Origin of the sequence: Stenotrophomonas sp. 2619 (assembly GCF_040548725.1) — a bacterium.
GTDB lineage: Bacteria > Pseudomonadota > Gammaproteobacteria > Xanthomonadales > Xanthomonadaceae > Stenotrophomonas > Stenotrophomonas maltophilia_AP.
Genome location: NZ_JBEPSF010000021.1, coordinates 1 through 53,739, shown reverse-complemented (window position 1 = coordinate 53,739; position 53,739 = coordinate 1). Strand labels below are relative to the sequence as shown.

General features: G+C 68.2%; 62 protein-coding genes (1 of these 62 only partly in view). 23 read left to right on the top strand and 39 right to left on the bottom strand.

Translation table 11 applies throughout. The annotated features are described in order from the left end of the window. Positions 1–410, top strand: the 3' portion of a protein-coding gene (gene soxR / locus ABIA71_RS18480; protein ID WP_181393942.1) for a redox-sensitive transcriptional activator SoxR. 25 nt of this gene lie to the left of the window's left edge; the window shows 410 of its 435 coding nt (coding positions 26–435); its start codon lies beyond the left edge, outside the window; its stop codon occupies positions 408–410. A 126-nt stretch (positions 411–536) separates the two neighbouring features. On the opposite strand, the gene ABIA71_RS18475 is transcribed toward soxR, so the two are convergent. After that, positions 537–1,139: a short chain dehydrogenase gene (locus ABIA71_RS18475; protein WP_354287161.1), complete on the bottom strand. Its 603-nt coding sequence runs from the start codon at positions 1,137–1,139 to the stop codon at positions 537–539. A 98-nt stretch (positions 1,140–1,237) separates the two neighbouring features. Between ABIA71_RS18475 and ABIA71_RS18470 the strand changes: the two genes are divergently transcribed. Continuing rightward, positions 1,238–2,119 (top strand): LysR family transcriptional regulator, encoded by an 882-nt coding sequence (locus ABIA71_RS18470; RefSeq protein WP_354287159.1) that lies wholly within the window; start codon positions 1,238–1,240, stop codon positions 2,117–2,119. Positions 2,120–2,540: 421 nt separating this feature from the next. Here ABIA71_RS18470 and proC read toward each other — a convergent pair whose 3' ends face one another. Both proC and ABIA71_RS18460 read right to left on the bottom strand, forming a co-directional pair. Next, complete coding sequence (proC, locus tag ABIA71_RS18465; protein WP_354287157.1) at positions 2,541–3,362, bottom strand: pyrroline-5-carboxylate reductase; 822 nt, start codon at positions 3,360–3,362, stop codon at positions 2,541–2,543. A 31-nt stretch (positions 3,363–3,393) separates the two neighbouring features. Beyond that, positions 3,394–4,074, bottom strand: coding sequence for a YggS family pyridoxal phosphate-dependent enzyme (locus ABIA71_RS18460; RefSeq protein ID WP_354287155.1), 681 nt, complete (start codon positions 4,072–4,074; stop codon positions 3,394–3,396). A gap of 86 nt (positions 4,075–4,160) precedes the next feature. Here ABIA71_RS18460 and ABIA71_RS18455 point away from each other — a divergent pair, with 86 nt between their 5' ends. From ABIA71_RS18455 to ABIA71_RS18435, 5 genes are all read left to right on the top strand, one after another. Then, on the top strand, positions 4,161–5,198 hold the full coding sequence (locus ABIA71_RS18455) for a type IV pilus twitching motility protein PilT (protein ID WP_038690018.1): 1,038 nt from the start codon (positions 4,161–4,163) through the stop codon (positions 5,196–5,198). A gap of 51 nt (positions 5,199–5,249) precedes the next feature. After that, entirely contained in the window at positions 5,250–6,386 is a 1,137-nt protein-coding gene (locus tag ABIA71_RS18450) for a PilT/PilU family type 4a pilus ATPase (protein ID WP_176991066.1), read from the top strand. Between the two features lie 178 nt (positions 6,387–6,564). Beyond that, positions 6,565–7,143 (top strand): hypothetical protein, encoded by a 579-nt coding sequence (locus ABIA71_RS18445; RefSeq protein ID WP_354287153.1) that lies wholly within the window; start codon positions 6,565–6,567, stop codon positions 7,141–7,143. A 7-nt stretch (positions 7,144–7,150) separates the two neighbouring features. Beyond that, positions 7,151–7,813: a PIN domain-containing protein gene (locus ABIA71_RS18440; protein WP_354287151.1), complete on the top strand. Its 663-nt coding sequence runs from the start codon at positions 7,151–7,153 to the stop codon at positions 7,811–7,813. Positions 7,814–7,948: 135 nt separating this feature from the next. After that, positions 7,949–8,932 (top strand): aldo/keto reductase, encoded by a 984-nt coding sequence (locus ABIA71_RS18435; protein WP_354287149.1) that lies wholly within the window; start codon positions 7,949–7,951, stop codon positions 8,930–8,932. A 123-nt stretch (positions 8,933–9,055) separates the two neighbouring features. Here ABIA71_RS18435 and ABIA71_RS18430 read toward each other — a convergent pair whose 3' ends face one another. Beyond that, complete coding sequence (locus ABIA71_RS18430; protein ID WP_354287147.1) at positions 9,056–9,877, bottom strand: alpha/beta fold hydrolase; 822 nt, start codon at positions 9,875–9,877, stop codon at positions 9,056–9,058. A gap of 169 nt (positions 9,878–10,046) precedes the next feature. On the opposite strand from ABIA71_RS18430, the gene ABIA71_RS18425 reads away from it, so the two are divergent. The 3 genes from ABIA71_RS18425 (at position 10,047) to ABIA71_RS18415 (ending at position 11,806) form a co-directional block, all read left to right on the top strand. Then, positions 10,047–10,265: a DUF4287 domain-containing protein gene (locus ABIA71_RS18425; RefSeq protein WP_354287145.1), complete on the top strand. Its 219-nt coding sequence runs from the start codon at positions 10,047–10,049 to the stop codon at positions 10,263–10,265. Between the two features lie 63 nt (positions 10,266–10,328). Then, on the top strand, positions 10,329–11,030 hold the full coding sequence (locus ABIA71_RS18420) for a hypothetical protein (RefSeq protein WP_354287143.1): 702 nt from the start codon (positions 10,329–10,331) through the stop codon (positions 11,028–11,030). Between the two features lie 68 nt (positions 11,031–11,098). Further along, complete coding sequence (locus ABIA71_RS18415; RefSeq protein ID WP_038690005.1) at positions 11,099–11,806, top strand: YitT family protein; 708 nt, start codon at positions 11,099–11,101, stop codon at positions 11,804–11,806. Between the two features lie 9 nt (positions 11,807–11,815). On the opposite strand, the gene ABIA71_RS18410 is transcribed toward ABIA71_RS18415, so the two are convergent. Further along, positions 11,816–12,361 (bottom strand): DNA-3-methyladenine glycosylase I, encoded by a 546-nt coding sequence (locus ABIA71_RS18410; RefSeq protein WP_354287140.1) that lies wholly within the window; start codon positions 12,359–12,361, stop codon positions 11,816–11,818. Next, positions 12,358–14,160: a DUF4153 domain-containing protein gene (locus ABIA71_RS18405; protein WP_354287138.1), complete on the bottom strand. Its 1,803-nt coding sequence runs from the start codon at positions 14,158–14,160 to the stop codon at positions 12,358–12,360. The genes ABIA71_RS18410 and ABIA71_RS18405 overlap by 4 nt, the downstream gene beginning before the upstream one ends. Positions 14,161–14,240: 80 nt before the next feature. On the opposite strand from ABIA71_RS18405, the gene ABIA71_RS18400 reads away from it, so the two are divergent. From ABIA71_RS18400 to ABIA71_RS18390, 3 genes are read left to right on the top strand one after another with little or no spacing between them, the layout of a single operon-like run. Beyond that, positions 14,241–14,807 carry a YqgE/AlgH family protein gene (locus ABIA71_RS18400; protein ID WP_159495953.1) on the top strand — a complete coding sequence of 189 codons (567 nt, stop codon included), beginning with the start codon at positions 14,241–14,243 and terminating at the stop codon, positions 14,805–14,807. After that, positions 14,800–15,297, top strand: coding sequence for a Holliday junction resolvase RuvX (ruvX, locus tag ABIA71_RS18395; RefSeq protein ID WP_354287137.1), 498 nt, complete (start codon positions 14,800–14,802; stop codon positions 15,295–15,297). The genes ABIA71_RS18400 and ruvX overlap by 8 nt, the downstream gene beginning before the upstream one ends. A 17-nt stretch (positions 15,298–15,314) precedes the next feature. Next, on the top strand, positions 15,315–16,265 hold the full coding sequence (locus ABIA71_RS18390; protein ID WP_354287136.1) for an aspartate carbamoyltransferase catalytic subunit: 951 nt from the start codon (positions 15,315–15,317) through the stop codon (positions 16,263–16,265). Between the two features lie 365 nt (positions 16,266–16,630). Here ABIA71_RS18390 and ABIA71_RS18385 read toward each other — a convergent pair whose 3' ends face one another. From ABIA71_RS18385 to ABIA71_RS18300, 18 genes are all read right to left on the bottom strand, one after another. Next, positions 16,631–17,080 (bottom strand): REP-associated tyrosine transposase, encoded by a 450-nt coding sequence (locus tag ABIA71_RS18385; protein WP_354287135.1) that lies wholly within the window; start codon positions 17,078–17,080, stop codon positions 16,631–16,633. 447 nt (positions 17,081–17,527) lie between these two features. Further along, a complete protein-coding gene (locus tag ABIA71_RS18380; RefSeq protein WP_354287134.1) occupies positions 17,528–18,325 on the bottom strand; it encodes a carboxylesterase family protein in 798 nt (265 codons plus the stop codon). A 67-nt stretch (positions 18,326–18,392) separates the two neighbouring features. Continuing rightward, positions 18,393–18,659, bottom strand: coding sequence for a hypothetical protein (locus tag ABIA71_RS18375; RefSeq protein ID WP_038689991.1), 267 nt, complete (start codon positions 18,657–18,659; stop codon positions 18,393–18,395). 13 nt (positions 18,660–18,672) lie between these two features. Then, positions 18,673–20,034 (bottom strand): magnesium transporter, encoded by a 1,362-nt coding sequence (gene mgtE / locus ABIA71_RS18370; protein ID WP_038689989.1) that lies wholly within the window; start codon positions 20,032–20,034, stop codon positions 18,673–18,675. A 482-nt stretch (positions 20,035–20,516) separates the two neighbouring features. Further along, positions 20,517–21,095, bottom strand: coding sequence for a hypothetical protein (locus ABIA71_RS18365; protein WP_354287131.1), 579 nt, complete (start codon positions 21,093–21,095; stop codon positions 20,517–20,519). 188 nt (positions 21,096–21,283) lie between these two features. Further along, positions 21,284–23,062 (bottom strand): phosphoenolpyruvate--protein phosphotransferase, encoded by a 1,779-nt coding sequence (gene ptsP, locus ABIA71_RS18360; RefSeq protein WP_354287130.1) that lies wholly within the window; start codon positions 23,060–23,062, stop codon positions 21,284–21,286. Between the two features lie 2 nt (positions 23,063–23,064). After that, positions 23,065–23,334, bottom strand: a complete 270-nt coding sequence (locus ABIA71_RS18355; RefSeq protein ID WP_038689987.1) for an HPr family phosphocarrier protein — start codon at positions 23,332–23,334, stop codon at positions 23,065–23,067. Further along, complete coding sequence (locus ABIA71_RS18350; RefSeq protein WP_038689985.1) at positions 23,327–23,719, bottom strand: PTS sugar transporter subunit IIA; 393 nt, start codon at positions 23,717–23,719, stop codon at positions 23,327–23,329. The genes ABIA71_RS18355 and ABIA71_RS18350 overlap by 8 nt, the downstream gene beginning before the upstream one ends. Positions 23,720–23,909: 190 nt before the next feature. Next, entirely contained in the window at positions 23,910–24,800 is an 891-nt protein-coding gene (gene rapZ / locus ABIA71_RS18345) for an RNase adapter RapZ (RefSeq protein ID WP_354287127.1), read from the bottom strand. After that, entirely contained in the window at positions 24,797–25,747 is a 951-nt protein-coding gene (hprK, locus tag ABIA71_RS18340; protein ID WP_038689981.1) for an HPr(Ser) kinase/phosphatase, read from the bottom strand. Before hprK ends, rapZ begins: the two co-directional genes overlap by 4 nt. Next, complete coding sequence (locus ABIA71_RS18335; protein ID WP_128098032.1) at positions 25,744–26,196, bottom strand: PTS sugar transporter subunit IIA; 453 nt, start codon at positions 26,194–26,196, stop codon at positions 25,744–25,746. The genes hprK and ABIA71_RS18335 overlap by 4 nt, the downstream gene beginning before the upstream one ends. 21 nt (positions 26,197–26,217) lie before the next feature. Then, positions 26,218–26,535, bottom strand: a complete 318-nt coding sequence (gene hpf, locus ABIA71_RS18330) for a ribosome hibernation-promoting factor, HPF/YfiA family (protein ID WP_038689977.1) — start codon at positions 26,533–26,535, stop codon at positions 26,218–26,220. Between the two features lie 55 nt (positions 26,536–26,590). After that, the gene (locus tag ABIA71_RS18325) at positions 26,591–27,988 is read right to left on the bottom strand and encodes an RNA polymerase factor sigma-54 (RefSeq protein ID WP_502961280.1); all 1,398 of its coding nucleotides are present in this window, start codon (positions 27,986–27,988) and stop codon (positions 26,591–26,593) included. 83 nt (positions 27,989–28,071) lie between these two features. Further along, positions 28,072–28,791, bottom strand: coding sequence for an LPS export ABC transporter ATP-binding protein (gene lptB, locus ABIA71_RS18320; protein WP_038689973.1), 720 nt, complete (start codon positions 28,789–28,791; stop codon positions 28,072–28,074). After that, on the bottom strand, positions 28,791–29,342 hold the full coding sequence (lptA, locus tag ABIA71_RS18315) for a lipopolysaccharide transport periplasmic protein LptA (protein WP_354287122.1): 552 nt from the start codon (positions 29,340–29,342) through the stop codon (positions 28,791–28,793). The genes lptB and lptA overlap by 1 nt, the downstream gene beginning before the upstream one ends. A gap of 140 nt (positions 29,343–29,482) precedes the next feature. Then, complete coding sequence (gene lptC / locus ABIA71_RS18310) at positions 29,483–30,043, bottom strand: LPS export ABC transporter periplasmic protein LptC (protein WP_354287120.1); 561 nt, start codon at positions 30,041–30,043, stop codon at positions 29,483–29,485. Continuing rightward, complete coding sequence (locus tag ABIA71_RS18305) at positions 30,040–30,588, bottom strand: KdsC family phosphatase (RefSeq protein WP_354287119.1); 549 nt, start codon at positions 30,586–30,588, stop codon at positions 30,040–30,042. Before ABIA71_RS18305 ends, lptC begins: the two co-directional genes overlap by 4 nt. A 45-nt stretch (positions 30,589–30,633) precedes the next feature. After that, positions 30,634–31,635 carry a KpsF/GutQ family sugar-phosphate isomerase gene (locus tag ABIA71_RS18300; protein WP_354287117.1) on the bottom strand — a complete coding sequence of 334 codons (1,002 nt, stop codon included), beginning with the start codon at positions 31,633–31,635 and terminating at the stop codon, positions 30,634–30,636. Positions 31,636–31,688: 53 nt separating this feature from the next. Here ABIA71_RS18300 and ABIA71_RS18295 point away from each other — a divergent pair, with 53 nt between their 5' ends. The 3 genes from ABIA71_RS18295 to ABIA71_RS18285 all read left to right on the top strand — a co-directional run bounded on the left by ABIA71_RS18295 (position 31,689) and on the right by ABIA71_RS18285 (position 33,580). Next, positions 31,689–31,919, top strand: coding sequence for a BolA family protein (locus ABIA71_RS18295; protein WP_313246431.1), 231 nt, complete (start codon positions 31,689–31,691; stop codon positions 31,917–31,919). Positions 31,920–31,997: 78 nt separating this feature from the next. Continuing rightward, entirely contained in the window at positions 31,998–33,272 is a 1,275-nt protein-coding gene (gene murA, locus ABIA71_RS18290) for a UDP-N-acetylglucosamine 1-carboxyvinyltransferase (RefSeq protein ID WP_354287116.1), read from the top strand. Continuing rightward, positions 33,269–33,580, top strand: coding sequence for an EF-hand domain-containing protein (locus ABIA71_RS18285; RefSeq protein ID WP_354287114.1), 312 nt, complete (start codon positions 33,269–33,271; stop codon positions 33,578–33,580). The genes murA and ABIA71_RS18285 overlap by 4 nt, the downstream gene beginning before the upstream one ends. An 84-nt stretch (positions 33,581–33,664) precedes the next feature. On the opposite strand, the gene ABIA71_RS18280 is transcribed toward ABIA71_RS18285, so the two are convergent. From ABIA71_RS18280 to purM, 6 genes are all read right to left on the bottom strand, one after another. Further along, on the bottom strand, positions 33,665–34,348 hold the full coding sequence (locus ABIA71_RS18280; protein WP_354287112.1) for a DUF3108 domain-containing protein: 684 nt from the start codon (positions 34,346–34,348) through the stop codon (positions 33,665–33,667). 3 nt (positions 34,349–34,351) lie between these two features. Then, complete coding sequence (locus ABIA71_RS18275) at positions 34,352–35,146, bottom strand: DUF3108 domain-containing protein (protein WP_354287110.1); 795 nt, start codon at positions 35,144–35,146, stop codon at positions 34,352–34,354. A gap of 67 nt (positions 35,147–35,213) precedes the next feature. Then, a complete protein-coding gene (gene purN, locus ABIA71_RS18270) occupies positions 35,214–35,873 on the bottom strand; it encodes a phosphoribosylglycinamide formyltransferase (RefSeq protein WP_354287108.1) in 660 nt (219 codons plus the stop codon). After that, positions 35,870–36,511 (bottom strand): DUF2238 domain-containing protein, encoded by a 642-nt coding sequence (locus ABIA71_RS18265; protein ID WP_502961279.1) that lies wholly within the window; start codon positions 36,509–36,511, stop codon positions 35,870–35,872. The genes purN and ABIA71_RS18265 overlap by 4 nt, the downstream gene beginning before the upstream one ends. Positions 36,512–36,528: 17 nt before the next feature. Next, complete coding sequence (locus tag ABIA71_RS18260; RefSeq protein ID WP_354287106.1) at positions 36,529–37,020, bottom strand: hypothetical protein; 492 nt, start codon at positions 37,018–37,020, stop codon at positions 36,529–36,531. Positions 37,021–37,040: 20 nt separating this feature from the next. Next, on the bottom strand, positions 37,041–38,096 hold the full coding sequence (purM, locus tag ABIA71_RS18255) for a phosphoribosylformylglycinamidine cyclo-ligase (RefSeq protein WP_354287104.1): 1,056 nt from the start codon (positions 38,094–38,096) through the stop codon (positions 37,041–37,043). Positions 38,097–38,204: 108 nt separating this feature from the next. Here purM and ABIA71_RS18250 point away from each other — a divergent pair, with 108 nt between their 5' ends. From ABIA71_RS18250 to hda, 3 genes are read left to right on the top strand one after another with little or no spacing between them, the layout of a single operon-like run. Then, complete coding sequence (locus ABIA71_RS18250; protein WP_354287102.1) at positions 38,205–39,326, top strand: DUF2066 domain-containing protein; 1,122 nt, start codon at positions 38,205–38,207, stop codon at positions 39,324–39,326. Continuing rightward, positions 39,323–40,495 (top strand): AI-2E family transporter, encoded by a 1,173-nt coding sequence (locus tag ABIA71_RS18245; protein ID WP_354287100.1) that lies wholly within the window; start codon positions 39,323–39,325, stop codon positions 40,493–40,495. The genes ABIA71_RS18250 and ABIA71_RS18245 overlap by 4 nt, the downstream gene beginning before the upstream one ends. Next, entirely contained in the window at positions 40,492–41,202 is a 711-nt protein-coding gene (hda, locus tag ABIA71_RS18240) for a DnaA regulatory inactivator Hda (RefSeq protein ID WP_137188798.1), read from the top strand. Before ABIA71_RS18245 ends, hda begins: the two co-directional genes overlap by 4 nt. An 82-nt stretch (positions 41,203–41,284) precedes the next feature. Here hda and murU read toward each other — a convergent pair whose 3' ends face one another. The 4 genes from murU to ABIA71_RS18220 all read right to left on the bottom strand — a co-directional run bounded on the left by murU (position 41,285) and on the right by ABIA71_RS18220 (position 44,918). Continuing rightward, positions 41,285–41,998, bottom strand: coding sequence for an N-acetylmuramate alpha-1-phosphate uridylyltransferase MurU (murU, locus tag ABIA71_RS18235; protein ID WP_354287098.1), 714 nt, complete (start codon positions 41,996–41,998; stop codon positions 41,285–41,287). Further along, a complete protein-coding gene (locus ABIA71_RS18230; protein ID WP_354287096.1) occupies positions 41,995–43,020 on the bottom strand; it encodes an aminoglycoside phosphotransferase family protein in 1,026 nt (341 codons plus the stop codon). Before ABIA71_RS18230 ends, murU begins: the two co-directional genes overlap by 4 nt. A gap of 58 nt (positions 43,021–43,078) precedes the next feature. After that, a complete protein-coding gene (locus tag ABIA71_RS18225) occupies positions 43,079–43,354 on the bottom strand; it encodes a GlsB/YeaQ/YmgE family stress response membrane protein (RefSeq protein ID WP_128098016.1) in 276 nt (91 codons plus the stop codon). 70 nt (positions 43,355–43,424) lie between these two features. Continuing rightward, positions 43,425–44,918, bottom strand: coding sequence for a M20 family metallopeptidase (locus ABIA71_RS18220; protein ID WP_354287094.1), 1,494 nt, complete (start codon positions 44,916–44,918; stop codon positions 43,425–43,427). Positions 44,919–45,148: 230 nt separating this feature from the next. Here ABIA71_RS18220 and ABIA71_RS18215 point away from each other — a divergent pair, with 230 nt between their 5' ends. The 4 genes from ABIA71_RS18215 (at position 45,149) to ABIA71_RS18200 (ending at position 48,307) form a co-directional block, all read left to right on the top strand. Continuing rightward, complete coding sequence (locus tag ABIA71_RS18215; protein ID WP_258224161.1) at positions 45,149–45,448, top strand: ComEA family DNA-binding protein; 300 nt, start codon at positions 45,149–45,151, stop codon at positions 45,446–45,448. A gap of 437 nt (positions 45,449–45,885) precedes the next feature. After that, positions 45,886–46,953 carry a L,D-transpeptidase gene (locus tag ABIA71_RS18210; protein ID WP_128098014.1) on the top strand — a complete coding sequence of 356 codons (1,068 nt, stop codon included), beginning with the start codon at positions 45,886–45,888 and terminating at the stop codon, positions 46,951–46,953. A 26-nt stretch (positions 46,954–46,979) separates the two neighbouring features. Beyond that, positions 46,980–47,693, top strand: coding sequence for a murein L,D-transpeptidase catalytic domain family protein (locus tag ABIA71_RS18205; RefSeq protein ID WP_354287224.1), 714 nt, complete (start codon positions 46,980–46,982; stop codon positions 47,691–47,693). 14 nt (positions 47,694–47,707) lie between these two features. Continuing rightward, positions 47,708–48,307: a HutD/Ves family protein gene (locus ABIA71_RS18200; protein WP_354287091.1), complete on the top strand. Its 600-nt coding sequence runs from the start codon at positions 47,708–47,710 to the stop codon at positions 48,305–48,307. 105 nt (positions 48,308–48,412) lie between these two features. Here ABIA71_RS18200 and ABIA71_RS18195 read toward each other — a convergent pair whose 3' ends face one another. From ABIA71_RS18195 to ABIA71_RS18175, 5 genes are all read right to left on the bottom strand, one after another. After that, positions 48,413–50,020, bottom strand: coding sequence for a sulfite reductase subunit alpha (locus ABIA71_RS18195; protein ID WP_354287089.1), 1,608 nt, complete (start codon positions 50,018–50,020; stop codon positions 48,413–48,415). Beyond that, on the bottom strand, positions 50,017–50,997 hold the full coding sequence (locus ABIA71_RS18190; protein ID WP_354287222.1) for an FAD:protein FMN transferase: 981 nt from the start codon (positions 50,995–50,997) through the stop codon (positions 50,017–50,019). The genes ABIA71_RS18195 and ABIA71_RS18190 overlap by 4 nt, the downstream gene beginning before the upstream one ends. Positions 50,998–51,111: 114 nt before the next feature. Then, positions 51,112–51,918, bottom strand: coding sequence for a DUF4198 domain-containing protein (locus ABIA71_RS18185; RefSeq protein ID WP_354287087.1), 807 nt, complete (start codon positions 51,916–51,918; stop codon positions 51,112–51,114). A 123-nt stretch (positions 51,919–52,041) separates the two neighbouring features. Next, the gene (locus ABIA71_RS18180) at positions 52,042–52,560 is read right to left on the bottom strand and encodes a DUF2271 domain-containing protein (RefSeq protein ID WP_354287085.1); all 519 of its coding nucleotides are present in this window, start codon (positions 52,558–52,560) and stop codon (positions 52,042–52,044) included. A gap of 20 nt (positions 52,561–52,580) precedes the next feature. Next, positions 52,581–53,216 carry a PepSY-associated TM helix domain-containing protein gene (locus ABIA71_RS18175; protein WP_354287083.1) on the bottom strand — a complete coding sequence of 212 codons (636 nt, stop codon included), beginning with the start codon at positions 53,214–53,216 and terminating at the stop codon, positions 52,581–52,583. Between the last annotated feature and the right edge of the window lie 523 nt (positions 53,217–53,739).

Below are 53,739 nucleotides of genomic sequence, written 5' to 3'. Positions count from 1 at the left end.
GCGAAGTGGCCAAACGCAGCGGGGTGGCAGTGTCGGCGCTGCACTTCTATGAACGCAAGGGCCTGATCCGCAGCCTGCGTACCGCCGGCAACCAGCGCCGGTTCGCGCGCGATGTGCTGCGCCGGCTGGCGGTGATCCGCGTGGCGCAGCGCGTGGGCATGCCGCTGGAGGCGGTGGCTACCGCCTTTGCGGCATTGCCGGAGAACAAGACACCGACCAAGGCCGAGTGGGCGCGGATGTCGGCGCTGTGGCGCAGCGAGCTGGACCAGCGCATCGAGCAGCTGTTGCTGCTGCGCAACCAGCTCACCGATTGCATTGGCTGCGGCTGCCTGTCGTTGAAGCGGTGCCGGCTGGCCAACCCGGGCGATGCGCTGGGCGACCAGGGCGATGGACCGCAGCGTTGGGGGTGAGGGGGTGTCGGTGCCGTTCCACCGGGCCCGGTAGGTATCGACCTTTGGTCGATACGTGGGCGGGCGAGGAGCCGGCCAGCGGCCGGCACTACCGATCGATACGCGTCATCTGCCCGGCGCCGCGTCTCACCACACGTTGAACACCTGTCCGCTCTGCACACCTTCCACGCTGCGCTGGTAGGCCAGCGACGCGCGCTGGGCGGTGACGGCTTCAAAGCCGGGGAAGTACGCGCCGTAGTCGGCCAGCGATTCGACCAGCACATTCGGGCTGACCACGTTGATGCGCAGTCCGCGTGGCAGCAGCTCGCAGGCGGCGCCGCGCACGAAGCCCTCCAGCGCGGCGTTCACCGCCGTGGCATTGGCACCGTCGCGGATCGGCTGGGCGCTGACGATGCCGCTGGTGAGGGTGATCGAGCCGCCGGCAGTGAGGTGGTGCTGGGCCGCCAGCGCCAGCCGCACCTGGCCCAGCAGCTTGTCCTGCAGGCCCACGTTGAACTGCGCCGGGGTCATGGTGCCCAGCGGGCCGAAGTGCAGCTTGCCGGTGGTGGCCACCACCGCGTCCACCGTGCCCACCTGGGCGAACAGGGCCTGCACGCTGGCATCGTCGGTGAGGTCCACCTGCACGTCACCGCCATGGCGGCCGGCGCGGATCAGCTGGTGATGGGTGCCCAGGGTCGCCGCGACGGCCTGGCCGAGGGTGCCGCTGGCACCAACGAGAAGAATCTTCATGCGGGAGGCTCCAGAAAAGGACGTGCGGCCAGTCTGCGCCTGCGGCGGTGGTTCGGTAACCGGGGTATGCTTTGTAGATTGCAAACTTGTGGTTACCAATGGACACCTTGCGCTGCATGCAGGCCTTCGTGGCCGTGGTCGAACACGGTAGCTTCAATGCCGCCGCCGAGCAGTTGGCGGTGTCGTCGGTGATGGTCGGCAAGTACATCCAGCAGCTGGAAACGCACCTGGGCGTGCGCCTGCTGCAGCGGAACACGCGCCGGCAGAGCCTGACCGACGCCGGGCGCAACTACCTGGCCGGCTGCCGCAGCGTGCTGGAACAGGTGCAGCAGGCGCAGGCCAGCGTGGCCGGCCTGCAGGCCCAGCCCCAGGGCCTGTTGCGGATCAGCGCGCCGGTTACCTGGGGCAGCTGCGTGCTCGCGCCGCTGGTGGCGGAGTACCTGGCCGCCTATCCGCAGGTGACGGTGGAGCTGGACCTGAGCAATCGCCGCGTCGACCTGATCGAGGAGCAGTTCGACGCGGTGGTTCGGATGGGCCGGCTCGGTTCGGCCGAATGGGTGGCGCGGCCCTTGCCGCCGTACGCAATGCAGATCTGCGCCGCGCCGGCTTACCTGCAGCGCAAGGGCATTCCGCAGCACCCCGGCGAACTGCGCGACCACGATTGCCTGACCCACGTGGCCTGGCGCGGGGGCCATGGCTGGCGCCTGCGCGGGCATCCCGAGCAGGACTGGTCGGAGCACTCGCGGCTGCTGTGCAACGACGGCGACGGCCTGCGCCGCGCCGCCCTGGCCGGCGCCGGGCTGATCCTGCAGCCAGCGGTGCTGCTGGCCGACGACATCGCCAGTGGGCGCCTGCAGCCGGTACTCACCGAGTACCTGCCCGAGCCGCGCCCGCTGCACCTGGTGTACCTGCCTGACCGCCGCCCGCGGCCGAAGTTGTCCAGCTTCGTGGATTTCCTGCTCGACCGGCTGACCCGGTAGAGCCACCCCATGGGTGGCTGTCGCGCGATCACGGGTTCCGTAGCCACCCACGGGGTGGCTCTACCGTGGGTTCGCGGCCGGGTAGAGCCACGCCATGGGTGGCTGTCGTGCGATCAGGGGGTTCCGTAGCCACCCACGGGGTGGCTCTACCGTGGGTTTGCAGCCGGGTAGAGCCACCCCATGGGTGGCTGTCGCGCGATCACCGGGTTCCGTAGCCACCCACGGGGTGGCTCTACCGTGGGTTCGCGGCCGGGTAGAGCCACGCCGTGCGTGGCTGTCATGCGATCACGGTTCCCGTAGCCACCCATGGGGTGGCTCTACCGTGGGTTTGCAGCCGGGTAGAGCCACGCCGTGCGTGGCTGTCGTGCGATCACGGTTCCTGTAGCCACCCATGGGGTGGCTCTACCGGTTGCCGGGGGGCTCAGTCGTTCGCGGCCGAGAGCGCCTGGCCGCGCCGGGTCGCCGCGTCGATCGCGCGCGCGACGATGGCCTGGAAACCGTCGGCCTGGAAAGATTCAATCGCCGCCTGGGTGGTGCCGTTGGGCGAGGTCACCCGGCGGCGCAGTTCGGCCGGGGCGTCACCGGATTCGTCGAGCATGCGGCTGGCGCCCAGCAGGGTCTGCACCACCAGTGTGCGTGCCGCCTCGGCCGGCAGGCCCTGGGCCACGGCGGCCGCTTCCATCGCCTCGGCCAGCAGGAACACATACGCCGGGCCACTGCCCGACACCGCGGTGACCGCGTCCATGCGGGCTTCGTCATCGATCCACACGGTGCGCCCGGCGCTGGCCAGCACGGTATCGGCCTGGGTTCGCTGCGCCTCGCTCACCGTCGCGGTGGCGTACAGCCCGGTCACGCCCGCACCGAGCAGGGCAGGGGTGTTGGGCATGGCCCGCACCACCGCCGCGGTGCCGCCCAGCCAGCGTTCCAGCTGCGCACTGGTGATACCGGCGGCGATGGAGACCACCAGCGGCTGCCTGGCACCGGCCAAGGGCACGAGCGACGCACACACATCGCGCAGCACCTGCGGTTTCACCGCCAGCACCCAGACGTCGCCCTGCGCCGCCGCTTCGGTGGCGCTGGCGTAGGTCTTCACGCCGAAGTCGGCGGTCAGTTGTTCGCGCAGCTCGGTGACCGGCTCGGCCACGTGGATATGCGCGGGCGCAACGCCCTGGCGGACCAGCCCGGCGATCAGGCTGCGGGCCATGTTGCCGCCGCCGATGAAGGTAAGTGTGATGGTGCTCATGCAATCTCCGGGTGGTACACGTGAAAGGAAGTCAGGCCGGGCGCGGGCGCGCGCCGAACAGGGCCGTGCCGACCCGCACCAGGGTGGCGCCCTGGGCGATGGCCTCGGCGTAGTCGCTGCTCATGCCCATGGACAGCGTGTCCACCCGTGGATGCGCTGCGGCCAGTGTGTCGAACAGCGCACGCATGCGCGCGAACGCCTGCTGGCGGCGCTCGGCCTGGGGCCACGGGGCAGGAATGGCCATCAGCCCGCGCAGCTGCAGGCGCGGCGCGGCAGCGATGGCAGCGGCCAGCGCAGGCACGTCCTCGGGGGCGCAGCCATGCTTGCTGTCCTCGTCGTCGATGTTGACCTGGATGAGCACGTTCAACGGGGCCAGCGCCGCCGGCCGGTGCGCGGCCAATGCCGCCACCAGCTTGGGACGGTCCACGCTCTGCACCCAGTCGAACCGCTGCGCGGCCAGCTCGGCCTTGTTGGACTGCAGGTGGCCGATCAGGTGCCATTCCAGCCCCAGCGCCGCCAGTGCGTCGATCTTGGCCACGGCCTCTTGCACGTAGTTCTCGCCGAACGCACGTTGGCCCTGGGCGGCCAGCGCCGCCACCGCCTCGGCCGGCTGGGTCTTGGAGACCGCCAGCAGCAGCGGGTCTGGCCGCCCGGCGGCGGCAGCCGCGTTGTGCAGGTTCAGCAACAGCGTGGACAGGGGCAGCGCGGACACGGGCGTTTTCCGGTAGATCAGGAACGCTATACTGCCGCCCGGGGAAAGAACCTTCCAGTCGCAGCAGTCATGGGGAGTAGCAGCGCATGGATATCGCCGAGCTGTTGGCGTTTTCCGTAAAGAACAAAGCGTCGGATCTTCATCTGTCGGCAGGCCTGCCGCCGATGATCCGCGTTGACGGCGATGTCCGTCGCATCAACATTCCGGCCTTGGACCACAAGCAGGTGCATGCGCTTGTGTACGACATCATGTCGGACAAGCAGCGCCGCGATTACGAGGAATTCCTCGAGGTCGACTTCTCGTTCGAGATTCCGTCGCTGGCGCGCTTCCGCGTCAATGCGTTCAACCAGAACCGGGGTGCCGGTGCGGTGTTCCGTACCATTCCCTCGGAAGTGTTGACGCTGGAAGACCTGGCCGTGCCGCCGATCTTCCGCGAACTGATCGACCAGCCGCAGGGCCTGATCCTGGTCACCGGCCCGACCGGTTCGGGCAAGTCGACCACGCTGGCGGCGATGATCGACCACATCAACAAGAACGAATACGGCCACATCCTCACCGTCGAGGATCCGATCGAATTCGTGCACACCTCGCAGAAGTGCCTGATCAACCAGCGCGAAGTGCATCGTGATACGCACGGCTTCAACGAAGCGCTGCGCTCGGCCCTGCGTGAAGACCCGGACATCATCCTGGTCGGCGAATTGCGCGATCTGGAAACCATCCGCCTGGCGCTGACCGCCGCCGAAACCGGCCACCTGGTGTTCGGCACGCTGCATACCAGTTCGGCGGCCAAGACCATCGACCGCATCATCGACGTGTTCCCCGCCGGCGAAAAGCCGATGGTGCGCTCGATGCTGTCCGAGTCGCTGCGCGCGGTGATCTCCCAGGCCCTGTTGAAGAAGGTCGGTGGCGGGCGTACCGCTGCATGGGAAATCATGGTGGGCACCCCGGCCATCCGCAACCTGATCCGCGAGGACAAGGTGGCGCAGATGTATTCGGCCATCCAGACCGGCCAGCAGATGGGCATGATGACCCTGGACCAGCACCTGCAGGACCTGGTCAAGCGCAGCCTGATCACCCGCAACCAAGCGCGCGAGTACGCCAAGGACAAGCGGATTTTCGAGTAAGGGTAGTGCCGGCCGCTGGCCGGCTCCTGAAAACCTTCGGAGTACACCGCGATGAGCACCACGACCATCGACTTCACCTCGTTCCTCAAGCTGATGGCGCACCAGAAGGCGTCGGACCTGTTCATCACCGCGGGCATGCCGCCGGCGATCAAGGTCAACGGCAAGATCTCGCCGATCACCCAGACCCCGCTCACGCCGCAGCAGAGCCGCGACCTGGTGCTCAACGTGATGACGCCGGCCCAGCGCGAAGAGTTCGAGAAGACCCACGAGTGCAACTTCGCCATCGGCCTGTCCGGCGTGGGCCGGTTCCGCGTGAGCTGCTTCTACCAGCGCAACCAGGTAGGCATGGTGTTGCGTCGCATCGAGACGCGCATTCCCACCGTGGAAGAGCTGAGCCTGCCGCCGATCATCAAGACGCTGGCGATGACCAAGCGCGGCATCATCCTGTTCGTCGGCGCTACCGGTACCGGTAAATCGACCTCGCTGGCGGCGATGATCGGCTACCGCAACCACAACTCGACCGGGCACATCATCACCATCGAAGACCCGATCGAATTCGTCCACAAGCACGAGGGCTGCATCATCACCCAGCGCGAAGTGGGCATCGACACCGACAGCTGGGAAGCGGCGCTGAAGAACACCCTGCGCCAGGCACCGGACGTGATCATGATCGGCGAGGTGCGCACCCGCGAGGGCATGGACCACGCCATCGCCTTCGCGGAAACCGGCCACCTGGTGCTGTGCACGCTGCACGCCAACAACGCCAACCAGGCGATGGACCGCATCATCAACTTCTTCCCCGAAGACCGCCGCAACCAGCTGCTGATGGATCTGTCGCTGAACCTCAAGGGCGTGGTGGCGCAGCAGCTGATTCCCTCCCCGGATGGCAAGTCGCGCAAGGTGGCGATGGAAATCATGCTGGGCACGCCGCTGGTCCAGGATTACATCCGCGATGGCGAGATCCACAAGCTCAAGGAAGTGATGAAGGAGTCGGTGCAGCTGGGCATGCGCACCTTCGACCAGAGCCTGTTCGAGCTGTACCAGGCCGGTGAGATCAGCTACGAAGACGCACTGCGCTACGCCGATTCGCAGAACGAAGTGCGCCTGCGCATCAAGCTGTCGCAGGGCGGCGACGCACGCACGCTGTCGCAGGGCCTGGACGGGGTGGAGATCTCCGAAGTCCGCTGACCGCACCGGGCGCGCACGACGCGCGCCCTTGCCCCCGCCCGCCCCGGTGCGCCGGGCCGCGGGGGGATCTGGAAAAACCCCCGGCGCTCTGCGATAGTCGCGCCGTCCCGGATTCCCGGGATACAGGGGGCGCCGGCACCTCGCCGGTAGATGCATTGCAGGTGATCCGCATATGGAAGTGGACGATCCTTACCGTGCGCCGGCAACGATGCCGGTCGCAGCACCACCGTTTTCCCCGGCACCCCGCATCGCCACGCGCGATGTGGTCGCTGCCGCGTACTACTCACCGCCCACGCTGAAACTGGCCTCGCTGTCGCTGGTGACGCTCGGGCTGTACCCGTTGTACTGGTTCTGGCAGAACTGGCGGGCGATCAAGCGCGAAACCGGCGGCACCCAGTGGCCCTGGGCGCGCGCCCTGTTCGCCCCGCTGTGGTCGTTCCTGTGTTTCAGCGACCTGCGTGACATCGCGGTCAGCCGCCGCCGCGAACTGGCCTTCGCGCCGGGCCTGCTGGCGGCCGTGTACTTCCTGCTCAACCTGGGCGGACGCCTGCCGGGCGGCATGGGGCTGGTGTCGTTGCTGACCTTCGTGCCGATCCTGCCGATCAACAGCCTGCTGCGGCGCTACCACCGCGAGGAAGGCGTGGACATGCAGCGCATGGACCGTTTCGGGGTGTGGCACATCCTGTTGCTGCTGTTCGGCGCGGCGTTCCTGCTGCTGGTGCTGTTCGGGCTGTCACTGCCGGACACGGAGCGCTGAGGCAGGCATGGAGGCAGTGCTCAACCACGTCCTGATCGACTATGAGAACGTGCAACCCAAAACACTGGCTGCGCTGCGCGGGGCCTCGTTCAGGGTGCTGGTGTTCGTCGGGGTTTCGCAGGCAAAAGTCAGCATCGAGGTGGCCGAAGCGCTGCAGGCACTGGGTCCCGGCGCGCGTTATGTGCGGTGCAGCGGCGCCGGCTCCAACGCGCTGGATTTCCATATCGCCTTCTACATAGGCGAGCTGTCCAGCAAGGGCCCGGAAGACCATTTCCACATCGTATCCAAGGACACAGGGTTCGACCCGCTGGTACACCATCTGCGCGCACGCGGCTTGCGGGTGACGCGCTCACCGTCGGTGGAAAGTCTGCCAATGCTGCGCGCTGCCGAGCAGAAAGCTGCCAAGGCTTCCGCCGCTGTGCAGAACGGTGCGGCTGCACAGACCGGCGGGCCTGCCGTGGCCATCGCACCGATCAATCGCGTGGTAGAAGCGCTTCGGAAGCAGGGCTCCAAACGCCCGGCTTCGCCGAAGACCCTTCTCAACGCGATCGGCGCGATTTACCAGGGGGCAATGCCGGTCGCTGAGCGTGAGCATCTGGTCCAGCAGTTGCAGCAACGGGGCTGGGTCAGGATCCACGGGAGCAAGGTTACGTACGCGCTGCCTGCATGAAGCGTCTACGCATGGCGCTGGATTGATGAGCCAGGTTCATCACCACCAGCGATCACGCCGGTTCTCTTCCTGCCGTCGGGCGGTTCAAGATGGGCATCCCCCATCAATGCCGACCCCGCCGGCAGGAGCATTACCATGCAGACACGAGAACTGGGCAACAGCGGCCTGCGCGTTTCCGCGCTGGGCCTGGGGTGCATGGGCCTGAGCTTCGGCTACGGCCCAGCCACCGACACCGATACCGCCACGACCCTGCTGCACGCCGCCGTGGAGCAGGGCGTGACCTTCTTCGACACGGCCGAGGTGTACGGCCCCTTCCGCAACGAAGAACTGCTCGGCCAGGCGCTGGCGCCGTACCGCGACCAGGTGGTGATCGCCACCAAGTTCGGGTTCAAGGACGGCCACGCCGACGCCGGGTTGGACAGTCGTCCCGAGCGCATCCGCGCGGTGGCCGAGGCCAGTCTGCAGCGGCTGCGCACCGACCGCATCGACCTGTTCTACCAGCACCGCGTGGACCCGAATGTGCCGATCGAAGACGTGGCCGGCACGGTCAAGGAGCTGATCGCCGAAGGCAAGGTGAAGCACTTCGGGCTGTCCGAGGCCGGTGCAGACACCATTCGCCGCGCGCACGCGGTGCAGCCGGTGGCCGCCCTGCAGAGCGAGTACTCGCTGTGGTGGCGCGAACCGGAGCAGAGCGTGCTGCCGGTGCTGGAAGAACTGGGCATTGGCTTTGTGCCGTTCAGTCCGCTTGGCAAGGGTTTCCTGACCGGCGCGATCAACGCTGACACCGCATTTGCCGCCGACGACTTCCGCACCAGCGTGCCGCGCTTCGCCGCCGAGGCGCGCCAGGCCAACCAGGTGCTGGTCGACCGCATCATCGCGATTGCCGCCGCCAAGGGCGCAACGCCCGCACAGGTGGCGCTGGCCTGGCTGCTCGCGCGCAAGCCGTGGATCGTGCCGATTCCGGGCACCACCAAACTGCATCGCCTGCAGGAAAACCTCGGGGCGGCCGCGCTGCAGCTCAGCGCCGACGACCTGCAGCAGATCGGGGTAGCGCTGGACAGCATCGCCATCGTCGGCGACCGCTACAACGCGGCGCGGCAGAAGCTGGTTGCGCGCTGATTCCCGTGCCAGAGGGGCGCACGACCAACGGTCGTGCGCTACCGCGCCCGGGTACGACCGTTGGTCGGTACCCCAATCACCCAAACACACCGGGTAGGTACCGACCAGTGGTCGGTACACCCCTCATCCCCGAATAAACGCCAGAAGGTCCCGGTTGATCACCTCGGCATGCGTGGTGCACATGCCATGCGGATACCCTTTGTAGACCTTCAACGTACCGTGCCTGAGCAGTTTGATCGCCAGTTCGGCCGAATCGGCGATGGGCACGATCTGGTCGTCATCGCCATGCATCACCAGCACCGGCACATCGATCTTCTTCAGGTCCTCGGTGAAGTCGGTTTCCGAGAACGCCTTGATGCAGTCGTAGTGCGCGTTGACCGCACCCATCATGCCCTGGCGCCACCAGTTGTCGACCACGCCCTGCTGCACCGGCGCGCCGTCGCGGTTGAAGCCATAAAACGGAATGGGCACCTCGCGGTAGAAGTTCGCGCGGCCGGCCAGCAACTGGGCGCGGAAACCGTCGAACACTTCCTTCGGGGTGCCCCCGGGATTGGCCTCGCTCTTGATCATGATCGGCGGCACCGCCCCGATCAGGACCGCCTTGGCCACGCGGCCGGGCCTGGCCTGGGCCACGTAGTGCGCCACTTCGCCGCCGCCGGTGGAATGGCCCACGTGCACCGCATCACGCAGGTCCAGGTGGTCGGCCAGCGCGGTGACGTCGGCTGCGTAAGTGTCCATCTCGTGGCCGCCGCTGGTCTGCGAGGACCGGCCGTGGCCACGGCGGTCGTGGGCGATGACCCGGTAGCCCTGCAGCAGGAAGAACTGCAGCTGGGTATCCCAGTCATCGGCACTGAGCGGCCAGCCGTGATGGAACACGATGGGCTGGCCCTGGCCCCAGTCCTTGTAGAAGAGCTGGGTGTTGTCGGCGGTGGTCAGGTAGGGCATGACGCGGACTCCTGCAGGGGAAGAGGGGAGGGTGCGGAGGTACCCTGGCATGCTGGGCAGCGGGGTGTTCAGCGGGCATGAAAAGTCCTGTCGATTTCGCGCCCGCTGCCGCGTCATACACAGAGAGCGCCGCCCTTCCGGCGGTGCGCCACCCTGCGAGGCATCCGTCATGAGCGATACCCCTACCCTGAAAGGCCCGGCGTCGTACTTCCCGTCCATCGAAAAGACCTACGGCCAACCCGTCGGCCACTGGCTGGCGCTGCTGGTGGCGCAGGGCGGGCTCAAGCACATGGAACTGGTGGCCTTCCTGAAGACCGAGCACGGGCTGGGCCATGGGCATGCCAATGCGCTGGTGGCCCATCACCTGGCCGCTGCACGCGCCGGTTGAGCACGGCGGGCCGGCGACAGTGGCATGCTGTGCGGCCTTGCCGCCGACCGGAGTCGTGCCGCGATGCCGCGCTTTACCGAACTACGCGTGCAGTCCAGCCCCGCGGTCACCCGCGCCGGGCGCGTGCTGGAAGGCTTTCCCTTCAGCGCGGACGCCTACCATGTGGCCGCGCTTTTCATGGCCGCGCTGCCACGTGACTACGTGCTTGATGGCGCCAGCCTGCTGACCCTGCAATGCGGGCCGCACGGCGATGACCCGGTCTACCAGCGCTTCCCCGGGGCCAGCGTGGTGTGCGTGGACCCATTCGATTTTGCCGCTTACGCCAACAGCGACCCGGCAACCCGCGAGCGCGCGGTGCTGGCGCTGATCGAGCAGCACGGGCTGGCGCTGATCGACCGCGTCGGGGCCGATCCCACCCCGTGGCGGGCGGCCGCCGCGTTGGTACGCGCACAGGGCTTCCAGCGCGAGGACGAGGTGGCACGGCTGGGCCGCGCGCTGCCGGGCCGGGCCGGCTGGATCCGGGTCTACCGCGGCCTGGCGGCCGGCGTTGGCGAGCGGTGGCAGGCGCGTGTGCTGGACCGCGGCGGGGCGGTCATCGCCTGCCACCCGATGCGCAGCCCGGCCGCGCTGGACCAGCGCGACTGGTTCAAGCGCTCGGCCTGGGAGCAGGGCGTGTTCGTGGTGCGCCAGCGCCTGGGCGAGGCGGTTTTCACGCTGGAGCCGCCCAGCGCGGCGGGCCCGGGCAGCAGCTGGATGGCTCTCTGAATGATTTCACCTGCAACTGTCACGCTGATCGTGTCTAATACCGCTCCCCACGCACAGCCCCCACCCCCATGTCCCTTGATTCCCATGGCCCCGCGCCGTGCGACGACGCCGACGGCCACCTGGTCACCGCTGGCCCGCTGACCCCGCCGCCGGACAGTGCCGGCACCGTCGCCGATGAAAAAGCGCTGCGCCATTCGGTGGCCGAGGACGTGCAGGGCATGATCCTGGCCACGCTGGTGGCCTCGCTGGGCCTGGCCATCTTCGCCAAGGGCGGGTTGATGATCGGCGGCATGGCCGGCTTGGCGTTCCTGGCGCACTACGCCTTCGACTGGAACTTCGGGCTGGTGTTCGTGCTGGTCAACCTGCCGTTCTACTGGGTGGCCGTGCGTCGGATGGGCTGGGAGTTCACCCTGAAAACGTTCGCGGCGGTCACCGCGTGCGGCGCGCTCACCGACCTGCTGCCGCGCTGGGCCGATTTCGCCCATATCGCCCCGCTGTATTCGGCGCTGGTGGGCGGCGCGCTGGCCGGCCTCGGCATCCTGTTCTACATCCGCCACCGCGCCAGCCTGGGCGGCATCGGCATCCTGGCGGTGTACCTGCAGCGCACCCGCGGCTGGAGCGCCGGCAAGGTGCAGATGTCCTTCGACACGCTGCTGATGTGCGTGGCGTTCTTCGTGCTGTCCCCGTCGCAGGTGATGTATTCGGCGATCGGCGCGGTGGTGCTCAGCCTGGTGCTGATGTTCAACCACCGCCCGGGCCGTTACATGGGGGTGTAAGGCCCTGCATCACCCGGTAGGCGCCGAGCGTTGGTCGGCACGCAGGCGTTGCAGGCGCGCGTACACCGAGCAGTCCGGGCTGTGCGCGCCGGGCAGGTAGCCCAGGCTCATCAGGAACTCGCCGGTGATCTCGCCGCCGGTGAAGCGGAACGTCTTCTTGAACAGCTTCACCCACGCCGCCTTGTCCTGCGGGTGGTGCGCATCCAGCCACGCCGCGAAACTGCCGTGGCTGGCCCGCAGCTGCTGGATCACCTGCGCGTTGTGCACCGCTGCGTGCACCTTGAGCCGGTTGCGGATGATGCGGGCATCGTTGAGCAGCCGCTCGATGTCGCGCTCGCCGTAGGCGGCCACGGTGTCCACGTCGAAGCCGGAATAGGCCGCGCGGAAGCCCTCGCGCTTCTTCAGGATGGTTTCCCAGCTCAGGCCGGCCTGGTTGATTTCCAGCAGCAGCCGTTCGAACAGCTCACGCTCGTCGCGCTGCGGGAAGCCGTATTCGTGGTCGTGGTAGTGGCCGTGAACCGGGTGGCCGGGGGCGATCAGGCAGTAGCCGCTCATGGGCGTGATTCCTTGTAGGCGGTTTCATCGATGGTCTGGGGCGGGCCGCCATCCACGGACAGGCGGGGCCAGCGCGGTGCCTGCAGGTGCAGCTGGCCGTCGCGCAACGCGGTGTTGTTCCGGGCGATGCTGGTCGTGCCGTCCGCCTCCGGGAAGGACACCCTGCCGACATCCTCCCATTGGCCCTCGCTGCGGGCATGCACCCGGCAGTAGGGGTGCCGATGCGGCGACAGGTTGCACAGCAGCACCTCGTCCACACCGTCGCTGTCCAGGTCGCGGCGCAGCACCACGCAGTCCTGGCCCACGTCCAGGCAGTCGCTGGTGGCCAGCGTGCGCGCCAGCACGGCCTGCCACCAGTCCGGGTCCGGGGTGGGCAGGCCCTTGGCGACGGTCAGCTGACGCTGTAGCGCGGGGAGGTCGGCGATGCCATCGTCGATGTCGCCCAGTTGGTTGTCGCGCCCCCATCGCGTGTCGCGGGCCAGCGCGGCCGCGATCACGCCGGCAGCGCGTGCATCCTGGCTGAAACGAGGGTCGCGCTGCAGTGTCTTGAGTGCCTCCACGCCGTGGCGGCCGTAGGCGAAGCGCAGTGCGGTGGCCTGCTCGGCGTCGATCGCCGGTGCCAGGGCCTGCACGCGGGTGAGCTGGCTGGCGGCGCTGATCCGCAGCGGGTCGAGCAGTGGCGAGTTGGCCAGCACCGCGCTGGCCAGCACCGCCCAGCACATCCAGCGGTTCACCGGTTCAAGCCGCTGCAGCCAGCGCGCGCCCGGGCGCAGCACCGCCAGCGCATAGCCCAGCGCGTAGCCGCACACCAGCACCGCCACCAGCGCGCCCCAGAAGCGTTCCGGGGTCCAGCCGTACTGGGCGATGCGCAGGCCCATTGCGTACAGCGCCACGGCGGCATAGACCGGCAACGCCAGCAGGGCCGCCTCGACCAACCGGCGCAGCCAGGCCGGGTAGGGCGGCTGGTCGCTGTCGTGCTGGTAGACCGCGTTGACGAACACCACCAGCAGCAGCGACAGGGTGATCAGCAGGCTGGCCGCCGAGCGGGTACGCCACAGCGGCTCGAGCCCGGTGAACGGCAGGCTGAGCACGAACAGCAGCGCAATGAAGGCCAGCAGCGGCAACAGCCCGCGCCCCACCGCGAACAGCACCGAACGCACCATCTGGATGGCGCGGTGCTGGGTTCGCCCGATCAGCACGCCAAAGCCGAACAGCGTGCCGGTGGCCAATGCGATGAAGGCGCTCTCGCGGAACAGATCACGGAAGAAGCGGATATCCACCAGCTGGAACAGCGCCGCCCACAGCCACAGCAGCAGCCAGGTCAGCCCGGTGAAGGCCACCGCCAATGCCAGCGTCAATCCGTTCTGCCAGGCGTGCTCGAACAAGGCCGCGTAGGGCGCGCGCCAGTGGCCGTGCTGCAGGCGGAACTGCCACCACGGCAGGCTCACGAACACCGCGATGGCCATGCTGACCGAGAACGGCCATAGCACGCCGCTCTGCTCCAGCCCCGTGGCCCCGCCACCGAGCGTCCAGCCGATGCCGCTGGCCAGGGCCAGCACCAGCAGCGAGGCCAGCCCGGCGTGCAGCCACAGGCGTCGGTCGCGCAGCTGCACCAGCGTCAGGGCCACGGCGGTGGGCACACTCAGCACCCAGGCATACCAGCACACGCGGTGGCCGAGATCGTGGAAGGGCCAGCGGTCGGCGGTTTCCTGCGCGGCGTACAGCATCAGCCCCTGCAGCAATGCGATCAGCACGATGGCGCTGCGCGAGGTGGTGGGGAGTGCAGGGCTGGCAGTCATGCGGTGCGGTCCTTCCTTGAAGGCCTGCATCCTAGCAGCGCTCACGCCCGTGCCCCGGGCCCAGCGGGTAGAATGGGCGCATGTCCGAGCTCTCCACCTCCCTCGCCCATCACCTGCTGGTCGCGCTGCCCTCGCTGACCGATCCCACCTTCGCGCGCAGCGTGGCGCTGATCTGCCAGCACGACGACAACGGTGCCATGGGCGTGCTGGTCAACCAGCCGTCCGAGTACACCCTGGGCGACGTGCTGGCGCAGATGGAAATCACCACCGACAGCCCCGACCTGCGGGGCCAGATCGTGCTCAACGGCGGCCCGGTGCATCCCGAGCGCGGCTTTGTCATCCATGACGATGCGCGCAGCTGGGATTCCAGCCTGGCCGTGGGCGAGGGCGTGTACCTGACCACTTCGCGCGACATCCTCGAAGCGATGGCCCGCGGCGAAGGCCCGCGCAACGCCCTGGTCACCCTTGGCTGCGCCGGCTGGAGCGAAGGCCAGCTGGAAAGCGAGCTGGGTGAGAACAGCTGGCTGACCGTGCCGGCCGATAGCGAACTGCTGTTCAGCACGCCGTTCGAACAGCGCTGGCAGGGCGCCGCCTCGCGCATTGGCGTCGACCTGTTCCTGCTCACCGATTACAGCGGCCATGTCTGAGCCCGCCGTGCCACCGCCGGCTGCTGGCGCCCCCGGCACCATCCGCCGCGATGGCACCGTGCTGGGCTTCGACGTCGGCTCGCGCCGCATCGGCGTGGCCATCGGCAGTTCGTTCGGCACCCACGCACGCGCGATCGCGGTGGTGGATGTGCACGGCAACGGCCCGGACTGGGCCGCGGTGGAGCGCCTGATCAAAGAATGGCGGCCTGACGGCCTGGTGGTGGGCGACCCGCTCACCCTGGACGGCCAGGACCAGCCCAACCGCAAGCGTGCGCAGGGCTTTGCCCGCCAGCTGCGGGAGCGTTTCAAGCTGCCGGTGGTGCTGGTCGACGAGCGCTCCAGCTCGGTCGAAGCCGCCCGCCGGTTTGCCGTCGAACGTGCCGAAGGCCGCAAGCGTCGCCGCGATGCCGCCACCCTCGACGCCGTGGCCGCCGCGGTCATCATCGAGCGCTGGTTGTCCTGCCCGGACGATGCCACCCCCGTTTCCTGACTCACAGACCCCCGCCCATGACCGCTTCGCAACTTGATTCCGATGGACGCCTGCGCCACCTGCTGACCCTGGAAGGTCTGCCCCGTCAAACCCTGTTGCAGCTGCTCGACCGTGCCGGCCAGATCCGCGATGCGGCCGTGGGCCGGGTGGGCAACAAGCGCCACGTGCTGGGCGGCTCGGCGGTATGCACGCTGTTCTTCGAACCGTCCACGCGCACCCGCAGTTCGTTCCAGCTGGCCGCGCAGCGGCTCGGCGCGGACGTGCTGAATTTCGACGCCTCGACCTCGTCCACGCGCAAGGGCGAAACCGCCTGCGACACGCTTAAGAACCTGGAAGCGATGGGCGTGCGCGGCTTCGTGGTGCGCCACCCCGATGATGGCGCCGTGGCGGCACTGGCGGCAGCCGCCGGCGAGGGCACCGCACTGGTCAACGCCGGCGACGGCCGCAGCTCGCACCCGACCCAGGGCCTGCTGGACATGCTGACCCTGCGCCAGGCCAAGGGCAGCGATTTCTCGAAGATGAAGGTGGTGATCGTCGGCGACGTGAAGCACTCGCGCGTGGCCCGCACCGACCTGCACGCCCTGCGCACGCTGGGCGTGGGCGAGATCCGCGTATGCGGCCCGCAGTCGCTGCTGCCGGACGACGACACCCTCAAGGGCTGCATCGTCGGCCAGGATTTCGACGCCATGCTGGAAGGCGTGGATGCGCTGATGATGCTGCGCCTGCAGCGCGAGCGCATGGAAGAGGGCCTGGTGCCGTCGATCGAGCAGTACCACGCGCAGTACGGTCTGGACGCCAAGCGCCTCAAGCGCGCCGGCAGCGATGCCGCCGTGCTGCACCCGGGCCCGATCAACCGCGGCGTGGAAGTCACCGACGAGGTAGCCGACGGCCCGCAGTCGTGGGTGCTGCGCCAGGTCGCCAACGGCGTCGCCGTGCGCATGGCGGTGTTGGAGACGTTGTTGGGGTGAATCCCAAACGGGTAGTGCCGGCCGCTGGCCGGCTCTCAGCCAGCCACCCGCAATGAGGTAGTGCCGGCCGCTGGCCGGCTCTGCAGCAAACCATCCGCAATGAGGTAGTGCCGGCCGCTGGCCGGCTCTGCACGAATCCATCGGTATGAAGAGCCGGCCAGCGGCCGGCACTACCGTTGTGTCCGCGAGGAGCCGGCCAGCGGCCGGCACTACCGCTGTGTCCGCGAGGAGCCGGCCAGCGGCCGGCACTACCGCTGTGTCCGCGAGGAGCCGGCCAGCGGCCGGCACTACCGTTGTGTCCGCGCGGAGCCGGCCAGCGGCCGGCACTACCGTTGTGTCCGCGAGGAGCCGGCCAGCGGCCGGCACTACCCGGTCCACAGGCTCCAGGCGTACGGGTAGTCCTCGACCTGCTCGCTCAGACCTGCCCGGACGGGATTGCCCAAGATGTACATCGCGTGGCGATGCAGCGATTCATCCGACCGTACGGCGTGATCGTGATAGCCAGCCTGCCACAGCGCGCCACCTCGACCGAGCGCTCGGTTGATGGCCAGGGCACTCGACGATTTGAAACGGCGCGCGATGCCTGCCAGCGGCTGGCTCCCGAGTTCCACCAGCCAATGCACATGATCGGGCATCACCACCCAGGCCAGTGACCGGGCGTAACCACGTTGGTCGATGTCGCGCAGGTGGTTCATGGCGATGGCCGCCAGGTTGGGATCATCAAACCAGCGGTGTCGGTTGTGGCACACCATCGTCAGGGTGTACGCCTGTCCGGGAAGCGAACAACGGCCGATGCGCAGTCGGGAAGAGCTCATGGGGCATGGTGATTGATCGTCCAGCGCAAGGGTGTCAGGCAAACGCGCACGCGTCGGTGGTGCAACACCCCGGCAATGCAGGCCGCCGGCCGCAAAAGCGTAGTGCCGGCCGCTGGCCGGCTCCCAGCCAACCAACGGTAGTGCCGGCCGCTGGCCGGCTCTGCATGAATCCAGCGGTATGAGGAGCCGGCCAGCGGCCGGCACTACCGGGTTGGATTGTGAGGAGCCGGCCAGCGGCCGGCACTACCGGGTTGGATTGCGAGGAGCCGGCCAGCGGCCGGCACTACCGGGTTGGATTGCGAGGAGCCGGCCAGCGGCCGGCACTACCGGGCTGGATTGCGAGGAGCCGGCCAGCGGCCGGCACTACCGGGTTGGATGGCGAGGAGCCGGCCAGCGGCCGGCGTTACTCGGTTGCGGGATCCAGGAACCGGGTATGCGGCGGTATGTTCATCGCTTCTGCGTCCACAACCACGCCCACATCGCGTCATCGGCATACGTGGCATCCCACGCGTTGTGGTTGCCGTCCGGGTATTCGGTGTAACGCACGTCCTTGGCCCCGACCTGCGCGAAGGCAGCCTTCAACCGGCGGTCGTCTTCCGGCGGCACCACGTCGTCGCGGGCGCCATGGAACATCCAGATCGGGGTGTGTTTCAGGCGTTGGGCGATGGCGGCGTACGGGTCGGCTTCATGCGCCACGTCTTCCACGAACAGGGTCGGGCGCACCGCGCGCGGGGCCAGTACCGCGCCACATACCGGTACGATCGCGGCGAAGCGCTGCGGCGCGTCCAGCGCGATGTTCCAGCTGCCGTAGCCGCCCATCGACATGCCGGTGAGGTACTGGCGCTGCGGGTCGGCGTTGAACTCGGCCACGGTGGCATCCAGCGCGGCCAGCGCGGCGCGGTTGTTGCCGCCCGACCACTCGCCGTCGCCGGGTACCTGGGGCAGCACCACCAGCGCGGGGAAGGTATCGGCATGGCGGCGCAGGTAGGGCCCCAGCCCGGCCTCGGTCTGGGCCTGGTTGTCGTTGCCGCGTTCGCCCGAACCGTGCAGGAACAGCACCACCGGCAGACGATCGGGCTGCGCCCGCGCGCCGCGTGGCACGAAGACCTGGTAGTACGCGGTACGTCCGTCCACCTTCACGGCGCGGGCTTCGAAATGGCCCACCTCCTGGCGGGTCGGTGCACACCCGGCCAGCGTCACCATCGCCATTGCGCACAGCAGCCACCGCGCGTGTCGTCGTGCCATTGCCCATCCTCGACTGGAAACGTTTTCAGTCTAGGCGCCCCGGCGCGCCGGGGCATCGTGCAGTGCATCAGTCCGGGCGCGGCGCGGCGGCCAGGATCTCCATCTGCTCGATCGCCTCGGGGTGCCCGTCGGCCGCCGCCGCCTGTACCTGGGCCAGGGTAGGGTGGACCACCAGCAGGATCGGGTTTTCGCACTGCGGGCAGTCGAACTGCGCTTCGTCTTCGTGCAGTTCCATCGGCATCTGGCGCGCGCTGCCCTGCCATTCGCAGGCGGCGCAGGTATAGGTTGCGTCGCGCCAGCCGGGGACGAAGTAGTTGTCGAGGGTCACGGCCATGCGGGGTCCAGGGTCAGTGCAGCAGGATCAGGGTGGCCAGGCCCAGGAAGCTGAAGAAGCCCATCACGTCGGTGACGGCGGTCACCACCACGGTGCCGGCCACGGCCGGGTCGACGTTCATGCGCTTGAGCATCAGCGGCAGCAGTACGCCCGCCAGCGCCGCGGCGCAGAAGTTGATGATCAGCGCCAGGGTGATCACCAGCGACAGCAGGAAACTGTGGAACCACAGGAAGGCGATGATGCCCACCACCGTGCCGATCAGCGTGCCGTTGATCAGCGCCACCCGCGATTCCTTCCACAGCAGGATGCGCGCATTGCTCGGGCCCACCTGGCCCAGCGCGATGCCGCGCACCATCAGGGTCAGCACCTGCACCGCGGCATTGCCGCCGACGCCGGCCACGATCGGCATCAGCACCGCCAGCGCCACCACCTTCTGCAGGGTCAGCTCGAACTGGCCGATCACGCTGGCCGCCAGGAACGCGGTGCACAGGTTGATGCCCAGCCAGACCACGCGGCCGCGCACGGCACGCTTGATCGGCGAGAACAGATCTTCTTCTTCGTCCAGACCGGCCGCGCCCAACGCCTGGTGCTCGGCCTGCGACCGGATGATGTCGACCACGTCATCGATGGTGATGCGGCCGAGCAGGATGTTGTTGTCGTCCACCACCGGGGCGGACACCCAGTCATGATCGGAGAACTGCCGGGCCACTTCCTCGGCACCCTCGCCGACGTCGATGGCCGGTTGCTCGTCGTCGATCAGCCGGTTGATCGGGGTGTTGTCTTCATGGGTGACCAGCGCGGCCAGCGACAGCCGGCCCAGGTACTGGTGGCGGCGGCTGACCACGAACAGGTGATCGGTATGGTCGGGCAGTTCGCCGCGCAGGCGCAGGTAACGCAGCACCACGTCCACATTGACGTCGGCGCGCACGGTCACCACGTCCGGGTTCATCAGGCGGCCGGCGCTGTCCTCGGGGTAGGACAGCACCTGTTCAAGCCGCTCGCGGTTCTCGCGGTCCATCGACTTGAGCACTTCGTCGATGACCGTGTCCGGCAGGTCCTCGACCAGGTCGGCCAGGTCATCGATGTCCAGGTCTTCGACCGCGGCGATGATTTCGTCCGGGTCCATGTCGGCCAGCAGGCTTTCGCGCACTTCTTCGCCGACGTGGACCAGCACCTCGCCATCGTCTTCCGGGTCGACCAGGCCCCACACCACTTCGCGCTTGCCCGGCGGCAGCGATTCCAGCAGGTTGCCGATCTCGGCCGGCGCCAACGTGTTGACCAGCCGGCGCACCGGACCCAGTCGCCCGCTGTCCAGTGCATCGGACAACAGCCGCAGCTGGCGTGCCGTCTTGTCGTGGCGTACGGCTTCGGCCATGGGCAGCTCCTGCGGGAAAAGAAAAGGCCGCGATCCGGACAGGATGCGGCATGCGGGGTGGTCAGCGCGTCATTATCGCGTGCTTGTGTGTCAATCGGGTAGGTGCAGGCGGCCTGAAATGCGCCCCCAACAGGGGCTGCAACGGCTGACCTGACCCGGCTCGCGCATCGCGCGGGCGCGCCAAGCCTGCCACGTTTGGGAACCATTCTTGATGGCATGCCATCGGGGATGGCGGGGCGGGACTCGACTAGCGCCCTTGTGCTGACTCGGATTCAGTATCGAAGCAATGGGTCGTTCGCATCCCGTCTGCGGGCGCGTTCAAGGTGAGCATTTTGCTCTCCCGCACGATTCATTGACGCTTTGCGCAGATTATTTTTCGATCAAGGGGGTGTCGCGCCCGATGGCGCTGTTCGAGGCCGTGAGCGCCCTCGTGGAGCGTCGTGTCATTGAGCAGGTCTTGAGTGGAGAATCCAGTGACCGGTTCACGCGCCAGGAGGTGCTCCGCGGCTGCGGCGGCTCTCGCGTTTTCGTGCTGGATGGGAGGCAGGCAAGGGTAGGGGATCAAAACAAAGTAGATCTACCGCTTGGAAAATAGTCCCGCCAGGAACATGTGAGTCGCGTGAAACCAGTTGGCCACGCGCGCGAATGTGCAGTGTAGGGGCATTCTTTACCGCAGGCATGCGAAACGCGGAGGCGCGGAACTCTTCTGCGATCCTGGTCCGGCTCAACTCATCCGATAGTTCAAGCCACAGGCCCGAGCCTAATCCTTCCTTGCAATCCTGAATCGAAATGCCATGACGCGTTGCCTCATAACACCCTGCTACGACAACGCTCTGGCCCAGAGGGGTTCGCTTCAATTGATCAAGCTCTACATCCCTTGATTCAACGTGGCAAGCGCTCGCGCCTGCCAGCTCGCTGAAAGCTGCAACCAATAGCAAGGCGAATCGCTTCATGGGGTGCATGCCCTTGCTGAGTCTGTCGCGCTGATCCAGACCGTGCGAGCCTTCGTGCAATGCGGTCGAATTGAAGATGCTTTGGGCGCTCGTTTCGCGATTACTCATGCTCTTCATTGCAGCCATGATCGTAGTAGCGTTGCCGCATATAGGTCAGCCCGGCGGCGATATCCTCCACGTGTCCGGTATAGCCAGGGCCATCCGTTCGCAGTGAAGCAGTTTGACCTCCGTAGGTCTCATGGCTGTGCCGCTCGACCACCCGCCCATTCTCGTAGGTGACAAATTGAATCCATGTTTCAATTCGTCAGGCTGGCCTTTTCGATCCAGCGTTCAATGCCACGCCGGTCGCGCGCCTGCATCAGCTTCGGTGCCATCGCCTGCAGCACGGACAGGTCGCTGTCGCGGATCGCGCGGCGCACTTCCAGCAGCGTGCCCGGATGCAGGCTGAACTCGGTGAGGCCCAGGGCCAGCAGCAGCGGGGTCATGCGCGGGTCGCCTGCGATCTCGCCGCACACCGCCACCGGAATGTCGTAGGCCTGGCCGGTGCGCAGGATATGCGCCAGCAGGCGCACCACCGCCGGATGCAACGGCGAGTACAGCTCGGTAACCGCCTCGTTGTTGCGATCGGCGGCCAGCAGGTACTGCACTAGGTCGTTGGTGCCGATCGACAGGAAGTCGACCAGGTCGATGAAGCTCTCCAGAGCGATCGCCGCGGCGGGCACTTCGATCATCGCGCCGAACGGAATGTGTTCGGCCACCTCATGGCCTTCGGCGCGCAGCAGCTCGGCCTGCTTGGCCAGGCGCCGGCGCACCGCGAGGATTTCCTCGCGGGTGCTCACCATCGGAATCAGGATGCGCAGCTTGCCGTAGGCCGAGGCACGCAGGATCGCGCGCAACTGGGTGTCGGCCACCTTCGGCCGGGCCAGCGACAGGCGCACCCCGCGCAGGCCCAATGCCGGGTTTTCCTCGTTGCTCAGGGTCAGCCCGGTGCGGTCGGCCTTGTCCGCGCCCAGGTCCAGGGTGCGGATGGTCACCGGCCGCCCGCTCATGCCCAGCGCGGCGTCGCGGTAGGTTTCAAACTGCTCCTGCTCATCGGGCAGCTCGTTGCGCTGCAGGAACAGGAACTCGGTGCGGTACAGGCCCAGCCCGTGCGCGCCCAGCGCATGGGCCTGGGTGACGTCTTCGCTGGATTCGGCGTTGGCCAGCAGCGCGATGTCGACGTTGTCGCGGGTGCGGGTCGGCTTGGTGCGCAGGCGGCCGAGTTCGCGCTGTTCGCGCGCGTGTTCGCGCAGGCGCACGCGGTAGTCGCGCAGGTCCGGGGCCTGCGGGTTGATGGTGACCGTGCCGTCGCTGCCATCCATGATCAGCACGTCGCCGTCGGCGACCTTCTGCAGCACGTTGGGTACGTTGACGATCAGCGGCAGGTGCAGGCTGCGGGCCAGGATCGCGCTGTGCGACAGCGCGCTGCCGCCGGCGGTGACGATGCCGACCACGCCGTGCGCCTGCAGCTGGGCCAGCTCGGACGGGGCGATGTTGTCGCAGACCAGGATCTCGCCGGCCATGCCTTTGACGTCCGGCGGACGCTTCTGCAGGAACGCATGGATGCGGCCGATCACATGGTCCAGGTCGTCCATGCGGCTCTTCAGGTAGGCATCGTCCATGCCATCGAAGACCTTGGCCAGCCGGTCACGCTGTACGCGCAGGGCGTAGCCGGCGCTGTAGGGGCCGCTGCGGATCAGCTCGTCCAGCCCGAACAGCAGTTCCGGGTCATCCAGCAGCAGTGCGTGCAGGTCGAGGAACTCGCCGACTTCCTTGTTCAGGGCGCCCTGCAGGCGCTGGCGCAGGTCGTGCATTTCCGCCCGCGCCGCGTCCACGGCCTGGTGCAGGCGCTGCAGTTCGGCCTCCACCTTGGCCGGCGGGATGCGCTGCTCGGCCACTTCCAGCGCGTGCGGCAGCCGCACCCGGGCACGGCCGAGCGCATTGCCACGCGAGGCACCGTGCCCGGTCAACAGCAGCGCGCCGGACGCGGTCCGGCTGGCGGCGGTCGATCCCGGTCGCGACGGCTGCCCCGGCATAGTCAGTTGTCCTCGTCGAAGCGCCGTTCGAACAGGCCCACCACCGCGTCCATCGCGGCGGCTTCGTCTTCGCCGTCGATGCGCACGGTGACCGGGGTGCCCTGGCCGGCGGCCAGCAGCATGACGCCCATGATGCTCTTGGCGTTGATCTCACGGCCCTTGGCGGCCATGGTCACGTTGCAGCGGAAAGGGGCCAGCTCCTGCACCAGCTTTGCAGTGGCGCGGGCGTGCAGGCCCAGGCGGTTGGATACGGTGAGTTCACGTTCAAGCATCGTCGACAATCGCTCCATTGCGAGTGCCTGCCGCAGCAGTGGCAGGCAGTTGATCCAGTCCCTGTTCCGGATAATTCATCACCCGCAACAACATCGGCAGGCTAAGCGCCGAAACCCGGCGTGCCGGGGTGCCCAGACGAGCCAGTTGCCCGGCCAGATTGCTGGGGCTGGCGCCGTACAGGTCGGTCAGGATCAGCACGCCCTGGCCACTGTCCACCCGGCGCAAAGCGGCCGAGGCGAGTGGGAGCAGGACGTCCAGGTCTGCGTCGAACGGTACTTCGAAAGCTTCGGTCTTCAGCGGCAGGTGCCGCAGCAGCCGGGTCGCCACATCCAACAGGGACGTGCCGACGCCGGGGTGTGTTACGAGGAGAATGCCACAGGTCATCCCCGAACGTTAACAGGTCAACATGAATTGGGGGTAGGGGTAGGCCGCACGCGGACTGCCCCCGGTAGCACCCGACCGTTGGTCGGGTGACATTTCAACGTGCTCCGTGGCCGCAAAAAAAGCATCTCCGCGCGCACGGCGCCCCATCCGATGACATTTCTGTGTTCCAAATCGGGAGCCGGACAGGCCGTCAATCCAGTTCCCGGTGGAAGGTGGCCACTTCCGGCCAGCCCTGCTCACGGGCGTGGCGGGCCATGCGTTCGGCCAGGTACACCGAGCGGTGCTTGCCGCCGGTGCAGCCAAAGGCCACGGTGACATAGCTGCGGGTGTCGTTGCCCAGCCGCGGCAGCCAGGTATCCAGGAAGTCGATCAGCTGGCCGGCATAGCGCTGCACGTCGGGCTGGGCGTCCAGGTACTCGCGCACGGGGCGCTCGCGTCCGGACATCGGGCGCAGTTCGGGGTCCCAGTGCGGGTTGGGCAGCACCCGGGCGTCGAACACGAAGTCGGCCTCGGCCGGCACGCCGCGCTTGTAGGCGAACGATTCGAACAGCAGCGACAGCTTGCTGCCATGGTTCAGCGCGAACTCGGTAACCACCTTGCGGCGCAGCTGGTGCACGTTGAGGGTGGTGGTGTCGATCACCGCGTCGGCGGCGCGCCGCAGCGGGGCGGTCAGTTCGCGCTCGCGCGCGATCGCCTCGGGCAGCGACAGGCCCAGTTGGCTGAGCGGGTGGCGGCGGCGGGTGTCGGCGTAGCGCTTGAGCAGGGTTTCGTCGGTGGCATCGAAGAACAGCAGCTGTGCGTCCAGGCCGGCGGCCAGTGCATCTTCGCGCCAGTGCGAAAGCTGGCTCAGATCGCTCTGCCCGCGCACGTCGATGCCCACGGCCAGGCGGCGCGGCGCATCGGCATCATGGCCGGCCAGCAGGCTGCGGACGAAGTCCGGCAGCAGGTTGATCGGCAGGTTGTCCGAGCAGTAGAAATCGAGGTCTTCGAAGGTTTTCAGCGCGACCGTCTTGCCGGAACCAGACAGGCCACTGACGATGATCAGGGTGGCGGCGGTCGAGGCGGAGGCGGGGGTGTTCATGGCGTTCGGCGTTCCAACAGGTTGCTGTGGCGGGCGATGAACATCGCCGCAGGATCGATGCCCTTGGTGCGCAGGATGTGCAGCCGGGTGGCCGCCTCGGTCAGCACCGACAGGTTGCGCCCGGGCATCACCGGCAGGGTGATCAGCGGCACGTCCAGGTCCAGCACGTGGCGGGTGCCGGAATCGCCGGTCAGGCGCTCGTAACCATGCGGGGTGGGCTCGGTCATGGGCTTGGTCAGGTGCACGATCAGCCGAAGGTACTTGTTCTTCTTTACAGCGGTGTCACCGAACATCTCGCGCACGTTGAGCACGCCCAGGCCGCGCACTTCCAGCAGGTCCTGCAGCAGTTCCGGGCAGGTGCCGTCGAGCACGTCCGGGGCGATCTGGGTGAATTCCGGGGCGTCGTCGGCCACCAGCCGGTGCCCGCGGCTGAGCAGCTCCAGCGCCAGTTCGCTCTTGCCCGACCCCGCTTCACCGGTGATCAGCACGCCAATGGAGTAGATCTCCATGAACACGCCATGCAGGATCACCCGCGGCGCCAGCGTGCGGGCCAGGTGGTAGGACAGGTGGTTGAGCAGTTCGTGGCCGCGCTTGGGTGAGATCCACAGCGGGGTCTGCGATTCGTCGGCCGCCGCGCGCAGGTCTTCCGGGCACGCCTGGTTGCGGGTGATCACCAGCGCCAGCGGGTGCGAATGCATGATCCGCTCGATGGTTTCCCAGCGCTGGCGCGAGTCCAGCGAGTCCAGCCAGGACAGTTCCTCGGTGCCCAGGATCTGCACCTTGTTGGGGTAGATCGCATTGAGATAGCCGGCCAGTGACGGCCGTCGCGAGACGGTGTTGCCCGCTTCCAGTTCGCGGCGCTCGCCCTGCTGCCCGGCCACCCAGCGCAGGGCCAGGCGGTCGCGCTGCTGTTCGAACAGCTCACGCGCGGTGATGCTGGTATTCATGCGGCACTCGCCGGCGGGGGAAATTCGATGACCTGGCGCAGTGCCTCGCCGTCGCGCGCTTCGCGCAGCGCCTGGCGGATGTCCGGCTCGGAGAACAACTCGGCCAGCTCTGACAGCAGCATCAGGTGTTGATGGGTGTAATGGGCCGGGACGGCAATGGCGAACACCAGGTCCACCGGTTCGTCGCCGCCGAATTCGACCGGGCTTTCCAGTCGCAGCAGGGCGCCGCGTGGGCGCTCCAGCAGCGGCGCGCGGCCGTGTGGAATGGCGATGCCGTGGCCGATCGCCGTACTGCCCAGCTGTTCGCGCTGGCACAGGTTCTGGTAGATCAGGTCGGCATTGGCTTCGCGGCAGGCCAGCAGCCGGGCGGCGGCATGCAGGACGCTGTCGCGATCGGCGGCCGGCAACACTTGCGTGCGCACGGCCGCCAGGAGATCAGTCAAGGGCATGTCAGGGGAAGAACGAGGACGTCAGTCGTCATTGTCGCCCACTGGCAGCGGCGCGTGCTGCTGTTTTTTCTCCTTGTGCTTGATCACAAGGCGGTCCAGCTTGTCGGCCAGGATATCGATCGCGGCATACATGGTCTGACCGCCAGCCTCGGCGTGCAGGGTCTGGCCGGGGACGTTGGCACTGGCATCGACGTGGTGTTCGTTCTTGCGCAGCTCCAGGGTGACCCGCACCTCGCAGTGCTGGTCGAAGTGCTTGCCCAGGCGCTGCAGCTTGGTTTCCACGTACTCGTGCAGGGCCGGGGTGACTTCTACGTCTTTGCCAAACGTCTCGATGCGCATCGGGTTTCTCCTTTGTTCGGATGAGCCAATGAACCTTTCCGCCGGGCGCGGTGCGTCAGGCGATTCGTACCCTTTCGTGCGAGGCGGAAATGTTCATGGCCTCACGATACTTCGCCACGGTGCGCCGCGCTACCGGTATTCCCGAGGTCTTGAGCAGGTCAGCCAGCTTGGCGTCAGAAAGCGGCTTGCGCGGGTTCTCGTCGTCGATCAGGCGCCGGATCATGGCCTGGATGGCGGTGCTGGACGCTTCGCCGCCACTGTCGGTGTCGATGCCCGAGGCGAAGAAGCTGCGCAGCGCCAGCGTGCCGCGCGGGGTACGCACGTACTTGCGCGCGATCGCCCGGGAAATGGTCGATTCGTGCAGGCCCAGTTCGGCCGCCACCTCGCGCAGGGTGAGCGGGCGCAGCGCCTGTTCGCCGAACTCCAGGAACGCGGCCTGCTGCTGCAGCAGGCTGCGCATCACCCGCAGCAGGGTTTCCCCGCGTGCCTCCAGGCCCTTGAGCAGCCAGCGCGCTTCCTGCAGGTGCGCACGCAGGTAGCCGGCGTCGGCCTCGCCACAGCGGCGGATCATCTGTTCGTAGCCGCGGTGGATGACTACCTTGGGCCCGGCATGGCTGGCCAGCGCGGCGCGCCAGACCCCGTTCTGGCGCCAGACCACGCAGTCGGGCACCACGTAGCTGTCATGGGCCAGCTCGCCGATCTGGGTGCCCGGGCGCGGGTCCAGCGTGCGCAGCAGCTGCACGGCCACTTCGACGTCGGCGACCGGCTCACGCAGTTCGTGCGCCAGCCCGGCCACGCCACTGCGCGGCAGCCGCTCCAGCGGGCCGTCGGCGATGCGTCGGGCCAGGGCCAGGCCCGGGGTGTCCGGGCACAGCACGTCCAGTTGCAGCCGCAGGCACTCGCCCAAGGTGCGCGCGCCGACCCCGATCGGGTCGAAGCGCTGGATCTGGTGCAGCACCGTGAGGATCTCGGCGTCATTGGCATGAATGGCCGGGAGCAGGGTCTCGGCGATGGCCGACAGTGGCTCGCGCAGGTAGCCGTCGTCCTCGAATGCGTCGATCAGCGCCGCGCCGATGCTGCGATCGCGCGTGGACAGGTGCGACAGGTGCAGCTGCCAGAGCAGGTGGTCGACCAGGCTCTCGGTGTCGGCCACGCGCTCGGCGGCGCTACCGTTGTCGTCATCGTCGAACGAGCCGCCGCTGTTGCCGCTGCTCCAGTCGCCTTCACCCGGTGCCCAGTCTTCACTGGCCGAGGCCTGGTGCTCGCCGTCGCCGTGGGTGTCGGTCGGGGTGGGCGGGCGCTCGTCGTCGCTGGGCGCCACCTCCAGGGCGGGCTCGGCGTTCTCGGCCCAGTCCAGCAGGGGGTTGGTTTCCACTGCCTCGGCGATTTCGAGCTCCAGCTCGGCGCTGGACATCTGCAACAGCTTGATCGCCTGACGCAGCTGCGGCGTCATGACCAGTTGTTGTCCCAGCGATGTCTGCAGCCGTGCTTTCATGCCTGTGCCGAACGAAGGGAAGGCGCCGCAGCGGCCGGGCGTCAGAGCTTGAAGGTGTCCCCAAGGTAGACGCGACGGACATCGGCGTTGGCCAGAATCGCCTCTGGTGCCCCCTGCGCCAGTACGCTGCCTTCGTTGAGGATATACGCGCGGTCGCAGATTCCCAAGGTTTCCCGCACATTGTGGTCGGTGATCAGCACCCCGATGCCGCGCTGCTTGAGGTGGGTGACGATGCGCTGGATCTCGCCGACCGAGATCGGGTCCACGCCGGCGAAGGGTTCATCGAGCAGAATCAGGCGCGGCCGGGCGGCCAGCGCCCGGGCGATCTCGCAGCGCCGGCGCTCGCCGCCGGACAGGCTGGCGCCCAGCTGGTCGGCCACGTGGCCGATCTGCAGCTCGTCCAGCAGCGAATTCAGCTCGGCCTCGCGGCCGGCCTTGTCCAGGTCCTCGCGCAGCTCGAGCACCAGGCGGATGTTGTCGGCCACGGTCAGCTTGCGGAATACGGACGGTTCCTGCGGCAGATAACCCACGCCCTGCTTGGCACGGGTGTACATGGGGTCGCCGGTGATGTCCTTGCCGTCCAGCACGATGCTGCCGGCGTCGGTTTCGACCAGGCCGACGATCATGTAGAAGCAGGTGGTCTTGCCGGCACCGTTGGGGCCCAGCAGGCCCACCACTTCACCGGCTTCCAGGGTCAGACCGAAGTCCTTGACCACTTCGCGCTGCTTGTAGCGCTTGCGCAGGCCTTTGGCGACGAGCATTACTTCTTGCTCCCGGCAGTGGGGACAGTGGTCTTGGCGGCCGGGGTGGCCGCTGCGGGCGCAGCGGTCTTGTTCTTGGGCGGAATCACGGTGCGCACGCGGGTGCCGTCGCCGCCGCTGTTCATTTCGCCGGTGCGGGTGTTGTAGGTCATCTTCTGGCCGGCGTTGGTGCCACGCGCGCTCTTGACGTGGTAGTTGCCGGTCATCACCAGCACCTCGGACTTGATGTCGTAGTCGATGCGGTCGGCGCTGGCGTCCATCCAGCTGCCGTCATCGAGCTGCTGCCTGAGCTTGGCCTGCTTGCCGGTGAACACCGCGCGTACCGCCTCGCCGTCCTTCATGTAGATCTCGGCATCGGACGAGCGCAGGTCCAGCGTGCCCTGGGTGATCACCACGCCCTGGGACAGGGTGGTCTTGCCATCGCCGACCAGGGTGCCCGACTGGGCGCCGGCGTCGATGGTCATGTCCTGGTTGCGGTCGGTGGACTTCGCGCTGGCGAAGGTGGGCACCAGAAGACTGATCGCGCAGAGGGCTGCAAATGGGATCTTCATGAAAGGGTCTGTCCTGCCGGAGAAGAGGCGTGGCCGGAAGCCACGGGGTAAGGGGGCATTGGCCAGGCTCGGGCCTGGCCGTCGGGTGGGGCGGTGCAGCGGCGCCGGTCCAGGAGGACGTCGCCTGCGGGTGCACCGGCTCAGCGTTGGGGCGTGTAGCGGCCCTTGGACTGGCTCAGGAAATGGTAGGTCTTGTTCTTGGAATCCAGCTCGAACCCCACCCCGGACTGGGTCATGCCCGGGCGGGTCATGGTCACCAGCGCATCGGTCCTGGCCCGGTTTTCCTTCGGGAACACGTCCAGGTGGTCGGTGCGGAAGGTGGTGGGCGGCACGTTTGCCACCTTGGGGCTGTCGCCATTGACGTTGCCGGCGAGCTTGAGCTGGTCGCCCTTGGCGCTGACCCAGCCGGTGTCGCTGCGCAGTTCCCAGTGGTTGCCGTCCTGGTCGGGCAGCAGGAACAGCGGGGTGGTGATGTTCATCGTTTCGTCGTTGCGCGACCGCTCCAGCAACGGCGCGCGCAGGGTGGTGGATTCCTTGCCCTGCTCATCCAGCGCGATGATCTGGAAGTCGTGCAGCACGTAATCCTTGCTGCCGTCGTCGGTGACCTGCGCGGCCGGCTTGTCGCGGTGGCGCAGCAGCGACCAGCCACTGAGCACGGCAGCCACCAGCAGCAGCCCCCCCAGGACGGTGCGCCAGTTCATAGGCCGAACCTCGCCAGTACCGCATCCACGTGGCCCTGTGCGGCCAGCAGCACGTCGCACAGCTCGCGGGCCGCGCCACGGCCGCCATCGCTGCGGGTCTGCCAGTGCACGCGCTCGGCGATCCAGGGATGGGCGTTGGCCGGTGCCACCGCCAGGCCCACCGCGCACAGCGGCGCCAGGTCGGGCAGGTCGTCGCCCATGAAGGCCACCTGGTCCAGGCCGATGCCGTGGGTGTCGCACAGCGCGCGCACGCTGGCCAGTTTGTCGCCCACCGCGATCTGGGTGTCGATACCCAGATCGGCGCCACGCTTCTGTGCCGACAGGCTGTTGCGCGCGGTGATCAGCACCGGGTGGATGCCGTGTTGCTGCAGCAGTTTCAGGCCAAGTCCGTCCTGCACGTAATACGCCTTGCTCTCGTTGCCGTCACGGTCGTAGTAAAGCCGACCATCGGTGAGCGTGCCGTCCACGTCGAAACAGGCCAGCCGGATGCGGCCGGCAACGGCATGCAGGTGGGACGGGAAACCGGGCAACGGGGAATAGGGCATCGGCAGGGGGCAGGTCGTGGCTGAATGGAGGAAGGCAACTGTGGTTTAAACCACCCGCGCCCGCAACAGGTCATGAATGTTGAGCGCGCCGACCAGCTTTCCCTGGCCGTCCACCACCATCAGGCCGGTGATCTTGTGGGTTTCCATGAGCCGGGCGGCCTCGGCGGCCAGCTGGTCGGCGCCGATGGTGCGCGGGTTGCGGGTCATCACCTCGGCGATCTTCGCGCTGCGCACATCCAGTTCGGTATCCAGCGCGCGGCGCAGGTCGCCGTCGGTGAACAGGCCGATCAGGCGCTGGTCGGCGTCCACCACGGCGGTCATGCCCAGCCGCTTGCGGCTCATTTCCAGCAGCGCCTCGCTGAGGCTGGCGTCGGCGTCCACCTGCGGCAGTTCCTCGCCGCTGTGCATCACATCGGTGATGTGCAGCAGCAGGCGGCGGCCCAGGCTGCCGGCCGGGTGCGAGCGGGCGAAGTCGTCGGCGGTGAAGCCGCGTGCATCCAGCAGGGCCACGGCCAGCGCATCGCCCATGGCCAGCGAGGCGGTGGTGCTGGAGGTGGGGGCCAGCGCCAGCGGGCAGGCCTCGGCCGGCACGCTGACGTCCAGGTGGACGTCGGCGGCCCGCGCCAGGCTGGACTGCGGGCGGCCGGTCATGGCGATCAGCCGGTTGCCCTGGCGCTTGAGCACCGGCAGCAGCATCAGCAGTTCGTCAGACTCGCCCGAGTAGGACAGGGCCAGCACCACGTCGTCTTCGGTGATCATGCCCAGGTCGCCGTGGCCGGCCTCACCGGGATGCACATAGAAGGCCGGGGTGCCGGTGGAGGCCAGGGTGGCGGCGATCTTGCGCGCCACGTGGCCGGACTTGCCCATCCCGGTGGCCACCACCCGGCCCTTGCCGTGCAGGACCAGCTGGCAGGCCTGGCTGAACGCATCGCCAAGCCGGTCGGCCACGGCGGCCAGGGCGTCGGCCTCGATCTTGAACACGCGGCGGCCGCTGGCGACCAGTGCCGCAGGGTCGGCCGGATGGGGGAGCAGGGGCGATACAGCCATGCGGGCGCCACGCGGAAGAGTAGAATGAGCGCTCATTTTATTAGGAAAGCCCGTTGGACGCCGAGACCATCCGCAATCTGATCGAAACCGGCCTGCCCGGCGCCCGCGCGGACGTGCAGGGCGACGATGGCGTTCACTTCGAGGCCACCGTGGTCTGCGACGCCTTTGCCGGCAAGCTGCCGCTGGCGCGCCACCGCATGGTTTATGCCACCCTTGGCGATCTGATGGGCGGGGCGATCCACGCGCTGGCGCTGAAGACGGTGACCCCGGCCGAAGCGGGTTAGTCAGCCGACCGATTAGATCCGCCGACCGATTAGATCAGCCGACCACCGGTCGGCTCTACCTCAATTCAAGTAGATTCCATGGCCAAGATCGTAGTGACCGGCGGCAAGCCGCTGCACGGTGAAGTGAACATTTCCGGCGCCAAGAACGCCGTCCTCCCCATCCTGTGCGCCACCCTGCTGGCCGACGCGCCGGTGGAAATCACCAACGTGCCGCACCTGCACGACGTGGTCACCACGGTGAAGCTGCTCGGCGAACTGGGGGCCAAGGTCACCATCGACCAGGGCACGCTGTCGCGTGGCAGCGCGATCGTGGTGGACCCGCGTTCGGTGAACCAGCATGTGGCCCCGTACGAGCTGGTCAAGACCATGCGCGCCTCGATCCTGGTGCTGGGCCCGCTGCTGGCCCGCTTCGGCGCGGCCGAGGTGTCGCTGCCCGGCGGCTGCGCCATCGGCTCGCGCCCGGTTGACCAGCACATCAAGGGCCTGCAGGCACTGGGTGCGGAAATCACCGTCGAGAACGGCTTCATCAAGGCCCAGGCCAAGCGCCTGAAGGGCGCGCACTTCACCTTCGACATGGTCAGCGTCACCGGCACCGAGAACGTGCTGATGGCGGCCGTGCTCGCCGAAGGCACCACCGTGCTGGACAACGCAGCGATGGAACCGGAAGTCACCGACCTGGCGCACTGCCTGATCGCACTCGGCGCGAAGATCGAAGGCCTGGGCACCGCCCGCTTGGTGATCGAAGGCGTGGAGAAGCTGTCCGGCGGCCGTCATGAAGTGCTGCCCGACCGCATCGAAACCGGCACCTTCCTGGTGGCCGCGGCGATGACCGGCGGCAAGGTCACGGTCAACCGCGCCCGCCCCAACACCATGGACGCGGTGCTGTCCAAGCTGGTGGAAGCCGGCGCGAAGATCGAGACCACCGAAGACAGCATCACCCTGGACATGGACGGCAAGCGCCCGCGCGCGGTCAACCTGACCACCGCGCCGTACCCGGCGTTCCCGACCGACATGCAGGCGCAGTTCATGGCGCTCAACTGCGTGGCCGATGGCGTGGGCGTGATCAATGAAACGATCTTCGAAAACCGCTTCATGCACGTCAACGAACTGCTGCGCCTGGGCGCGGACATCCAGGTGGAAGGCCACACCGCGATCGTGCGCGGTGCCGAACACCTGAGCGGTGCGCCGGTGATGGCCACCGACCTGCGCGCCTCGGCGTCGCTGATCCTGGCCGGTCTGATGGCCGAGGGTGACACCACCATCGACCGCATCTACCACCTGGACCGTGGCTACGAGAACATCGAAGAGAAGCTGTCTTCGCTGGGCGCGACCATCCGGCGCGTGACCGCATGATCCTGCGCGGCTCGTTCACCCGCCGCCGCAAGGCGCTGCTGGTCCTGATCCTGGTGGTGCTGGCGTGGCTGGGCTATGCCTGGTACGCCAACATCGCCATTACCCAGGGGATCGAGCAGCAGGACATGGACTGGAACGCCGACGGCACCGTCAGCCGCACCGAAGTGCTGCAGGCGTTCTACGCGGTGGGCGTGACCAACCAGCAGGAGGGCAACCGGCATTGCCGCACCTTCTACTGGCGCAGCAACGGCGAGCAGATCCGCGTGGACTGCAAGACGGTGTTCGGCGACGAGGCCGCGAAGGAATGAAAAAAAGCCCGCGCAAGCGGGCTTTTTTCCATCCGGCGACACGCCGCCGTCGGTAGGCACCGACCGTTGGTCGGTGCGCATGCCTCAATTCATCCCTTTGATCGTCAGGTCCAGCGCATCCTTGCCGCTCTCACGCTGCAGCAGGCGCGCCGGGACCGGGAATTCCTTGACGATCCACGCGATCAATTCCTTGTTGCCGTCCGTGCGCGACACCTTGGTGGCGTCGTACGACTTGCCGCCCACCGTGATCTTCTCCTGGCCGACCACCTTGTAGCTCATCGGCTTGATGCGGCCTTCGTCGACCATGCGGTAGTTCAGCGGCTTGCCGGCGGCCAGATCGCGCGCGATCGCCAGGTTGATCAGCAGCGCATCCATGTCACCGGGTTTCAGTGCAACCGGACCGCGGCGATCGCCTTTCACGTCGCCGGTCCAGGTGGCCTGGTTGCTGGACCAGTTGTAGTTGGCATCCACGTTGCGCTTCTTCACCAGCAGCACCGACCGGTCGTTGCTGGTGAGCGGGCGCAGGCGACCGTTGGCTTCCTCGAACACGGTGCTCTGGCTGAGGTCGGCCAGCTGGTTCTTCACGTTGAGGCTGTAGCGCCACTTGTTGTTGCCTTCGCTGGCCAGCGTCATCGTGCCGTTGGCCTGCATGCCCATGTAGCTGGCCTGGTAATCGGCCTTGAACGGCTGCAGCGCCATGGCCGGCAGGCTCACCACGGCCAGTGCGCCAGCGGCGATCCAGGTCAGCGGGCGGTTCATCAGGTTCATTGCTCAGACTCCTTGGTATTCGATCAGGCGAAGATCGATCCGATCTTCCCCATCTTCGCGTTGCAGGATGCGCACCGGTGTGGGAACACCGTTGGCGATCCAGAGGATGGTTTCGTCATTGCCGCCGTTGGTCCGGTGGACCCGCAGCGCGTTGTAGGACAGGTCGCCGACCTGCACGTTCTCGGTGTCCGACGCGGCCTGGTAGTCGTGCTGGCGCACCCGGCCCACGTCGACGTAGCGGTAGTGCATCTGGCTGCCGGGGCGGGCGTCGCGCATGATCGCCAGGTTGATCAGCAGGGCGCTCTGGTCGCCGGGCTGCAGCGGAATTGGCTGGGTGCGTTCCTTTTTCAGGTCGCCCAGCCACTGCGCGGTACCGGCCTGCCAGTTGTAGGTGCCACTGACCTTCTTGCCCAGGAACAGGCCCTTGCGCACGGTGGCCTGGCTGATCGGTACGTAGACCTCGCCCTGCTTCTCGAACACGGTGCTCTGTTCCAGGTTCAGGCCGAGCACGCTGGCAAAGCCGCGCCGGCCCACCACCTGCATGTCCACCCGCCACTGCGCGCCGCCGGTGTGGGTGACCTTCATGATGGCGTCGCCCGCCTCCTTGCCCTTGTACAAGGCCTGGTAGGTGGCGGTGAACGGCTCCAGCGGCGGCGCTTCCCAGCTGATCGCCGGGACCGGCAGCGGCGCTGCCGCCTGTTCCGGCGCGGCCGCAGGCGGTTCCTGCGCCTGTGCGATCGCCACGGTGCACAGCAGGGATGCAATCAGCAGCACTGGCTTGGACAGGGAGGTGTTCATGCGGGCACGGGAAAGGGGGAAGGGGGAGGATGCCAGCGTCCGGATCAGCAGCGCGTGTGCGCGCCGCTCACCTGTTCAGCTTACCGGCGGAATCTAGGCGCAAGGGGCTAAACAGGGGGTGACCGTCGAGGTGAAGCCGCCCCTCGCGTTCAGCCACGCGGCCGGACACCAGCCACTGCAGGCTGGCGATCAGCAGCGGGTGTTCTACCGCCAGCACCCGCTGGGCCAGTGTTTCGGGGGTATCGCCGGCCAGTACCGGCACCCGCGCCTGCGCCAGCACGGTGCCGGCATCCAGTTCGGGCACCACGAAGTGGACGCTGGCCCCATGCTCGGCGTCACCGGCCTCCAGTGCGCGGGCATGCGTGTGCAGGCCCTTGTACAGCGGCAGCAGCGACGGATGGATGTTGACCAGCCGGCCATCGAAGCGTTCGACGAAGGCCTGGCCCAGGATGCGCATGTAACCGGCGCAGACCACCCAGTCCGGGGCGAACCCGGCCAGTGCGTCGCCCAGTGCGCCATCGAAGGCGGCGCGGTCGGGGAAGTCCTTCGGCGAGCGCGCCCAGCGCTGTTCGGCTGCCACCTGCTGCAGGGCCGGCGCATCGGGCTTGTCCGACAGCACCGCCACCACTTCTGCGTCGAGCTGGCCGGCCGCGATGGCCTTCGTGATCGCCTGCAGGTTGCTGCCGCGCCCCGAGGCGAGCACCGCCAGGCGTGCCGGTGCGCTCATCGCTGCGTGCTCCGCTGGGCCATCGGCCAGACCAGCAGGCTGCCCAGCGTGGCCAGCAGCATGTCGGCATGCGCGTCCCACATGTCGCCCTGCTGGCCGTTGTAGGCCTCGGCCGCTTCGGGCGACAGCAGCAGCGCGATGCCCCATTCCAGCCATTCGTAGGCCAGGCTGGAGCACATCACCACCATCACCGCCAGGGTGAAGGCCTGGCCGATGCGCAGCGCCGGCCACGCATGGCGCGCCAGTTGCAGCAGCGCCGGGGTGAAGCAGACGCCGTACAGGAAATGGATAAGCCGGTCGAAGTGGTTGCGCTGCCAGCCGAAGGCGGCGTTCGGCGACCAGTGCAGCGCGGCCTGCAGCCACGCGTCGTAGGGCACGTTGGAATACAGCCAGCGCGCGGCGATGCAGTGGATGGCGATGAAGCCGCAGATCGCGGCGAACGCGCCGTTGCCCAGCCCCCAGCGGCGGTCCACCCACCACAGCGCCACCAGGCCGATCACGGTCAGCGAGCTGTGCAGGGTCTGCTCCAGCGGCCACAGCGGGTGGATCCAGCTGGCCGCGAAGATCGCCAGCACGGCGGCAAGCGCAAGCTTCTTGGCCATCGAAAACGAACGGGCACTGCGGCCACGGTGGTTCATGCGCGTCAGCCGGAAGGTCAGTGCGTGGAAGGGGGCAGGGCGGCGCCGTGCGCGAAGCGCTCACGCACCGAGGTGCGGGTCAGGGTGACCAGGGTGAACACGCCGAGGATGGTGCCCAGCGGCATGAACATGCAGCAGACCCCGGCGGCGACCATGCACAGCGTGTGGCGCTGCTCACGCGCCAGGCAGCGCCCGGCGTAGCCCACCAGGCCGGCCGTGGCGAGCATGCCCAGGAAGAACACCGTACCCAGGCCGGTGAACACCCAGCCCATCAGCTGGACCTCGCCCGGCGACGATGCCGTGCTGCTGTCCACCGGCATGGCCCCGCTGAGCACCGCAATGCCGAGCACCAGGTAGATCACCGGAAACAGCGAAAACAGCGCGGTGAACCCGGCCATCACGTAGTGCAGCACCGACAACAGCCGCAGCTGCGCGGCGTCGTCCTGGCCGCCGCGCGGCGATCCCGCTGGCACGCGGGACGGCAGCGGCGGTGGAGCGGTGGCATCCATGCGGGGCTCCATGGGCGGGATCAACCGATCTTGACGCGCTCTGCGCCGTCGGCAACGGTGACCGCACCGATGGTCCAGTGCTCCAGGCCCTGCGCGCTGACCGCGGCGGCCACCGCCTCGACCTGGTCGGCGGCCACGATCAGCACGAAGCCGATGCCGCAGTTGAAGGTGCGCCACATTTCGCTGTCGGCCACCGCGCCTTCCTTCTGCAGCCACTGGAACACCGGCGGCAGGGTCCAGGCGTTGGCCTGGATGTCCAGGCCCAGGCCCTCGGGCACCACGCGGATGATGTTCTCGGTGAGGCCGCCGCCGGTGATGTGGGCCATGCCGTGGATGGCCGCGCCGTGTTCCTTCAGCAGCGCCAGGATCGGCTTGACGTACAGGCGGGTCGGGGCCATCAGGGCATCGACCAGCTTGACCCCGCCGTCCAGCTCCAGGTCGGCCGGCTGGCCGGCGCGGTCGTAGATGCGGCGCACCAGCGAGTACCCGTTGGAGTGCGGGCCGGAGGAGGCGATGCCGATCAGCACGTCGCCGGCGGCCACGCTGGCGCCGTCCTTCAGCTCGCTCTTCTCGACCCCGGCCACGGTGAAGCCGGCCAGGTCGTACTCGCCCGGGGCGTACATGTCGGGCATTTCAGCGGTTTCGCCGCCGATCAGCGCGCAGCCGGCCTCGGTGCAGCCATTGGCGATGCCGCCCACGACCGCCGCGGCGGTGTCGATGTCCAGCTTGCCGGTGGCGAAGTAGTCCAGGAAGAACAGCGGCTCGGCGCCCTGCACCAGCACGTCGTTCACGCACATGGCCACCAGATCGATGCCGATGGTGTCGTGGCGGCCCAGCTGTTGTGCAAGCTTCAGCTTGGTGCCCACGCCGTCCGTGCCCGACACCAGCACCGGCTCGCGGTACTTGTTGGAGAGGTCGAACAGCGCGCCGAAGCCCCCCAGCCCGCCCATCACTTCGGGCCGGAAGCTGCGCTTGACCAGCGGCTTGATGCGCTCGACCAGTGCATTGCCCGCGTCGATGTCGACACCGGCGTCGCGGTAGGTCAGGGGAGAGGGGTTGGACGGGGAGTTGGTCACGGGCGTCGGCGCTGCGCTGGGGTGAATCGGCGATTTTAACAGGCCACGTTGGCGCGCAGGCCCTATTCGGGCAACAATTCCCCCCGGATACGCTCAATGGAAGTCCTGATGCGCCGCAGCCTCTTTTTGATGATGCTCCTCACGCTATGCCTGCCGGTGGCCACGATGGCCCAGAGCGGCCTGCGTACCGAAGGCGACGTGGCCAGCGCCACGGGTGCCTACGAGGCCGAAGTGCCGGTCAACAGCCAGGCCGACGCCGACCGCAACGGCGCGTTGGCGCGCGCGCTGGGCAATGTGCTGGCCAAGCTGTCCGGCGACCGCAGCGTGATGGGCCGCCCGGGCGTGGCCCAGGCCCTGCGCGGGGCCAAGGACTACGTGGCCAGCTATGACTACCGCCAGGACCAGAGCACCTCGGCCAGCGGGGCGCCCAGCTTCCGCACCACGCTGGTGGCACGCTTCCGCCAGGACGACGTCGACGGCCTGATTTCCGCGCTGGGGCTGCCGTTGTGGCCGCAGCCGCGACCCAAGCCGGTGGTCTGGCTGGCCATCGACGATGGCAGCGGCCCGCGTCTGGTCAGCGTGCAGCAGGCCAACGCGGCCCGCCCGTTGCTGAACCGGGCCATCGAGCGCGGCTACAAGCTGGGCCTGCCCGGTGGCAGCGCCGCCGAACAGGCACTGGTGGGGGCGATCTGGCGCCAGGACACCGCCGCGGTGGCCCGCGCCTCTTCGCGCTACGCCCCGCCCATGCAGCTGGTGGGCAAGTTGTACCGCGCCAACGGCGGCTGGGTGGCCGACTGGGTGTTCGTGGACGGTGGCAAGGAACTGAACAAGTGGACCACCAAGGACAGCGATGCCCGCCGTGCCATGGCCAGCGGCGCCGACGGCGCCGCCGACGCGCTGGTCCGGCGTTACGCCAAGGCCGGGGCCGCTACCGGCGCGGCCGGCAGCTACACCATCGTGGTGAGCGGGCTGGACAGTGCCGAGGACTACCTGCGCCTGGCCGCCGGCCTGCGTGAGAACCCGGTGGTGCGCACCATCACCCCGCTGCGCGCGTCGGGCAACCGCCTGGAGCTGTCGCTGGAAATGACCACCGGCCTGTCCGGCCTGAACCGCATGCTCGGCGACAACGGCGTGATCGTGCCGCTGGCCCCGCTGCCGGTGCCGGTCGATGGCGATGACGCCCCCGGCACGCCGCCGCCCCCGGCCAGCAACGAGTACCGACTGCGATGATCCTCACTCCCGAAGCCGAGATCGCGCAGTTCCTGCGCCGCCTCAAATACGTTCTGGCGGCGCTGGCAGTGGGCTGGGTGATCTGGCTGCTGGGCCCGATCCTCACCCCGTTCGTGCTGGCCCTGGCGCTGGCCTGGCTGGGCGACCCGCTGGTCGACCGCATCGAGGCCACCGGCCGCTCGCGCAACACCGGCGTGGTGCTGGTGTTCGTGGCGATGATCCTGCTGATCACCGCCGCGCTGCTGATCCTGGTGCCGATGATCGAGCGCCAGATCGCCACCTTGGTGGCGGCCATCCCGCAGGCCCAGCAGTGGCTGATGCAGACCGGCATTCCGTGGTTCGAGCAGAAGACCGGTCTGGAGATCATGCAGTGGATGGACCCGGACCGGCTGATCGAATGGGTACGCAGCCACTGGCAGCAGGCTGGCGGCTTCGCCAAGACCTTCTTCGGCTACGTGTCGCGCTCGGGCTTCACGATGGTGACCTGGGTGGTCAACATCCTCCTGCTGCCGATCCTGGCGTTCTACTTCCTGCGTGACTGGGACAAGCTGGTGGAGCGGGTGGCGTCGATGATCCCGCGCAACCATATCGGCACCATCACCAAGCTGGCCCGCGAGTCCGACGAGGTGCTGGGCGCGTTCATCCGCGGCCAGTTCCTGGTGATGATCGCGCTGGGCGTGGTGTATGCCGCCGGCCTGTCGCTGGTGGGGCTGAAGCTGGGCCTGTTGATCGGGCTGGTGGCGGGCCTGATCAGCTTCATCCCGTACCTGGGCGCCACCACCGGCATCGTGATGGCCATCGCGGCCGCGCTGGTGCAGGCGCAGGGCTTCGACCTGAAGCTGCTGATCCTGGTCGGCGTGGTGTTCACCGTGGGCCAGCTGCTGGAAAGCTACGTGCTCACCCCGCGCATCGTCGGCGACAAGATCGGCCTGCACCCGGTGGCGGTGATCTTCGCGGTGATGGCCGGTGGCCAGCTGTTCGGCTTCCTGGGCATGCTGCTGGCGCTGCCGGTGGCGGCGGTCAGCAACGTGCTGCTGCGCTATGCGCACCAGCGTTACCGCCAGAGCGACCTGTATGCCGGCGAGAAGTCGGCGATCGTGCTCGATTCGTACATCGACACGCCCACCATCATCGTGGATACCTCACCGAAGGCGCCTGACTCCAAGTGAGCGTCGTTCCGCAGTTGCCGCTCGCCCTGCGCTACCCGCAGGACGAGCGACTGGAAACCTTCATCGGTGCACCGGATGGTGCGCTGGCGCAGCTGCGTGCGATCGCGGTGGGGGCCGCGCACGACTGGGTGTACCTGGAAGGCGCCGCCGGCACCGGCAAGACCCACCAGGCGCTGGCGATGTGCTCGCTGGCCGAACAGGCCGGCCGCCAGCCGACCTACCTGCCGCTGAAGGCGGTGGTGGGCCGCACCCGTGCCGCGCTGGAATCGCTGGAAGGGCGGGACCTGGTCGCGCTGGACGGGCTGGATGCAGTGGCCGGGCAGCGCGAGGACGAAGTGGCGCTGTTTGATTTCCACAACCGCGCGCGCAGTGCCGGCATCACCCTGTTGTATACCGCCCAGCACGGCCCGGACCAGCTTGGCCTGGTGCTGCCGGACCTGCGCTCGCGGCTGCAGCAGTGCGTCCGCGTGCAGCTGCAACCGCTGGATGACGAAGGCCGCGCGGCGGTGCTGCGCGAACGCGCGCTGCGCCGTGGCCTGGCCATCGACGAAGCGGCGATCGAATGGCTGCTCACCCGCACCGGCCGCGAACTGGGCAGCCTGGTCAGCCTGCTGGACTGGCTGGACCGCGAATCGCTGGCCGCACAGCGCCGCATCACCGTGCCGTTCCTGCGGCAGGTCTTGGAAGACGGCCCCCACCGCCTGTAGAGCCGACCGTTGGTCGGCTGCTCCGAAGACGGCCCCACCGGCGGTAGAGCCGCCGGGTTGCCCAGGGTGGGTTCCCGCGTTGCTACCCGTGCGGGGACCGCAACTGCGCGTCCAACTGCGCCAACCGCGCCGGCGTCCCCACATCGGTCCAGCGGCCGCCATGGTGCTGTCCGCTCACGCGGCCCTGCGCCATGGCATGCCGCAGCAACGGCGCCAGGCCGAACTGCGGCGGCTGCGCCTGCGCGCCGACGGTGTCGCCGATCACGGCGCGCCACGCATCGAGAATCTGCGGCCGGTACACCCCGATACCGGCATAGGTCAGTCGCGCAGCGTCGCCTTCGTCGCTGACCCGGCCGTCGCCGTGCAGGATGAAATCGCCGCGCGGATGCTGGGTCGGGTTGTCGACCAGCACCACGTGCGCATCGCCCGCCGGCGCGTCGGGCAACGTGCTGAACGCCAGGTCGGTCCAGACATCGCCGTTGACCACCAGGAACGGCGCATCGCCAAGCAGCGGCAAGGCGTTGAGGATGCCGCCGCCGGTTTCCAGCGGTACCGCGCCTTCGTCGATGAGGTGCAGGCGCAGGCCCCAGCGCGCGCCGTCGCCCAAGGCGGGGGCGAACTGGTCGCCCAGCCACGAGGTGTTGACCACCACCTCGCGGATGCCCGCGGCCGCCAGTTTTTCCAGATGCCAGGCGATCAACGGCTTGCCGCCGGCCACCAGCAGCGGCTTGGGCGTGTGCAGGGTCAGCGGGCGCATGCGCTCGCCTTTGCCGGCCGAGAAGATCAGGGCCTTCATGGGCGCGCCAGCACCGGGCTGGCCAGCTGCGCCAGCGCCGGTTTGATGCGCCGCTGCAGCAGGTCGTCCAGCGCGGCCAGTTCGGGATGGCGCGGCAGCACTTCGTCCAGATAAGCGATGAAGCGCGGCGCGTCGTCGAAGTAGTGGCCCTTGCCGTCGCGGTCACGCAGGCGCACGAACAGGCCCAGGATCTTGAGGTGGCGCTGCACGCCCATCCAGTCGGCGTCGCGCAGGAACTGCGGCCACGGCCGCACCGGCAGGCCGGCGGCCAGTGCCTGGGCGTGGTAGCGCGCCAGCCACGCATCCACCTTGGCCAGCGGCCAGCTCAGGAATGCGTCCTTGAACAGGCTCACCGGGTCGTAGGCAATCGGCCCGCGCACCAGGTCCTGGAAGTCCAGCACGGCCGGGCCGCCGTCGACCGGCATCAGGTTGCGCGGCATGAAGTCGCGGTGTGTGAGCACCTGCGGCTGGTTCAGGGCGTTGTCCATCAGCCGGCGGTGCATCAGTTGCAGCTGCTCCAGCTCGCCACAGTCGAGCTGCAGGCCCAGGTGGCGCTGCAGGAACCATTCGTCGAACAGCCCGGCATCGCGCTGCAGCAGCGCCTCGCCGAAGCTGCCCATGCCCTCGGGCACGGGAATCTGCTGCAGCCGGATCAGCTGCGCGAAGGCGGCATCGAACCACGCGTCGGCATTGCTGTCGTCGATGTGCCGGGCCAGCGTGGGCCCGCCCAGGTCTTCCAGCAGCAGGAAGCCCTGTTCGACATCGCGCTCGAGCACCTGCGGCACGCGCACGCCATTGGGTTCCAGCAGGTCGTGCATGCGCAGCCACGGGCGCACATCTTCCAGCCCGGGCGGGGAGTCCATCACGATGTGGCTGCCGCGCGAGCTGGTGGCACGCCAGTAGCTGCGGAACCCGGCGTCGACCGAGGCGCGGTCGAGCGCCAGCTGCGGGTCGTTCAGCGCGGTGCTGGCCCACTGGCGGCGCAGTTCGGCGCGCTGGGGATCGGAAGCAGGATCGTTCATGGACAGGTACGTCGAAGCGGCACCGGGGGCGCCAGGAGAATAGGAAAAATACGGGGGCTCAGCGCTTGTCGCCGCCGCTCACAAGCCGCAGCAGGGCGAGCACGGCCACCGCACCGAGTACCGCGCCGAGGAAGCCGGCCGGCTCACCGGCGGCATACCAGCCCATGTACTGGCCGAACCAGCCGGCCAGCAGTGCGCCGACGATGCCCAGCACGATGGTCAACAGGCAGCCCATGCGGTTGTTGCCGGGCATGAAGAAGCGCCCGAGCAGGCCGACGAAAAAGCCGACCAGGATGATGTAGAGCCAGCTGGTGCTGCCAAACAGTCCGTTCATGCCATCTACGCCGTCGAAGGATGGACGCAGCCTAGCAAGGCCAGGCTGCGTCCGTCACGGCGTGACGCAATCAGCAGCAGCCGTGGCCGCCGTGGCGGGTGCCGCTGTCGGCGGCGACCGGCGAACCGCTGGTCTCACCGCGCAGGCTGGCCGCGTAATGCTCGCTGATTACCTTGGACACGCACGCGGTGACCTTCTTGCCCATCGGAATGTGCAGGAACTCGTTCGGGCCATGCGCATTGGAGTGCGGGCCAAGCACGCCGGTGATCATGAACTGCGCGCCGGGGAACTTCTCGCCCAGCATGCCCATGAACGGGATCGAGCCGCCTTCGCCCATGTACATCGCCGGCTTGCCGAAGAAGGTCTGGCTGGCGTCGTCGATGGCCTGGGTCAGCCACGGCGCCATCGCCGGCGCATTCCAGCCGCTGGAGGCCTTTTCCAGGTCCAATTTCACTTCCGCACCATTGGGCGGGTCGCGCAGCAGCGCTTCCTTGAGCAGCTCGCCACAGGCCTTGCCGTCGGCGGTGGGCGGCAGGCGCAGCGACAGCTTCACCGCGGTATGCGGGCGCAGCACGTTGCCGGCCGACGCCAGCGGCGGCATGCCGTCCACGCCGGTCACCGACAACGCCGGGCGCCAGGTGCGGTTGAGCACCAGCTCGGTGAGGTCTTCGTTCATCGGCTTGAGGCCGTCGACCACCGGGAATTTCTCGAAGATCGCGGTGTCCACCACGTCGGCGGCACGCTTGGCCTGTTCCAGGCGCTCGGCCGGGATCTCGACATTCATGCCGTCGATCAGGATGCGGCCGGTGTTCTCGTCCTCGATGCGCGACAGCAGCTGGCGCAGCAGGCGGAAGCTGGACGGGATCACGCCGGAGGCATCACCGGAATGCACGCCTTCGTTGAGCACCTTGACCGAGAAGTTGCCACCGGTCAGGCCGCGCAGCGAGGTGGTGCACCACAGCTGGTCGTAGTTGGCGCAGCCCGAATCCAGGCACACCACCAGCGACGGCTTGCCGATGCGGTCGGCCAGGTGGTCCACGTAGGCCGGCAGGTCGTAGCTGCCCGATTCTTCGCAGGCTTCGATCAGCACCACGCAGCGCGCATGCGGCAGGCCCTGTTCCTGCAGCGCCAGAACGGCGGCCAGCGAACCGAACATCGCGTAGCCGTCGTCGGCGCCGCCGCGGCCGTACAGCTTGTCGCCGCGCAGCACCGGCACCCACGGGCCCAGGTCGTCGTCCCAGCCGGTCATTTCCGGCTGCTTGTCCAGATGGCCGTACAGCAGGATGGTGTCGTCGCCGGTTTCGGCGCCGGAGGCGGGGATTTCCAGCAGCAGCAGCGGCGTGCGGCCTTCCAGGCGCACCACCTCCACCGTCAGGCCCGGCAGGTTCTGGGCACGGGCCCAGGTTTCCATCAGGGTGACGGCCTGCTCCATGTACCCATTGGCCACCCAATCTGCGTCGAACATCGGCGATTTGTTGGGAATACGGATGTAATCGACCAATTGCGGGACGATTTCGCTGTCCCACTTCTCACTGACGAATTGGCCGAGTTTGGTGCTGTCCATCTGACACTCCGGATGCATTGGCAAGTCCTCACATTCTACGCCCGGGAGCGGGGTAGGGATTTCCCTACACGACGTCAGGTATTTGGCTGGCTGTGTGAAGTCGCTGTGGACGATAGGCTGTGTGTATGTGGCGAGGCACACTGGCGCTTCCGACGGGATAGCCGGCAGGCACCGGGTGCCGAGCCACAAGGAGTAGCAAGGTGGGGCCTTGGTTTTCGTGTAAGGCGCTGGTGCTGGGACTGTTGCTGATGGCGGCTGCGCAAGCATCCGACCGGATCGACATCAATACAGCAGATGCGTCGACGCTGCAGCAGGGACTGGCGAACGTGGGGCCACGCAAGGCCGACGCGATCGTCGCGTACCGGCGACAACACGGCCACTTCCTTCGCGTCGAGGATTTGACGCGGGTGAAGGGGATAGGGACAGCAACGGTCGAACGGAATCGACAACGGATGACGACGGGGATCATGAAGAGCCCCGCCGCGGAACCGCCCAGGAGGGCGTTGCCGGCATCCGTACCGAGGCGCTGACCAGACAGGACAGGTCGGGGACGGGCAGGGAGCCGGTCACTGGTCGCCGCGCAGGACGCGCGGTGACACCGACATACGCAGGGACGCGGTGCGCAGGGATGCGGCGCGGAAGGAATGGCGCGGATCCACCAGGACGGTGGCATCCAGACCCGGGAAGGGCTGTGATGGCGGAACAGGATACGGCCGAGTGCAGGGAGCATGGCCGGCACCCATACTGGGCAGGATGCACAGGGGGAAGGCGGGATGCCGACAAGGATGTGACGATTGCCCGGTACTGCGCAGGGATGCGTGGCCGGGCAATTTCTTTTTGGACGGCGTGGTGTGTGCGCGCCGACAACGCCGCGCCATGCGTGGCTGTCTTGATCAACACCGGGCGAACACCTGCTACATGCAGTGCGTTGGTGTAGCGTCTGCGCATCACTGGATGGAATGACCCCATGGCACCACGCCGCGCGTTGCTTACCCTGGCCTTGGCCACCCTGTTCGCCAGCGGATTCTGCTCGGCCGCGGCTGCTGCGCCGCCGGCCAGCACGAGCGCTGAAAAAGCCACCGCCGCACCGCGCGGGCCCACCGATCTCAAGCCGGGCGAGTTTCTCTGGCATCCGGAAATCTCGCCGGCCGGGCCGATCGTGCTGGTGGTCAGCCTGGATGAGCAGCGCGCGTATGTGTACCGCAACGGCATCGCCATCGGCCTGAGCACGATCAGCTCGGGCAAGACCGGGCATGAAACCCCGACCGGTGTGTTCACCATTCTGCAGAAGGACAAGGACCACAAGTCCAACCTCTACAACAGTGCGCCGATGCCCTACATGCAGCGGCTGACCTGGGACGGCATCGCGCTGCACGGCGGCAACCTGCCCGGGCACCCGGCCTCGCACGGCTGCGTGCGCCTGCCGCAGGCCTTCGCGCAGAAGCTGTTCGGTGAAACCCGGCGCGGCGACACCGTGGTGGTGGCCGACGCCAAGAGCGCGCCGATGACGCTGGCCTACCCGGCGGTGCTGGCCCCGGTGAACAGCACCGGCAAGCCGTTGGTGGAAACCACCGATGCGCCGGCGCATTACTGGAACGACGCGGCCGCGCCGAGTGGCCAGGTGGGCATCCTGGTCAGCCTGCACGACCAGCGCCTGTACGTGCTGCGCGATGGGGTGCTGATCGGCGAATCGCGGCTGGAGGCCAAAGCCCTGCCGGCGTTCGAGGGCACCACCCTGTTCGTGATGCAGCAGGGCTACTCGGATGTACCCAGCCCGCTGGACGCCCACCAGCGCCTGCACAAGTGGACCGCCTACCCGTTGCTGGGGCAGAGCGCGGGCAATGCCAGCCCGGACCTGCTGGCTACGCCCAGCCTGCCGATGGCGCTGCCACCGGAATTTGCCGAGCAGTTGTACAAGGCGCTGGTGCCCGGCACCACGCTGCTGGTGACCAGCCTGCCGGCGGTACGCCCGGTGGCCGATGAACAGAACCTGCAGCCGGTGTTGGAATCGGACGCGGGTGGGTCCACCTTGTAAGGATTGGCCCTGTTGGTATGTCGTCCATGCGCATGACCCGGAGAACTCGAACTGTCCTGTGTGGGCTGGCGCTGGCCGGGTCGGCCGTGGGCGCGTGCGCGGCCGCCGCGCCGGCCGCCCTGCCGCCGGCACAGCTGGCCGACATGCTGGCGCGCGCGGCGCCGGGCGCCGACCGCAAAGTGCTGCAGCTGGCGGCCAAGGCGATGACCTGCGCACTGCGACGGCCGGAGCTGGGCATCGACCCGACCCGGCTGAGCGTGATCGACTACTCGCGCCCGTCCACCGAGCAGCGCATGTGGGTGTTCGACCTGGCCCGGCAGAAACTGCTGTTCGAGGAATGGGTGGCGCATGGCCGCAACAGCGGGGGCAACCAGACCGAACATTTTTCCAATCGCGATGGCAGCTTCATGTCCAGCCTGGGCGCGTTCACCGCGAAGGAAACCTACATGGGCGGCAATGGCTATTCATTGCGCCTGGAAGGGCTGGAGCCGGGCTTCAACGACCATGCGCGCGACCGCGCCATCGTCATCCACGGCGCCCCGTACGTGAACCCGACCATGGCCCGGTTGCAGGGCCGGCTCGGCCGCAGCCTTGGCTGCCCGGCGGTGCGGCTGACCGTGGCCAAGCCGCTCATCAACAGCCTGCGTGACGGTGCGATGGTGTTCGCTTACTACCCTGACAAAGACTGGCTGGCGCGTTCGCAGCTGCTGGGTCCGGACTGCGGCGGCCGCGCCGGCTGAGGCACAATGCCGGCATGTCGACCGATACCGTCCTGAGCGCGGCCACGCGCGTGATTCCAAGTTTCGAGTACCGCCGCGAGCGCTGGCGCAATGGCCTGGGCTGGACGCGGGAAATCCTGCGCGTGCCCGATACCGGGGAGTGGCAGGTGCGCCTGTCGATCGCCGAGATCGAGCAGGATGCCGCGTTCTCCGCGTTCCCCGGCATCGAGCGCGAACTGGTGTTGCTGCGCGGGCAAGGCCTGCGCCTGCGCTTCGCCGACGGGGCCGTGCATACGCTGCTGCCCCCGCATGACCGGATGCGGTTTGCCGGCGAAGCGGAGATCCACGGCGAGCTGGTGGACGGCCTCACCCACGACTTCAACCTGATGTGGCGCCGCGACGCGCTGGAAGCCGAACTGCTGCACCGGCCGCTGGTGGGCAGCATGTTCTTCTTCACCGAACCGGCGGTGGCATGGGCGATTCATCTGCTGGCCGGACAGGCGCAGTTCGAGGGCGACACCGACCTGCCGCCGATGGACGCCGGCGACACCGCCTGGCTGGCGGCTGGCCCGCGCAAACGATTTGCGCTGCGTGGTGGCGGTGAACTGCTCGCGATCCGACTGAGCGCGCGGTAGGGTCGCATCCCGATCGACTGCCGATAGCGTGTGCAGCGTTCGGTGGTGGCATCACCTGTATCGAAGGCGGCTCCGTTGCGGGCCGGTGCTGCCGCGTCCAAGCACTCAGTACACGTCGCGCCGGTAGCGCCCGGCCACGATCAGCGCTTCCTTGCCTTCGCGGCCCAGGGCGCGTTCGATCACCGCGTCCACGGCAGGGGCCATGCCCTGCAGGCTGCCGCAGACCAGGATCGTGGCGCCTTCGCGTGACCATTCCCACAGCCGGTCGATGTGCGCCTGCAGGCGATCCTGCACGTAGCGGTGTTCGCCGCCGTCGCGGCTGAACACCGTATCCAGGTGTTCGATCCAGCCGGCCTGCTGCCAGGCGGTGAGTTCGTCGCCGAAGTAGAAGTCGTGCGCCTGCGTGCGCTCGCCGAACAGCAGCCAGGTGCGCCGCGCGCCGGCGTCGATGCGGGCACGCAGGTGCGCGCGCAACCCGGCGATGCCGGTGCCGTTGCCGATCAGGATCAGCGGGGCGTCCGGCGCAGGGGCGTGGAAATTCGGGTTGCTGCGGAAGCGCAGGTCGATGCGGTCGCCCAGCGCGGCGTGGTCGCACAACCAGCCGCTGCCCAGACCGGGCGTGCCATCTGGGCGCAACTGGCGGCGCAGCAACAGCTGCACGTGGCCTTCGCCGGGCATGCTGGCGATGGAGTACTCGCGGTGTGGCAGCGGGCGCAACGACGCCACCAACGCGGCCGGGTCGTCGGCCGGTGCTTCATCGGCATCGGGCAGGTGCGCGCGCGACAGGTGCGCGTGCAGGGTGTCGCCGTCGATCTGCTGCGTGCCGTCCAGCGCGGTGGTGGCCAGCCACGCATCCACCGCGGCCGGGGCATGGCGTGGGCCGATTTCCACCACGTCGCCGGCTTGCCACGCGGGCAGGACGCCGTCGGCGGGCACCAGCGATACGCGCCAGGTGCCGGCCCCGGGGCTGCCCGGGTTTTCCAGCGTGCGGCTGCGCAGCTGCCAGTGCAGGTAATCGGCTGGGGTCCAGTCGGGCAGGTCCGTGGCGGTGCCGCCCAGCTGGCCCAGCAGCTGCTGCCAGTGGCGCAGCGCGGCCGGGTCGGCGTTGTCCACGTCCACCGTGTCGAACAACGGGTGCGCGCCGTGCTGGCGCAACCACGCATCGAGCTGGTGGCCGAACGCGCAGAAGTGCCCGTAGCTGCGGTCGCCCAGTGCCAGCACGCCGTACTGCAGCTGTGGCAGTGCCAGCGCCTGCGGCATCACCGTGCGCAGGAACGGCAGCGCGTGGTCGGGCGCGTCGCCTTCGCCGGTGGTGCTGGCGATGAACAGGACCTGCGTGGCCTGCTGCAGCGTGCTGGCATCCACCTCGTGCAGGCCGCGCAGCCGCACCGGTACGCCCACCGCGCGCAGGGTCTCGGCGCTGCGCTCGCACAGTTGCTGGGCAAAGCCGGTCTGGCTGGCCCAGACCAGCAGCAGCGGTACCGGCCCGCCCGCTACCGCGGCATCGTCGCGTGGACGCCCCCGCCACCAGATCGCGGCGCAGAGCACGGCATAGCCGAACACGCTGGCGGCGGCGATGCGCCAGTGCGACGCCAGCGGTGGACCCTGCCACCACGGCGCCTGCAGGTGCAGGCGCAGCAGCAGCCACGCCAGCACCACCAGCACGGCGATCACCAGCAGGTTGCCCACGGTGGCGCGCGTCGGACGGCTCATGCGGGCGGCGCCTGTGGTGCATCCAGCAGCTGTGCGAAGGCCGGGCTCAGGTGCTCTTCGATGCCCTGCGTGCCGCGGCTGACAAAGCGCGCGGCCAGCGCGTGCTCGCGGGCAAAGGCCAGACCCTGCTCGACGCCCATCACGGTCAGTGCGGTGGCCCAGCCGTCGGCCTGCATCGCGTCGCGTGCGGCCACGGTGACGGCGGCCGCCGCACGCGTGACCGGCGCGCCGCTGCGCGGGTCCAGGGTATGGCTGAACTGCGCGCCGTCCTGTTCGAAGTGATGCCAGCGGTCGCCGGAGGTGGCCACGGCCAGGTCGTCCAGCGCGAGCACCCGTGGCGGCAATGCGGTGCTGGCTTCTTCCTCGGGACCGGCTTCGACCAGCACGCGCCAGGGTTGGCCATCGGGCTTGCGGCCGTAACCGTGCAGTTCACCGCCCACTTCCACCAGCGCGGCATGCACGCCCTGCTGGCGCAGCCAGGCGCTGACCTGGTCCACGCCGAAGCCTTTGGCGATGGCCGACAGATCCAGTTCCACGCCACCGGGTTGCTGCAGGGTCTGATCGGCCCAGTGCAGGCGCTGCCAGCCGCAGCGCGCGCGGGTGGCGGCCAGCGTGGCGGGGTCGGGAATGCGCTGTGCGTGCGCGTGCGCGCCAAACCCCCACAGCGCCACCAGCGGCCCCACGGTGGGGTCGAAGGCACCCGCGCTGCGGCGGGCGATGTCCACGGCGGCGTCTACCACGTGCGCGAACAGGTCGGGCACGCGCTGTGCGCTGCCGGGCGCGGCACGGTTGAAACGGCTGATGTCACTGTTGGCTTCCCAGGTGCTCATCTGCGCCACGATGGCGTCGAGCTGGGCCTGGATGCCGGCATGCAGGGGGTGCAGGTCGCGCGTGCGCGCGACCACCAGCTTTACCTGCCAGGTGGTGCCCATGGTGTGGCCACCGAGGCTGGCGATGTCGAGGTGTTCGTCGTTCATGGGCTGGGGCAGGGAGGGCATGCGGCCCGCACCCTCATCGATCCTGGTAAAGGCCCCCTCCACCGGGGAGGGGGCGTGCCGCAGATGCGGCCTCAAGCGGAACTGCGCGTTGTGTTACTGCGGCAGCACTTCGAGGGTGGCCACATAGCTCAGGCGGCGGGTCTTGGCCTGCTTGAGCGAGGTCTTCTTGTCCTCGCTGCCGGTTTCCAGCCAGTACATGCCGGCCTCGGGCCAGGTGACGCTGAACTCGCCCTTCTTGTCGCTGGTGACCTTGATCTCGTCCTGGGCGTTGCGGTAGCGCGTGCCGCCGCGGGTGATCTCGAACGCCAGGCCGGCGCGCGGCTTGCCGTCGACCAGCACGCGGAAGCGGGCCGCTTCGCCGGCGACCAGGTCATTGGGATGGCCCAGCGCAACCATTTCGATGCCCTGCCTGGTCGGCTTCAGCGCGGTGTCGTTGGGGGTACCGTTGGTGACGAAGGTTTCCACCCGGCCAACCGACTGGGAGACCTGCAGCTTCTTGGCCTTCTTCGGCACTTCGGTGGCGAAGGTGGCGGGGGTGCCGCGCCAGCGCTTGGGCTTGCCGTCTTCTTCCCAGCTGGCCGACAGGCCGTTGTTGACGGTGGCCAGGCGGTAGGTGCCCTGCTGTGTGAGCTCGACATCGAACACGCTGCGGAACTTGCCGGTGGCCGCGTTCTGCGGCTGCACCAGGCTGCCGTCGGGGGCGGTGATGATGAGGTTGTCCAGGCGCAGCGGCACGTGGTTGAAGTAGAACAGGTCGTTGGACACGGCCGCATCGACGGTGATCCACGGCGTCTCGCCGGCAACGACGGTCTGCGAGGGCTGCAGCCAGGCCTTGTGGGCCAGGGCGGAGAACGGAAGTGCGGCGGCCAGGGCGGCGGCTAGGACGAGCGAGCGCTTCATCAACAACTCCATGTAGGGGGCAGGTGCGAGGGACATGCCCGGTGAACGGGGAACGGTCCGACCGCCGATGCTACGCGGCGATGCGGGGAGGTGGTGTGCCCGCCGGCGAAGGCGGGCGGGAGGTCACGGTTTGGCGCTGAGGGTGACCAGGCCGAGTTCGGTGGCGCCCTGCGCCTTGCCGTTCTGGGCGGTGGTGACCGGCCAGGTGAAGGGGATTTTGAGCAGTTCGCGGCCGCCGACTTCGCGCACGGCTTCGACCACGAGGGTGTAGTTGCCGGGGGCCAGGGCCTTCAGCGCGGGCTGCTTGTCGTTGAACGACAGGGCCTGTTTGCCGGCGGGGCGGGTGGGGCCGGTGACGCCGTCGACGGGCACGTCCAGGGTGCGGCCGCTTTTGCGCCACCACTGGCGCAGGTCGGGCAGCCACTTGGTGCCATGGCCTTCGCTGTTGCCGGTCTGCTGGTACCAGACCGAGAGGTTGGCGGCGACTTTCTGGTCAGCGCCTTCGAGCCACACTGCGACGTAGGGGCGGTGATACTCGGCAACGGTGAGCTTGGGCACTTCGACGTTGATGTCGAGGGTGGCGGCGTAGGCAGGGCTGGTGGCGAGCAGGCCGCTCAGGGCGATGGTCAGGGTGACGCGCATGGTGCGGCTCCGTGGGGCGATCAGTGGATGAGGATGAGGGCGATGAGCAGGGGGATCATCAGGCCGAGGCCGACCAGGGGCCAGGTCATGCGTCGCTGGCGGGCATGGAGGTGGAGCAGGAAGAGGCCGGTGATGCAGAAGACGAGGCAGGCGCCGGCGAACACGTCGAGGAACCAGCCCCAGGCGGGCCCGGCGTTGCGGCCTTTGTGGAGGTCGTTGAAGTAGGAGACCCAGCCGCGGATGGTGGCTTCGTATTCGACTGCGCCGCTGTCGCGGTCGATGCTGAGCCAGGCGTCTGCGCCTGGGCTGGGCATGGAGAGGTAGATTTCGCCATCGGACCATTCGGCGGGGCGGCGGCCGATGGAGATGTTCAACTGGGCATCGAGCCAGCGGGTGGCGGTACGGGGCAGGGGGGCGTTGCCGTCGGCGCGGTCGCCGAGCCCGGCGAGCAGGTCGGCGGGGAGGGTCAGCTGGCGGTTGACGACCTGCGGGGTGGCTTCGATCCGGGCGGCATGGTTGAGGGTGATGCCGGTGGCGGCAAACAGGAGCATGCCGATGAGGCAGACGGCCGAGCTGATCCAGTGCCACTGGTGCAGGGTGCGCAGCCAGAAGCCGCGACTTTGTTGCTGCTGCACGCTGGAGGTTGGAGTGGGCACTGGGGGTGGGCTTTTATTGAATGGCGAATTACACCATTGATGAGAATGGTTCGCAATTTGTGGTTTGGGCCAAAGCCTAAAGCTCAAAGCACGGCGGCACTTTGGTCTGCCGGGGCGTGACGGCGGGTATGGGTTCACGGGACACGCCGCAAGCACGTCCATGTGGGCTCCGCCACCGCATCCATGCGGTGGAGGGTCCCGCGAACCCATACCCGCCGTCCCGTTGACAGAATGTCGGTGCGCAGGGGAAGAGCGGGCTGTTGGCCATTGTTTGGAGAGGGGTGCCGAGCATGGCTCGGCAAAAACCAAGCCGCGACCCGGTAGAGCCGAGCGTTGCTCGGCTGCTGTTGCTCTTGCTCTTGCTCTTGCTCCCCCGCCCTTGACTGCGCCGGGGCCCCCGACCAACTGTCGGGGGGGGGGGGGGGGGGGGGGGGGGGGGGGGGGGGGGGGGGGGGGGGGGGGGGGGGGGGGGGGGGGCGCGGGGGGGGGGGGGGCCGCCGCCCCCCCCCCCCCCCCCCCCCCC

Coding starts and splice junctions, on each gene's coding strand:
- ABIA71_RS18385 (WP_354287135.1), bottom strand. CDS start 17,080: ATGAGCTCTTCCCGACTGCGCATCGGCCGTTGTTCGCTTCCCGGACAG.
- ABIA71_RS18335 (WP_128098032.1), bottom strand. CDS start 26,196: ATGCCCTTGACTGATCTCCTGGCGGCCGTGCGCACGCAAGTGTTGCCG.
- ruvX (WP_354287137.1), top strand. CDS start 14,800: ATGTCTGAGCCCGCCGTGCCACCGCCGGCTGCTGGCGCCCCCGGCACC.
- ABIA71_RS18230 (WP_354287096.1), bottom strand. CDS start 43,020: ATGAACGATCCTGCTTCCGATCCCCAGCGCGCCGAACTGCGCCGCCAG.
- ABIA71_RS18225 (WP_128098016.1), bottom strand. CDS start 43,354: ATGAACGGACTGTTTGGCAGCACCAGCTGGCTCTACATCATCCTGGTC.
- hprK (WP_038689981.1), bottom strand. CDS start 25,747: ATGAATACCAGCATCACCGCGCGTGAGCTGTTCGAACAGCAGCGCGAC.
- ABIA71_RS18430 (WP_354287147.1), bottom strand. CDS start 9,877: ATGCCCTACCTGACCACCGCCGACAACACCCAGCTCTTCTACAAGGAC.
- hpf (WP_038689977.1), bottom strand. CDS start 26,535: ATGCGCATCGAGACGTTTGGCAAAGACGTAGAAGTCACCCCGGCCCTG.
- ABIA71_RS18400 (WP_159495953.1), top strand. CDS start 14,241: ATGTCCGAGCTCTCCACCTCCCTCGCCCATCACCTGCTGGTCGCGCTG.
- ABIA71_RS18325 (WP_502961280.1), bottom strand. CDS start 27,988: ATGACGCCGCAGCTGCGTCAGGCGATCAAGCTGTTGCAGATGTCCAGC.
- ABIA71_RS18205 (WP_354287224.1), top strand. CDS start 46,980: ATGCGCATGACCCGGAGAACTCGAACTGTCCTGTGTGGGCTGGCGCTG.
- ABIA71_RS18470 (WP_354287159.1), top strand. CDS start 1,238: ATGGACACCTTGCGCTGCATGCAGGCCTTCGTGGCCGTGGTCGAACAC.
- proC (WP_354287157.1), bottom strand. CDS start 3,362: ATGAGCACCATCACACTTACCTTCATCGGCGGCGGCAACATGGCCCGC.
- ptsP (WP_354287130.1), bottom strand. CDS start 23,062: ATGCCGGGGCAGCCGTCGCGACCGGGATCGACCGCCGCCAGCCGGACC.
- ABIA71_RS18425 (WP_354287145.1), top strand. CDS start 10,047: ATGAGCGATACCCCTACCCTGAAAGGCCCGGCGTCGTACTTCCCGTCC.
- ABIA71_RS18300 (WP_354287117.1), bottom strand. CDS start 31,635: ATGGCTGTATCGCCCCTGCTCCCCCATCCGGCCGACCCTGCGGCACTG.
- lptA (WP_354287122.1), bottom strand. CDS start 29,342: ATGAAGATCCCATTTGCAGCCCTCTGCGCGATCAGTCTTCTGGTGCCC.
- ABIA71_RS18275 (WP_354287110.1), bottom strand. CDS start 35,146: ATGAACACCTCCCTGTCCAAGCCAGTGCTGCTGATTGCATCCCTGCTG.
- ABIA71_RS18245 (WP_354287100.1), top strand. CDS start 39,323: ATGATCCTCACTCCCGAAGCCGAGATCGCGCAGTTCCTGCGCCGCCTC.
- ABIA71_RS18415 (WP_038690005.1), top strand. CDS start 11,099: ATGTCCCTTGATTCCCATGGCCCCGCGCCGTGCGACGACGCCGACGGC.
- ABIA71_RS18410 (WP_354287140.1), bottom strand. CDS start 12,361: ATGAGCGGCTACTGCCTGATCGCCCCCGGCCACCCGGTTCACGGCCAC.
- ABIA71_RS18180 (WP_354287085.1), bottom strand. CDS start 52,560: ATGCGCGTCACCCTGACCATCGCCCTGAGCGGCCTGCTCGCCACCAGC.
- lptB (WP_038689973.1), bottom strand. CDS start 28,791: ATGCTCGTCGCCAAAGGCCTGCGCAAGCGCTACAAGCAGCGCGAAGTG.
- ABIA71_RS18475 (WP_354287161.1), bottom strand. CDS start 1,139: ATGAAGATTCTTCTCGTTGGTGCCAGCGGCACCCTCGGCCAGGCCGTC.
- ABIA71_RS18435 (WP_354287149.1), top strand. CDS start 7,949: ATGCAGACACGAGAACTGGGCAACAGCGGCCTGCGCGTTTCCGCGCTG.
- ABIA71_RS18190 (WP_354287222.1), bottom strand. CDS start 50,997: ATGAACGACGAACACCTCGACATCGCCAGCCTCGGTGGCCACACCATG.
- ABIA71_RS18285 (WP_354287114.1), top strand. CDS start 33,269: ATGATCCTGCGCGGCTCGTTCACCCGCCGCCGCAAGGCGCTGCTGGTC.
- ABIA71_RS18450 (WP_176991066.1), top strand. CDS start 5,250: ATGAGCACCACGACCATCGACTTCACCTCGTTCCTCAAGCTGATGGCG.
- ABIA71_RS18210 (WP_128098014.1), top strand. CDS start 45,886: ATGGCACCACGCCGCGCGTTGCTTACCCTGGCCTTGGCCACCCTGTTC.
- murU (WP_354287098.1), bottom strand. CDS start 41,998: ATGAAGGCCCTGATCTTCTCGGCCGGCAAAGGCGAGCGCATGCGCCCG.
- ABIA71_RS18305 (WP_354287119.1), bottom strand. CDS start 30,588: ATGCCCTATTCCCCGTTGCCCGGTTTCCCGTCCCACCTGCATGCCGTT.
- ABIA71_RS18220 (WP_354287094.1), bottom strand. CDS start 44,918: ATGGACAGCACCAAACTCGGCCAATTCGTCAGTGAGAAGTGGGACAGC.
- ABIA71_RS18200 (WP_354287091.1), top strand. CDS start 47,708: ATGTCGACCGATACCGTCCTGAGCGCGGCCACGCGCGTGATTCCAAGT.
- mgtE (WP_038689989.1), bottom strand. CDS start 20,034: ATGGCCGAAGCCGTACGCCACGACAAGACGGCACGCCAGCTGCGGCTG.
- ABIA71_RS18260 (WP_354287106.1), bottom strand. CDS start 37,020: ATGGATGCCACCGCTCCACCGCCGCTGCCGTCCCGCGTGCCAGCGGGA.
- ABIA71_RS18455 (WP_038690018.1), top strand. CDS start 4,161: ATGGATATCGCCGAGCTGTTGGCGTTTTCCGTAAAGAACAAAGCGTCG.
- ABIA71_RS18365 (WP_354287131.1), bottom strand. CDS start 21,095: ATGAGTAATCGCGAAACGAGCGCCCAAAGCATCTTCAATTCGACCGCA.
- ABIA71_RS18250 (WP_354287102.1), top strand. CDS start 38,205: ATGCGCCGCAGCCTCTTTTTGATGATGCTCCTCACGCTATGCCTGCCG.
- ABIA71_RS18405 (WP_354287138.1), bottom strand. CDS start 14,160: ATGACTGCCAGCCCTGCACTCCCCACCACCTCGCGCAGCGCCATCGTG.
- lptC (WP_354287120.1), bottom strand. CDS start 30,043: ATGAACTGGCGCACCGTCCTGGGGGGGCTGCTGCTGGTGGCTGCCGTG.
- rapZ (WP_354287127.1), bottom strand. CDS start 24,800: ATGAACACCCCCGCCTCCGCCTCGACCGCCGCCACCCTGATCATCGTC.
- ABIA71_RS18280 (WP_354287112.1), bottom strand. CDS start 34,348: ATGAACCTGATGAACCGCCCGCTGACCTGGATCGCCGCTGGCGCACTG.
- ABIA71_RS18420 (WP_354287143.1), top strand. CDS start 10,329: ATGCCGCGCTTTACCGAACTACGCGTGCAGTCCAGCCCCGCGGTCACC.
- ABIA71_RS18185 (WP_354287087.1), bottom strand. CDS start 51,918: ATGAAGCGCTCGCTCGTCCTAGCCGCCGCCCTGGCCGCCGCACTTCCG.
- ABIA71_RS18375 (WP_038689991.1), bottom strand. CDS start 18,659: ATGGCCGTGACCCTCGACAACTACTTCGTCCCCGGCTGGCGCGACGCA.
- purN (WP_354287108.1), bottom strand. CDS start 35,873: ATGAGCGCACCGGCACGCCTGGCGGTGCTCGCCTCGGGGCGCGGCAGC.
- ABIA71_RS18380 (WP_354287134.1), bottom strand. CDS start 18,325: ATGGCACGACGACACGCGCGGTGGCTGCTGTGCGCAATGGCGATGGTG.
- ABIA71_RS18390 (WP_354287136.1), top strand. CDS start 15,315: ATGACCGCTTCGCAACTTGATTCCGATGGACGCCTGCGCCACCTGCTG.
- ABIA71_RS18195 (WP_354287089.1), bottom strand. CDS start 50,020: ATGAGCCGTCCGACGCGCGCCACCGTGGGCAACCTGCTGGTGATCGCC.
- ABIA71_RS18350 (WP_038689985.1), bottom strand. CDS start 23,719: ATGACCTGTGGCATTCTCCTCGTAACACACCCCGGCGTCGGCACGTCC.
- ABIA71_RS18265 (WP_502961279.1), bottom strand. CDS start 36,511: ATGAACCACCGTGGCCGCAGTGCCCGTTCGTTTTCGATGGCCAAGAAG.
- murA (WP_354287116.1), top strand. CDS start 31,998: ATGGCCAAGATCGTAGTGACCGGCGGCAAGCCGCTGCACGGTGAAGTG.
- ABIA71_RS18355 (WP_038689987.1), bottom strand. CDS start 23,334: ATGCTTGAACGTGAACTCACCGTATCCAACCGCCTGGGCCTGCACGCC.
- ABIA71_RS18440 (WP_354287151.1), top strand. CDS start 7,151: ATGGAGGCAGTGCTCAACCACGTCCTGATCGACTATGAGAACGTGCAA.